The 57671-nt window shown below is 49.1% G+C and carries 48 protein-coding genes, 2 pseudogenes and 1 riboswitch; of the genes and pseudogenes, 6 read left to right on the forward strand and 44 right to left on the reverse strand.

Features of this window, described 5'->3' with window-relative positions; all coding sequences use genetic code 11:
- Positions 1 to 358: 358 nt before the first annotated feature.
- The 6 genes from ACE6ED_RS24690 to ACE6ED_RS24715 all read right to left on the reverse strand — a co-directional run bounded on the left by ACE6ED_RS24690 (position 359) and on the right by ACE6ED_RS24715 (position 7350).
- Entirely contained in the window at positions 359 to 646 is a 288-nt protein-coding gene (locus ACE6ED_RS24690) for a hypothetical protein (protein ID WP_410830090.1), read from the reverse strand.
- Positions 647 to 908: 262 nt separating this feature from the next.
- On the reverse strand, positions 909 to 1751 hold the full coding sequence (locus tag ACE6ED_RS24695) for a carbohydrate ABC transporter permease (RefSeq protein ID WP_410830091.1): 843 nt from the start codon (positions 1749 to 1751) through the stop codon (positions 909 to 911).
- 31 nt (positions 1752 to 1782) lie between these two features.
- On the reverse strand, positions 1783 to 2661 hold the full coding sequence (locus ACE6ED_RS24700; protein ID WP_410830092.1) for a carbohydrate ABC transporter permease: 879 nt from the start codon (positions 2659 to 2661) through the stop codon (positions 1783 to 1785).
- A gap of 75 nt (positions 2662 to 2736) precedes the next feature.
- Complete coding sequence (locus ACE6ED_RS24705) at positions 2737 to 4062, reverse strand: ABC transporter substrate-binding protein (RefSeq protein ID WP_410830093.1); 1326 nt, start codon at positions 4060 to 4062, stop codon at positions 2737 to 2739.
- Between the two features lie 371 nt (positions 4063 to 4433).
- Complete coding sequence (locus ACE6ED_RS24710) at positions 4434 to 5537, reverse strand: response regulator (RefSeq protein WP_410830094.1); 1104 nt, start codon at positions 5535 to 5537, stop codon at positions 4434 to 4436.
- The gene (locus ACE6ED_RS24715; RefSeq protein ID WP_410830095.1) at positions 5530 to 7350 is read right to left on the reverse strand and encodes a cache domain-containing sensor histidine kinase; all 1821 of its coding nucleotides are present in this window, start codon (positions 7348 to 7350) and stop codon (positions 5530 to 5532) included. The genes ACE6ED_RS24710 and ACE6ED_RS24715 overlap by 8 nt, the downstream gene beginning before the upstream one ends.
- A gap of 331 nt (positions 7351 to 7681) precedes the next feature.
- Here ACE6ED_RS24715 and ACE6ED_RS24720 point away from each other — a divergent pair, with 331 nt between their 5' ends.
- Together ACE6ED_RS24720 and ACE6ED_RS24725 are read left to right on the forward strand one after the other, a co-directional pair.
- Positions 7682 to 8980, forward strand: coding sequence for a LacI family DNA-binding transcriptional regulator (locus tag ACE6ED_RS24720; RefSeq protein ID WP_410830096.1), 1299 nt, complete (start codon positions 7682 to 7684; stop codon positions 8978 to 8980).
- A 217-nt stretch (positions 8981 to 9197) separates the two neighbouring features.
- On the forward strand, positions 9198 to 11444 hold the full coding sequence (locus ACE6ED_RS24725; RefSeq protein WP_410830097.1) for an alpha-galactosidase: 2247 nt from the start codon (positions 9198 to 9200) through the stop codon (positions 11442 to 11444).
- 376 nt (positions 11445 to 11820) lie between these two features.
- Here ACE6ED_RS24725 and ACE6ED_RS24730 read toward each other — a convergent pair whose 3' ends face one another.
- From ACE6ED_RS24730 to ACE6ED_RS24825, 20 genes and pseudogenes are all read right to left on the reverse strand, one after another.
- Positions 11821 to 12393 (reverse strand): hypothetical protein, encoded by a 573-nt coding sequence (locus tag ACE6ED_RS24730; protein WP_410830098.1) that lies wholly within the window; start codon positions 12391 to 12393, stop codon positions 11821 to 11823.
- A 1003-nt stretch (positions 12394 to 13396) separates the two neighbouring features.
- Positions 13397 to 13962 (reverse strand): annotated as a pseudogene (locus tag ACE6ED_RS24735) (IS256 family transposase); the annotation flags it as partial.
- Positions 13963 to 14137: 175 nt separating this feature from the next.
- Positions 14138 to 14578 carry a hypothetical protein gene (locus ACE6ED_RS24740; RefSeq protein WP_410830099.1) on the reverse strand — a complete coding sequence of 147 codons (441 nt, stop codon included), beginning with the start codon at positions 14576 to 14578 and terminating at the stop codon, positions 14138 to 14140.
- 154 nt (positions 14579 to 14732) lie between these two features.
- Positions 14733 to 15011, reverse strand: a complete 279-nt coding sequence (locus ACE6ED_RS24745; protein WP_410830100.1) for a hypothetical protein — start codon at positions 15009 to 15011, stop codon at positions 14733 to 14735.
- A gap of 22 nt (positions 15012 to 15033) precedes the next feature.
- Positions 15034 to 15600 carry a hypothetical protein gene (locus ACE6ED_RS24750; RefSeq protein WP_410830101.1) on the reverse strand — a complete coding sequence of 189 codons (567 nt, stop codon included), beginning with the start codon at positions 15598 to 15600 and terminating at the stop codon, positions 15034 to 15036.
- A 326-nt stretch (positions 15601 to 15926) separates the two neighbouring features.
- Complete coding sequence (locus ACE6ED_RS24755) at positions 15927 to 16127, reverse strand: hypothetical protein (protein ID WP_410830102.1); 201 nt, start codon at positions 16125 to 16127, stop codon at positions 15927 to 15929.
- A gap of 34 nt (positions 16128 to 16161) precedes the next feature.
- Positions 16162 to 16641 (reverse strand): hypothetical protein, encoded by a 480-nt coding sequence (locus ACE6ED_RS24760; protein ID WP_410830103.1) that lies wholly within the window; start codon positions 16639 to 16641, stop codon positions 16162 to 16164.
- Between the two features lie 75 nt (positions 16642 to 16716).
- A complete protein-coding gene (locus ACE6ED_RS24765; protein ID WP_410830104.1) occupies positions 16717 to 17088 on the reverse strand; it encodes a hypothetical protein in 372 nt (123 codons plus the stop codon).
- 1046 nt (positions 17089 to 18134) lie between these two features.
- Positions 18135 to 18908: a barstar family protein gene (locus tag ACE6ED_RS24770; protein ID WP_410830105.1), complete on the reverse strand. Its 774-nt coding sequence runs from the start codon at positions 18906 to 18908 to the stop codon at positions 18135 to 18137.
- 134 nt (positions 18909 to 19042) lie between these two features.
- A complete protein-coding gene (locus ACE6ED_RS24775; protein ID WP_410830106.1) occupies positions 19043 to 19354 on the reverse strand; it encodes a hypothetical protein in 312 nt (103 codons plus the stop codon).
- A 217-nt stretch (positions 19355 to 19571) separates the two neighbouring features.
- On the reverse strand, positions 19572 to 19955 hold the full coding sequence (locus tag ACE6ED_RS24780) for a hypothetical protein (RefSeq protein ID WP_410830107.1): 384 nt from the start codon (positions 19953 to 19955) through the stop codon (positions 19572 to 19574).
- 363 nt (positions 19956 to 20318) lie between these two features.
- Positions 20319 to 20648: a hypothetical protein gene (locus tag ACE6ED_RS24785; RefSeq protein ID WP_410830108.1), complete on the reverse strand. Its 330-nt coding sequence runs from the start codon at positions 20646 to 20648 to the stop codon at positions 20319 to 20321.
- A 17-nt stretch (positions 20649 to 20665) separates the two neighbouring features.
- Positions 20666 to 21595: a hypothetical protein gene (locus ACE6ED_RS24790; RefSeq protein WP_410830109.1), complete on the reverse strand. Its 930-nt coding sequence runs from the start codon at positions 21593 to 21595 to the stop codon at positions 20666 to 20668.
- Between the two features lie 208 nt (positions 21596 to 21803).
- The gene (locus ACE6ED_RS24795) at positions 21804 to 22316 is read right to left on the reverse strand and encodes a hypothetical protein (protein ID WP_410830110.1); all 513 of its coding nucleotides are present in this window, start codon (positions 22314 to 22316) and stop codon (positions 21804 to 21806) included.
- An 11-nt stretch (positions 22317 to 22327) separates the two neighbouring features.
- A complete protein-coding gene (locus ACE6ED_RS24800) occupies positions 22328 to 29452 on the reverse strand; it encodes a DUF6531 domain-containing protein (protein WP_410830111.1) in 7125 nt (2374 codons plus the stop codon).
- 25 nt (positions 29453 to 29477) lie between these two features.
- Positions 29478 to 31802 (reverse strand): S-layer homology domain-containing protein, encoded by a 2325-nt coding sequence (locus ACE6ED_RS24805; protein ID WP_410830112.1) that lies wholly within the window; start codon positions 31800 to 31802, stop codon positions 29478 to 29480.
- A 51-nt stretch (positions 31803 to 31853) separates the two neighbouring features.
- Positions 31854 to 31946, reverse strand: a riboswitch (cyclic di-GMP riboswitch).
- Positions 31947 to 32861: 915 nt separating this feature from the next.
- Positions 32862 to 33176: a hypothetical protein gene (locus tag ACE6ED_RS24810; protein WP_410830113.1), complete on the reverse strand. Its 315-nt coding sequence runs from the start codon at positions 33174 to 33176 to the stop codon at positions 32862 to 32864.
- Between the two features lie 168 nt (positions 33177 to 33344).
- Positions 33345 to 33458: pseudogene (locus ACE6ED_RS24815) on the reverse strand (transposase); the annotation flags it as partial.
- 38 nt (positions 33459 to 33496) lie between these two features.
- Positions 33497 to 33820: a hypothetical protein gene (locus ACE6ED_RS24820; protein ID WP_410830114.1), complete on the reverse strand. Its 324-nt coding sequence runs from the start codon at positions 33818 to 33820 to the stop codon at positions 33497 to 33499.
- Positions 33820 to 34026 (reverse strand): helix-turn-helix transcriptional regulator, encoded by a 207-nt coding sequence (locus tag ACE6ED_RS24825; protein WP_410830115.1) that lies wholly within the window; start codon positions 34024 to 34026, stop codon positions 33820 to 33822. Before ACE6ED_RS24825 ends, ACE6ED_RS24820 begins: the two co-directional genes overlap by 1 nt.
- 588 nt (positions 34027 to 34614) lie before the next feature.
- On the opposite strand from ACE6ED_RS24825, the gene ACE6ED_RS24830 reads away from it, so the two are divergent.
- Positions 34615 to 35634: a TIR domain-containing protein gene (locus tag ACE6ED_RS24830; protein WP_410830116.1), complete on the forward strand. Its 1020-nt coding sequence runs from the start codon at positions 34615 to 34617 to the stop codon at positions 35632 to 35634.
- Positions 35627 to 35911 carry a hypothetical protein gene (locus ACE6ED_RS24835; RefSeq protein WP_410830117.1) on the forward strand — a complete coding sequence of 95 codons (285 nt, stop codon included), beginning with the start codon at positions 35627 to 35629 and terminating at the stop codon, positions 35909 to 35911. The genes ACE6ED_RS24830 and ACE6ED_RS24835 overlap by 8 nt, the downstream gene beginning before the upstream one ends.
- Before the next feature lie 147 nt (positions 35912 to 36058).
- On the opposite strand, the gene ACE6ED_RS24840 is transcribed toward ACE6ED_RS24835, so the two are convergent.
- The 10 genes from ACE6ED_RS24840 to ACE6ED_RS24885 form a co-directional block, all read right to left on the reverse strand.
- Positions 36059 to 36463, reverse strand: coding sequence for a hypothetical protein (locus tag ACE6ED_RS24840; protein ID WP_410830118.1), 405 nt, complete (start codon positions 36461 to 36463; stop codon positions 36059 to 36061).
- A 34-nt stretch (positions 36464 to 36497) separates the two neighbouring features.
- Complete coding sequence (locus ACE6ED_RS24845; protein WP_410830119.1) at positions 36498 to 37124, reverse strand: hypothetical protein; 627 nt, start codon at positions 37122 to 37124, stop codon at positions 36498 to 36500.
- A gap of 189 nt (positions 37125 to 37313) precedes the next feature.
- Positions 37314 to 37925 (reverse strand): hypothetical protein, encoded by a 612-nt coding sequence (locus ACE6ED_RS24850; protein ID WP_410830120.1) that lies wholly within the window; start codon positions 37923 to 37925, stop codon positions 37314 to 37316.
- 119 nt (positions 37926 to 38044) lie between these two features.
- Positions 38045 to 38437 (reverse strand): DUF5071 domain-containing protein, encoded by a 393-nt coding sequence (locus ACE6ED_RS24855; RefSeq protein ID WP_410830121.1) that lies wholly within the window; start codon positions 38435 to 38437, stop codon positions 38045 to 38047.
- 180 nt (positions 38438 to 38617) lie between these two features.
- On the reverse strand, positions 38618 to 39955 hold the full coding sequence (gene mtaB / locus ACE6ED_RS24860; protein ID WP_410830122.1) for a tRNA (N(6)-L-threonylcarbamoyladenosine(37)-C(2))-methylthiotransferase MtaB: 1338 nt from the start codon (positions 39953 to 39955) through the stop codon (positions 38618 to 38620).
- 3 nt (positions 39956 to 39958) lie between these two features.
- Positions 39959 to 40723: a 16S rRNA (uracil(1498)-N(3))-methyltransferase gene (locus ACE6ED_RS24865; RefSeq protein ID WP_410830123.1), complete on the reverse strand. Its 765-nt coding sequence runs from the start codon at positions 40721 to 40723 to the stop codon at positions 39959 to 39961.
- Positions 40724 to 40916: 193 nt separating this feature from the next.
- Positions 40917 to 41597, reverse strand: a complete 681-nt coding sequence (locus ACE6ED_RS24870) for a site-2 protease family protein (protein WP_410830124.1) — start codon at positions 41595 to 41597, stop codon at positions 40917 to 40919.
- A gap of 3 nt (positions 41598 to 41600) precedes the next feature.
- The gene (gene prmA, locus ACE6ED_RS24875) at positions 41601 to 42641 is read right to left on the reverse strand and encodes a 50S ribosomal protein L11 methyltransferase (RefSeq protein ID WP_410830125.1); all 1041 of its coding nucleotides are present in this window, start codon (positions 42639 to 42641) and stop codon (positions 41601 to 41603) included.
- A 270-nt stretch (positions 42642 to 42911) separates the two neighbouring features.
- Positions 42912 to 43478, reverse strand: coding sequence for a DNA-3-methyladenine glycosylase I (locus tag ACE6ED_RS24880; protein WP_410830126.1), 567 nt, complete (start codon positions 43476 to 43478; stop codon positions 42912 to 42914).
- 110 nt (positions 43479 to 43588) lie between these two features.
- The gene (locus ACE6ED_RS24885; RefSeq protein ID WP_410830127.1) at positions 43589 to 44497 is read right to left on the reverse strand and encodes an AraC family transcriptional regulator; all 909 of its coding nucleotides are present in this window, start codon (positions 44495 to 44497) and stop codon (positions 43589 to 43591) included.
- A gap of 203 nt (positions 44498 to 44700) precedes the next feature.
- Between ACE6ED_RS24885 and ACE6ED_RS24890 the strand changes: the two genes are divergently transcribed.
- Positions 44701 to 44952: an Atu4866 domain-containing protein gene (locus tag ACE6ED_RS24890; protein ID WP_410830128.1), complete on the forward strand. Its 252-nt coding sequence runs from the start codon at positions 44701 to 44703 to the stop codon at positions 44950 to 44952.
- Between the two features lie 459 nt (positions 44953 to 45411).
- Here the strand turns inward: ACE6ED_RS24890 and ACE6ED_RS24895 are convergent, their stop codons facing one another.
- The 3 genes from ACE6ED_RS24895 to ACE6ED_RS24905 all read right to left on the reverse strand — a co-directional run bounded on the left by ACE6ED_RS24895 (position 45412) and on the right by ACE6ED_RS24905 (position 49690).
- Complete coding sequence (locus ACE6ED_RS24895) at positions 45412 to 47115, reverse strand: MFS transporter (protein ID WP_410830129.1); 1704 nt, start codon at positions 47113 to 47115, stop codon at positions 45412 to 45414.
- A 12-nt stretch (positions 47116 to 47127) separates the two neighbouring features.
- Positions 47128 to 48039, reverse strand: a complete 912-nt coding sequence (locus ACE6ED_RS24900; RefSeq protein ID WP_410830130.1) for a polysaccharide deacetylase family protein — start codon at positions 48037 to 48039, stop codon at positions 47128 to 47130.
- Positions 48040 to 48517: 478 nt separating this feature from the next.
- The gene (locus tag ACE6ED_RS24905) at positions 48518 to 49690 is read right to left on the reverse strand and encodes a sn-glycerol-1-phosphate dehydrogenase (RefSeq protein WP_410830131.1); all 1173 of its coding nucleotides are present in this window, start codon (positions 49688 to 49690) and stop codon (positions 48518 to 48520) included.
- Between the two features lie 185 nt (positions 49691 to 49875).
- On the opposite strand from ACE6ED_RS24905, the gene ACE6ED_RS24910 reads away from it, so the two are divergent.
- Positions 49876 to 50208, forward strand: a complete 333-nt coding sequence (locus ACE6ED_RS24910; protein ID WP_410830132.1) for an HNH endonuclease signature motif containing protein — start codon at positions 49876 to 49878, stop codon at positions 50206 to 50208.
- Positions 50209 to 50454: 246 nt separating this feature from the next.
- Here ACE6ED_RS24910 and ACE6ED_RS24915 read toward each other — a convergent pair whose 3' ends face one another.
- From ACE6ED_RS24915 to ACE6ED_RS24935, 5 genes are all read right to left on the reverse strand, one after another.
- Positions 50455 to 52515 carry an alpha-glucuronidase family glycosyl hydrolase gene (locus ACE6ED_RS24915; RefSeq protein WP_410830133.1) on the reverse strand — a complete coding sequence of 687 codons (2061 nt, stop codon included), beginning with the start codon at positions 52513 to 52515 and terminating at the stop codon, positions 50455 to 50457.
- Between the two features lie 32 nt (positions 52516 to 52547).
- A complete protein-coding gene (locus tag ACE6ED_RS24920; protein WP_410830134.1) occupies positions 52548 to 54752 on the reverse strand; it encodes a glycoside hydrolase family 52 protein in 2205 nt (734 codons plus the stop codon).
- A 375-nt stretch (positions 54753 to 55127) separates the two neighbouring features.
- On the reverse strand, positions 55128 to 55307 hold the full coding sequence (locus ACE6ED_RS24925; RefSeq protein ID WP_410830135.1) for a hypothetical protein: 180 nt from the start codon (positions 55305 to 55307) through the stop codon (positions 55128 to 55130).
- A 125-nt stretch (positions 55308 to 55432) separates the two neighbouring features.
- Entirely contained in the window at positions 55433 to 56242 is an 810-nt protein-coding gene (locus ACE6ED_RS24930; RefSeq protein WP_410830136.1) for a hypothetical protein, read from the reverse strand.
- Between the two features lie 449 nt (positions 56243 to 56691).
- Complete coding sequence (locus ACE6ED_RS24935) at positions 56692 to 57081, reverse strand: hypothetical protein (protein ID WP_410830137.1); 390 nt, start codon at positions 57079 to 57081, stop codon at positions 56692 to 56694.
- Positions 57082 to 57671 lie beyond the last annotated feature (590 nt).

The raw sequence follows: 57671 nt of genomic DNA on the forward strand, positions 1-57671 counted from the left end.
GCTTCAAAATGCCCCCCAAAGTTTGGAAAAGCGAGACTGTGTTCAGGCAGGGAATGTTGTTATAACGTGGAGTTCGCACCTTCTTGTTGGCATGGTTGGCCGCACGACCATAGTACCAAACAAGTGAGATGTTTTTTGTCCATACAAGTAAATCTATTGAATTTTTCTTACTCCCTCAAGGGTCTAAGCCATTTTTCCAGCTGCGAAAGTTGAGTGATTAACAAATCCCTGTACACGTTATCCTGCCCGAGCCAGGAATCCGTGCAAAGGGCACGTTTGAGTACGTAGAGATAAGCGCAACTGCCTTATCTAGTTTTGTTGTCCAAATGCGTCTACTCCCAAGAATGCCGGACAATCACTAGGAATGCTTAGACCGTTCAGTATTAAGTGTAGCTTGTATAATTAGCAACAGCTCAGATACGATTTGATTATCAAGCCAGTCTGCTTTCTCCCAAAATTCTATGTAGCCAAGAAGTTGTTCTTCTACAAGCAATAAATCTTCCAAAGATAACTTTGAAAATTCATATTTTCCATGGGCAATATCTGATAAAACTTCAAAACATACAATTGGTCTACCTTCTACTGAAACTCCCTGACACAACTCTTTAAGTAAATCTATTTCTTCAATTTGCTCTTTAGAAAACATGGCTGCTCCCCGTCCTTTTTTAAGCCAGTTGCTAGAATAGAACCTAAAAAAATTATCACCTGCTCACTCCTGATAGGCAAACAAATATCGTCTGAAAGCATAGCCATGGGCTGCAAACTGAATCTCATAAAAAACGGCTCACGCCTTCAAGATCCGAAAGGATCCTTCAGGCCTGAGCCGTTTTATTTATTCTGCTTCGCGAACTGCCTTCTTTTCTCTGCAAAATCCAAGGTACAGCCGTGGAACTAACCTCCGCCGCAAATTACCCCTTCACCGCAGATCCCACCGTCATCGCCCGTTCCACTTGCTCGCTCAGCAGCAGGTACAGCAGCACCATCGGCAGCGAAGCAATCGTCATGACAGCGCCCATCGCGCCCCAGTCGGTACTGTACGAACCCTGGAAGAACTGCAGGCCCAGCGGGAGGGTTTTCATATTTTCATCCGAGATCAGGATATACGCCAAGGTGAATTCGTTCCAGTTGTTCAGGAATTGAAAAATCGCAACTGTAGCGATCGCCGGAGCGGCCAGCGGCAAAATCACCTGCGCAAACAGCCGGTAAATGCTGGCGCCGTCCATGCAGGCGGCTTCTTCAATCTCTTTTGGAATCCCGGTCAGGAAGCCGTAGAACACCATGGTCGAGAACGGCAGCCCGATGGCGATATAAGGAATCACCAGCGCTCCGTACGTGTTGGTCAGATGGAGATCCCGGACCAGGATCGCCAGCGGGATCATGATGACCTGCAGCGGCATAAACATGCCGACAACCATATACGTCCTTACCGCCGAGCGGAATTTCCACTGCATACGGGCTACGGCAAAAGCAAACATCAGCGCCAGCAGCAAAATAAACAGCGTTGAGATTACCGAGACGACCAGACTGTTCATAAAGTAACGGGGAATGTTGAACTGCGTCCAGGCATTCACATAATTTTCGAACCGGAAATGCGTCGGCAAGCCGAAAGGGTTCGTGACGAAGATTTCGTCGTTATTTTTCAGCGAGTAGGAAATCATCCACACCAGCGGATATACGGACACGATAAAATACAACCACAACGGAATTTGCAAAGCCTTCTGTCCAAACTTGCTCCAAGCACTTTTATTCATGTTGTTCTCCTTTCCGCCTGCTATTCTGTCTCTACGCGGTCTGCCCGCGGTCAAAGATCCGGTTGATCACTACCGTCGCCACCAGCGAGATCAGAACAAGCAGGACCGATACAGCACATGCATAACCATAGTTACTTTCCATAAAAGCATAGCGGTAAATCATGAAGGTCAGCGTATAGTTGCTTGTGCCCGGACCGCCGTTGGTCATAATAAGCATCTGGACAAACGCCCCGATGCCGGACGTAATGGCGATAATAAAACAAAACTTGTAGGTTTCTCTCATTAAAGGAAGCGTAACGTGCAGATGCGCTCTCCATTTGCTGCAGCCGTCGATCGTCGCCGCCTCAAAATAATCCTCCGGAATCGATTTGACCCCGGCGTACAGCAGCGCAAACTGGTACCCCATGAACTGCCAGGCGTTAACAAATGCAATCGCGATAATCGACTGTGTAGGCGAGGTCAGCCAGTTTTGCTGATAAGGAATCCCCACAAGCTCGAACAGCCGGTTAATGAGACCATTGGTCGGGTCATACATGGCGATCCACAGCTGGCACACTACGGTCACCGACAGCACAACCGGGATAAAATATGCCGTTTTGAGCAGCTTCCGGCCCCGGGTGCGCGGATCGGCACAGACCAAAGCGAGCACGGTGCCCAGTCCAATCTGGAATACCACAAGCACCAGGGCGAACAGCAGCCCGTTTTTCAGCGAGGTGGCGAGCAGCGGGTCTGAAAACAGATCGCGGTAATTGCCGAACCCTATAAATTCGGCGGTGCTGAGCCCGTCCCATTCATAAAAGCTGCGGAAGACGCCCTGCAGGACAGGGTAAATCAGGATCACACTGTACAAAATCAAGGCAGGGAGCAGAAACAGCGCCAATGCCGGTTTATTTCCCAAATATTTATTCATGCGTAAGTGTTCCTCCTCTCCGGTAAGGGCGACCCCCGGTGGCGTTCGCCCCGGGGGTCTGTTTAGCCAAGCAAATTATTTGTGTTCTTTTTCAAGCGCCCGGTTCAGGTTCGCAACAAAATCCTCCGTCTTGAATCCTTCAACCAGCATGCTTTGGGTGTTGTCGTTTAATGCGTTCTGAATCTGCGTGTTGTTCAGCATCACCGCGTATTCCTTGGTGTTCGGCAGCAGTTCGGTCGCTACACGCTGCATCATGGCCGGCACGTCCGAAGCCATTGGCTTGTCCGTTTTTGGCGAGATGATCGGGCTGCCGAGCTGGGTATAGCGGTATTCAGCGGATTTCGAAGCCAGGAATGCGGCAACTTTAATGGCGGTTTCCTTGTTTTCGCTGCCAGGGGACACCGCATAGCCCTGCGGAGCGCCAGAACCGGCTACAAAATACTTGGACTGCTCGTACGTCGCTTCATCCTTGGCCGGCCAGTACATCCAGTCAACCTGGTCGCCCAGCTTCTCCTGCGAGCTGTAGATCTCCCATTGGCCGTTTACGAACATGGCCGCTTTGCCTTGATAAAAGAGGGAAGAAGCCTGGTCATAGTTGGTGTTCGTCGCATTGGCGTCAAACAATCCCGCTTCCTGCAGCTGCTTCAGCTGTTGGGCGGCCGTTACAAACGCCTCCGGCAGCTCTTTTACGTCGGCCTGATCCAGGGCGCCGAAGCCTTTTGGCTGTTCGCGCGTAACCAGTCCGTTATAAAGCGCGCTGGTAATCCATTTTTCTTTGGCAAAAATCGAGAGTGGGATGTACCCGGCTTCCTTCAGTTTTTTGGATGCTTCGGCCATTTGATCGATGGTCTTGATTGGCGTCGTAATACCCACCTTGTCGAAAATTGACTTGTTGTAGTAAATGACCTGGAACTCAATGCCGGTATCCGGGTAAGCGTATATGTGGCCGTCCGGTGCAATCAGCTTCGATTCCACGCCGGGATTCAAGTTGCCCTTGAACTGGGTGGTCGTCTCGTAATCGTCAAGCACCTCAACGTTTTTCGATTTCGCGAAGGTCTGCAGCGTCGGCCAGTCGGTAAAATAAATGTCCGGCATATTTCCGGTTGCCGCGTAAGTCTTCAGCTTCTGGTAACCGTCTTGCACCGCGGGGTCCAGGTCGATTTCGACATTCGGCATTTCTTTTTTCAGCTCCGCCACCGCATAATCGAACGGCCCTTTGGTATCGGCGTCAAAATGCTGCGCATACACCTTCAGCTTCACGGCGCCGTCGGCCGCTCCGGCCTGCTCAGTTGCCTTCGTGCCTGACGCTTCGTTGTTTCCCCCTCCGCCGCATGCGGCGAGCGCAAGCGACATCGTAAGTGTTAAAGCCAATGCCTGTAAACGTTTGCGGTTTTTGTTCATATGGTACATCCCCCTTGTCTAATTTTGCGGGTGTTTAGGTCTTTCGTCTTTCTCCTCCACATTATAGCCCGGGACCCCGTTTCATTTTAACGAACAAAACGGGCACAACCGGGAATAAACGGGACAATCCCATCCGCTCAATCCCATCCGATCGATTCGATCCTATTCGGTTCAATCCGATTCAAGCCAATCCTATTCAAGCCCATCCGAAGGAATAAAAAACCTCAAGGCGGCTTTCGGTCGCGCCTTAAGGCGGGTTAGGATGGCTGGGGCGGCTGGTATACTGTGCCAGTTGACCAGGTACGGTGCAGCGTATACAACACACCGTTCACAGAGGGCACCCGCAGCGCCGCATATACAGCGCCGCAGACTTACCGCTTCACCAGCTGCTCGTATTCGGTTGGCGTCATGCCAAAGCGCTTTTTGAAGCTTTTGCTGAAATAACCGGGGTCGCTGTACCCGACGCTTTCCGCAATTTCGGTCAGCTTCCGGTTGCCTTCCAGCAGAAGCTCCCGCGCTTTTTTCATCCGGATATGGGTAATGTGATCCACGATGGAGTAACCCGATTCCTTACGGAAAACGCGGCGCAGATAACTCGGGTCAACAAACACGCCGCCCGCCACCTGCTCCGCCGACAGCTCGTTATCCGCGTAATGGCGTTCGATATAGGCAATAGCTGCGGCAAACAGATTGGAGGCTTTGGTCGGCCGGATATCCGCCGTAAGCTGGATCAGCCTCCGGTACAGGGCAAGCATCCACTCTTCGGCCTCTTCCCACGATTGAAGACTGCGCAGCCGATCGTATGGCGCCCGGTCGTCTTCCGTCTCCCAGACCCGGTCATACGCAATGCCGCGTTCCGCCGCATACGACAGCGCCAGCGACACGAACCCCATCATCATCGCATTGGTATATTCGTCTCCCCACGGATGCGTCCGAAGCTGGCGGACCGCTTTGCGCAGCTCCTCCAGCGTGTCGCCATCCTTCATCCGCAGGCCAAGCACAATCGTATCGCGAAAATGCCCAAGATCCAGCAGGTCCTGCGCCGGCACCTGTTCTCCTCCCCTGCCTTTGCCTTCAGGCTCCGCGTCCTTAAGCGCAAGCTTCGGCAGCTTGGGCCGGATGCGTTCCAGCATCGCGGTCATTTCCTCTTTGTTGAACGGCTTCAGCAGGTAGTCCTGCACCCCCGTCCGGACCGCTTTTTGCAGATATTCGAATTCGTTATGGCCGGAGATAAACACAATCACGATCCGTTCGAATTTGGCTTTCAGCCGGCCCGCCAGCTCAATCCCGTCCATAAAAGGCATGTTGATATCGACCAGCGCAAGATGCGGATGATGTTTCTCTGCTTCCTGCAGCGCCTCCTGCCCGTTTCTTGCTTCGCAGCAGACCTCGAACCCGTGGTGCGCCCAATCCATTTTGATCCGTAAAAAATCGCGGAACAGCGGCTCGTCATCAACAATCATCACTTTATACATCCGTTATTCCTCCCCCTTTTCCCAGCATGGGCAGCACCAGCTCCACCACCGTTCCTTCTCCTGGACGGCTCTGAACCGACAATCCGTAGCCGGGCCCAAAATACAAATGCAGCCGCTGCTGCACGCTGTACGTGCCAATCGACCGGGTATCCTCTTCCGGCGAATGTCCCGACATGATCGCTTCAACCTGCGCGCTTTCCATGCCAATTCCGTTATCCTCCACCCGCACGACCACGCTGCCGTCCCGGACGAAGGCCTGAATGCTTATAAAACCTTTGGTTCCTTTCGTCTTGAGCCCGTGATAAATCGCGTTCTCCACCAGCGGCTGCAGCGACAGCTTAGGAATCGGCGTGCCCGCCAGCTCCGCCGGGATATCGAGCTCGTACCGGAACACATCGGGATAGCGGATCTGCATAATCGCCAGGTAGTCGTCGGTGATCTGGGCTTCTTTTTCCAAAATGATCAGTTCCCTGCCCTTGTTCAGCACCATCCGGTAAAAATCCGCCAAAGCCTTCGTCGTATCCCGCGCCTCCTCGTTGCGGTCCAGCTCGTTCAGAACATAAATCGTGTCGAGCGTATTGTATAAAAAATGCGGCTTAATCTGCGCGCTGATCAGCGCCAGCTCAAATTCCCGCTTGCGGTTCTGCTCCTGCGTTATCTTCTGCAGCAGCTCCTGCACCCGCTCAACCATGTAGTTGAACGCCTCCGCAATCGTACCGATTTCGTCTTCGGTCCGCACCGGCGCCACCGGGTTCAGATCACCGGATACCACCTTCCGCATCGCACGCGTAAGCTGCTCGAGCGGGCTGACCACCATCCGGGACAGCAGGTTGGCCCCCAGCCAGGAAAACACGAGACAAAGGGCGCCGATCAGGAACGTCAACCGGACATTTTCGCTGACGTCAGCGGTGAGCAGCTTCAGGGACACGACATGCACCAGCTTCCAATCCATCCGGTCAAACGGACTGACTGTAATCAGGTTGCCGTCTTCCTGGTACGAAAAACTTTGATTACGGCCCCCTTCGTCACCGGCCTTGTGTTCCAGCGCCGCCGCCATTTTTTCGTTCACCGGCTTCAGCAGGCTGTCCTTATCCGCGGCCGACGCGATCCGCATGCTATGGTCCACAAAATAATACGCTTTGGGCGACGCGGGATCGCCGGATTGCAAATCGGCCGACAGCCTGTCCTCTTGGACCAATAGGAACAGGGTTCCGTAGGTGTCGCCGGTATCGATATTGATAACCATTTTGCCGAGGGTTAACACCGGGGAAGCCGGATCGGGCGTCAAAAAATCCCGCTGTTCCATCTCAAACCAATGGTCCGTTCCATAGCTTTCGGCGTCCTTGACCCGCTCCAGCATTCCGCTGGCGAGCAGGCCGCTTTCGTCCCGGTCCGATGTGTAAGAGGTATAAATCCGGTTGTCCCGGCTTACAAAAACGGCCGCATCCGCCTCCTTAAAAATCGACAGGTCGGTGGACAGCCTGCTCTGCATCAAATTCGCAAACCGGTTTTGCTCCAGCGGAGTGAGCAGCGGCGCCGGAAACGATTCGTACAACCGGTTAATATTCGTGACCATAATGTCGGCCGCGGTTTCCGTGCTGCTTAAAATATAATCCGTCCGGGACAGGATTAGCTTGGACTCGTTTTCGACGTTGCGGGTCGTCCGGTCAATCAACGATTTGCTGAACACATGGCTCGACAGCAGGCCGAGCACCAGCAGCGACAGGATTAAAAGCGGCATGAACACCGCAATGACTTTGCTTTTGAAACGCAGTCGGCCGAACCATTTCCGCAGCAGTGTAGAGGTATTCAATCTGCAGCCCTCCGCATTCTTTTTTTATAAAATTCGTAAGTCGTACAGGCTGTACTTTAAGAACTATAATAGCCCGAAGCCACTATACTTTGGCAATGGAAATTGGCGGTTAAAAGATGAGGTTGATGATAACGGTTGAAAAGATAAGGTAACGATGTCAGATAAAGATGTCAGATAAAGATGCCAGGTAAAGATGTCAGGTGAAGATGTCAGATAAAGATGTTAGGTAAAGATGTCAGGTGAAAAGATGACAGTTGAAAGATAGAGAAGTCTATGTTAGCATGAAAGCGTTGTTTTAGTAAATTTATTAACTAAAAAAGGCGTGAGCACCTTGGCTACGATCAAAGACATTGCCCAGGAAGCGGGCGTATCGCCGGCAACCGTGTCCAGAGTGCTGAATAACGACTTGTCGCTGTCTGTTAGCGAGGACACCCGGACCCGGATTTTTGCGGTGGCTGAAGAGCTTGGCTACAAGCCGGCCCGGCTGAAGCAGCTGAAGCGGGCGACAAAGCAAGCGGGAAAAACGGTCACCCTACTGCTGTGGTGCTCGATTGAGGAAGAACGGGATGACCCGTTTTACGCTTCGATCCGCCGGGGCATCGAGCTCCGCTGCGAGGAGCTGGGGCTGGAGCTTGGTCAGACGCTTCGCGGACGCACACCCGCCATGATCCCCCGGGACAGCGACGGCCTGATCGTGGTAGGCGCAGTCGATGCAGAGGGTCTCGACCGGTTCCATGCCGACAAAAGCACTATTATTCTCGTTGATCATCAGCAGGAGCAGTCCGGTATCAACGTGGACCACAAGCAGGGGCTGACCGATAGCCTAGCGGGTCATCAACAGGGACAGCAGCCCAATAGCCTCGTGGGTAACCTGCAGGGGCTGACTGATAGACTCGTGGGACAGACCAATAGCCTTGTGGGCCGTCAGCAAGGGCTGACTGATACACTCGTGGGGCAGACCGATAGCCACGTGGGCCACCAGCAAGGGCTAACTGATAGCCACGTGAAACACCAGCAGGGGCTGACCAACAGCCTCGTGGGACACCTGCAGGGACAAACTGTATACGATTCCGTTCAGCTGCACTTCGGGCAGGCTGTGGAACAAGCGCTTGGCCATTTATTTGGGCTTGGACACCGCGAGATTGCGTTTCTTGGCGGGGAGCGCTCGTATGGGGAGCATAAAGAAAATGATGTAAACGAGCAGCGTAAAGAGCATTTTGAACGGGTTATGCGTGAGTATGGGTTGTTCCGTCCGGAGCTTGTCCGGACCAACGGCTGGAGCAGCTCGGACGGCTACCGGATGATGACGGACCTGCTGTCCGGACCCATCCGCCCGACAGCCTGCTTTGCGGCAAGCGACCCGCTCGCGATCGGTGCGCTGCGTGCCCTTCACGAACACGGCATCGCCGTACCGGAGCAGATGAGCATCGTCGGCTTCGATGACATCGAGATGGCCGCTTATGTGCAGCCGCCGCTGACCACCGTGCGCGCTTATCCCGAACAGATGGGCAAAGCCGCCGTCCAGCTGCTCGCGGAACGGTTCGAGGGCCGCGAAGCCCCGTCACACTCGATTATCGGAACGCAGCTTGTGGTCCGGAACAGCACCGCAGCGGCCCCGGAAAAAGCATGAAGTAAATGCGGGGACTTGGCGGAAGAACCTAAGCTGCTGAGCTTTTTGAGGGGAACATTAAAGTTACAGGCGGTGCACCTGGCAGTGGACCTGATGTAAGGATAAAACACACCGCCTGCATGCGCACAAGGCATAGTTTAATAACGTAATGCAAGATAACTAACCGTACAATCGTACTGGAAGCGCAAGGCCATTTTTCCGTTTAGGAGTGAATTTGATGAATATTCATGTTGACGAAACGCTTGGTCTTTTTCATCTGCAGTCCAAGGACTCCAGCTATATCATTCAGCTTGTAGAAGGGTATCCCGCCCACGTGTATTGGGGAGCGCAGCTGCGTCACGACAGCAGTCTGGCAAGCGCGCTGGAGCTGCGCACCCGCTGCTCTTTTTCGCCGAATCCTGTTCCAACCAACCACAAAGTATCGCTTGACACGCTGCCGCAGGAATATCCGCAGTACGGAACCAGCGATTTCCGGCAGCCGGCCTATCAGGTCATGCTGGATAACGGCAGCCGGATTACGGAGCTAAAATATGCTGGTTACCGTGTAACTCAGGGTAAACCAGCGCTGGACGGACTTCCTTCGGTCTACACGGAGTCCGACGATGAAGCTTCGACCCTGGAGCTTGTGCTGACCGACGATCTGGCTGGGCTGACGGTTACCCTGCTGTATACCGTGTTTGCCAATCATTCCGCGATCACCCGCTCCGCGCGGTTTGAACATAAAGGCGGCGCTCCGATTCGTCTGGAGCAGGCGATGAGCGCATCCGTCGATTTTGCCGATTCGAACTATGACGCCCTGTTCCTCTCTGGTGCCTGGGCTCGTGAACGCCATGTGCAGCGCCGCCACCTTGGACCGGGTGCTCTGCGTCTTGAAAGCCGGCGCGGCTCCAGCAGCCATATGATGAATCCGTTCCTTGCGCTTCTTCGTCCGGAGGCCACTGAAGATTATGGAGACGTATACGGCTTCAGCCTGGTGTACAGCGGCAGCTTCGCGGCGGAGGCTGAAGTTGAGCAATTTGGACAGACCCGCGTGTCGATCGGGATCAACCCGTTTGATTTTTCTTGGCTGCTGGAACCGGGACAATCTTTTCAGACGCCGGAAACGGTCCTTGTGTATTCGGGTGAAGGGCTTGGCGGCATGTCCCGCACTTACCATCGGCTGTATCGGACACGGCTGTGCCGGGGCGTTCACCGCGACAAAGAGCGTCCAATCCTCGTAAACAACTGGGAAGCGACGTATTTTGACTTCGATGCGGACAAAATCGAGGCCATCGCTAAAGAAGCGGGACCGCTGGGCATTGAGCTCTTTGTGCTTGACGACGGCTGGTTTGGCAAACGCGACAATGACGACAACTCGCTTGGCGACTGGTTCGAGCACAGCCGCAAACTGCCGGGAGGACTGGCCGAGCTGGCCGGCCGGGTTAACAGGGAAGGACTCCAGTTCGGATTATGGGTCGAGCCGGAAATGGTGTCGCCGGACAGCGAGCTTTACCGCAACCATCCCGACTGGTGCCTGCACGCCGAAGGACGGCGGCGGACGGAAGCCCGTACCCAGCTGATTTTGGACTTGTCCCGCAAGGAAGTGTGTGATTATCTCTACGAGACGCTGAGCGCTGTTTTTTCCAGTGCCCCGATCACGTACGTAAAATGGGACATGAATCGCAACATGACGGAAATCGCCTCGGCAGCCGCACCAGCCGAACGCCAAAAAGAAACCGCCCACCGCTACATGCTGGGCCTATACGATCTGATGGAGCGCCTGACTTCCCGCTTCCCTGACATTTTGTTCGAGAGCTGCTCGGGCGGCGGCGGACGTTTCGATCCGGGGATGCTCTATTACATGCCGCAAACGTGGACCAGCGACGATACAGATGCCATCGAAAGACTGGCAATCCAGTACGGAACAAGTATCGTGTATCCGGCAAGCAGCATGGGTGCGCACGTATCGGCGGTTCCGAACCACCAGGTTGACCGGATCACTTCGCTTGCAATCCGCGGGGACGTCGCTATGAGCGGTAACTTCGGCTATGAGCTTGACCTGACCCATTTTACCGATGCGGAAAAACGGCTGGCAGCCAAGCAAATCGCCCAGTACAAAGAAATCCGTTCTTTGGTGCAGCAGGGCGACCTGTACCGGCTCCAAAGCCCGTTCGAAGGCAAAGGCGATACCGCCTGGATGTTCGTCAGCGAAGACCGCAGCGAAGCATTTGTCGCTTACTTCCGGGTACTCGGCGAGCCAAACGGACCAATCCGCCGGCTGATGCTGAAAGGACTGGACCCGCAGCAGGAATATGTCATCGAGACAGGTGCTTCTGCTGAAGCTGAGGGTGACGCGCCTTTCCATCCGGCTTTTGACGGCGCTCGCTTCGGCGGCGACCGGTTGATGCGGATCGGCTTGGTCGTTTCGGACCTGCGCGGGGATTTTGCCAGCTGCACGTATCGGTTGCGGGCTGTGGGGAAGTAAGTGGAGATTAGTTAAAAAGGTGGAAGGCCAGTCGCTGTGGCGGCTGGCCTTTTATTTTTCAAAAGTGACAGTTAGTGTGAATACTTAAGTGATTACAAAACTACACCACTATTTTGTTTTGAGCAAAATCACCGTATAAACTGCAATAAATCGTAATCCTAAATTATTTCCATACCCTGTATGCCTTACGTGCACAATTAAAAAATCGCTAAATTCAGGATGTCAATTACTTTTCCAAAAAGAAAGACCACATGAAGTCTGAGACTCACATGTGGTCGACATTGTTACTTTAAATAAAATTAGATTGCCTATAACGCGCCCATACCACTTTATAGAACTATGAGATCAACACGTTCGTTACAGACAACTCTTTTCTTTAAAAGATATTCCATCGTCTTTTCGTTGCAGAAAACTTGTTTTTAATGGGCGGAGTGTAATCCCAACTAATCAATTTTATATTGTATTTCGTAAGTAATTCATCTGCAAATATAATACCTTCACTAGCACTTCCATCCGCATACTTTTCAGAATAACTTGCATCAGGAAAGCTTTGTGTATATGTTACTCCTTCATTCATATCACCCATATAATACTGAGCAGGGCCCGGATCGTAATATATTTCTTTTTTGTCATTAACCTTCAGCAACGATATATTTTGATTCCCGCTGGCTAAACGCTCTTTCCATTCCCGATATTTTCCCCTGCCTTCATCTATGCCTATGCCATCATACTCACAGATTAAGGTATCTTGAATAACCTTTCGTTTACCGTTAATTTCATATTCTAGACGGAAAGGAAACTCACCGTATGTTACTTCGGGACGTGGAGGGCTCGGCAAAAAGAAACTCCCTATAAATATCATAAGCCACGGCAATACGGTTATATACAGCACAATCGCGATAATTGCCGTCACCGTAATAACGAAAATTGAAAGTGGGTTCCTTTTCATTTATAATCAGCTTCCTTTAATGCATTCATAACTGCATGCATCGAGTGATTTCGTATATTGTCATACATACTTGTTTTCCCCTAATCCCTCGAACCTCCCCCATATTGTTAAGTTAAATAACGGTTTGACTTATTGGTTTATTGACTAACCTTCTACCCTTTAATTTATTTGATCCCTAATTTAACGTTAAGTTATTTAAAAAGTATAAGGAGAAGAAAAAAATAGATGAAAATAACCACGATAATTGAAAGTCCTATAGCTAACTTTTTTTGTAATGAAGGATTATCTTTGTTATAAATCACAGTCCCAAATCCCATTGTAACAATGCCAATAGGCATTATAAAAGAAATTGTGTCGTTAATTAACTTCTCAGGGAGATCGACTTGTAATTGACGTAACTATTTTATTGAGCTAGATCTATTGCTCACCGAGTCTTTAAATCATTCATCAAGCCTGTTGAGCCAATACTTAGGTCTCACTGTACTAGGAATAGATTTAAGTATATTTCCTTTTTAGTTTAATTGAATTATGTCGGTTTTTAATTTTTGCTGTGCATCTTCGGGTTTAATTGCAAACTTTATCGGAACAAAGTTCAACAATATCGGAATTATTAATACACATAATGTAATAGAGATTACTTTTCGCTTCACTCTCCTGCCTTTATTCAATGCCATTTACATCATCCTTATTTTGTAAACGAGTCGCTTTGTTTGCAGCTTCAGGGTATCGTGCAGAGCCTGCATTGAAAATTCTCATATCCGAACCCTTTGCTATAACTACTATAACTAGAGCAAATAACACATCAATTTAACGAAGAACGGACCAATTGAAGAATTGAATTTAAACAAGCGTTTTACTAGCGTAGGAGGTGTATAAAGAAAAGACCTTGAAAAAGCGTATCTTTCAAAGCCAAAATAACACCTTACATTATGTCGTTATAGGGTCTGTCAATAACTTTGTGTAAACTCCTAACAAGGAAATCCCCCGAGGGGGATTTGGCGGCTTAACGCAGATGGTTACCAACTCGTTCCGGGAAGAGGAAGGAGAACTGAAGCAGCATTTGGCCCCAATTTTGTACCCGGCCCGTCCATTTGCGGGTGACATCCATCGTAACCAGATAGAGCATTTTCAGCAGCGCTTCATCCGTAGGAACATGCTTTTTCCCTTGGTCACTTTACGAAGCTGCCGGTGGTAGCTTTCAATCATGTTGGCCGTGTAAATCAGCTTGCGAATCTCGGGCGTGTACTTGAAGAAAGTCGAATGCTCCTCTCAATTGTTTCGCCAGGAACGGACAATGAGCGGGTACTTGGCACCCCAGACTTCCTCAAAGCGATCCAGTTCAAGAAGCGCTCCCTGCTCGGTTGCTGCCTTGTAAATCGGTTTGAGATCAGAGGTAACTTTCTTGAGATCTTTGTAAGACACGTAACGGTTGGAGTTTCGGATCTGGTGAATGATACACTTCTGAATCTCGGTCTTTGGATAACAGGCGGAAATCGCCTCGGAGAAGCCACTCAGATTATCTACGCAGATGATGAGGATGTCCTGAACACCGCGGTTCTTCAGGTCGCTTCCCATGTGTTCTCCCAAACTTTCTATTACTTCCATTTTACTGGGTTTAGGGGTTTACACAAACTATTTTACACACTCAAATCCTGCTCCCGTACATTGGGTGCTATCAGCGAGTGCGGTCGTTTTTCGATGAATTGGAACCTCAGTCCCTTCCTTGTTGAAAAAAAACATGAGATTAAAGTTTACTTAAGTGTACACTATTAAGTTTCTCTAATCCTCCCTCAACAACAAATATTACAATCACTTCTGCTTCTGACTTAAGCCCAACTTGAAAATTCTTAAGGGTGTGTTTTGGATCTTCCATCAATTTAATATTAAAAGTTTCAGTCTTTCGAACAAACTCTTTTATGATTGTTCCCCTGCTTGGTATCCATCCTTCAAAAAACAACTGTTCAGGAAATTCTATAGCTTCATCAAAGTAAATGTTTATTGACTCCAGTTTTTCGTTCGGGTTGTCACTCGGAAATGATAACTGCATCGATCCGTACTTTACTGTGATTGGTTTCTTTGAAACAGAGATATCTTGCGGTTTTCCCAGTAAAGTCTCTATAAATCTTCTTTCCATTCCTATTGAAATTACTCCAAGTACACCCGTTTGGATAAATTTTATAAACAAGGTTATCCTTCACCTTCTAAATTTTTTTGATCTTCCAATTAGAAGTGTACCCCTCACTGTCACTGCGTATATTACAAACTCATTTCGATATTCTATTTCTGACTCACTTTGAATCTTAACTAGCTGACGCCGATGGAGGTTTGACGACACAATGCTATATTGTTTTCGATAAAATTATCAGATAAACTGCTATAAATATAAGCTGACAGACTAAAAGTGGAAATTGAATTCCCACAGAAACAATCATTAAAAGTAGCGCTGATGTATTTATTACTATTAATGCTAACGTAATTTTTCTGATGCCAAACACTTTAAATCTAAGCCAAGCAACTATATTTATTAGAATACAAGCTAATAATGCTTCCACTTTACCCCCTATTTTAATTACTTCAATTGGTATGAGCGCTAAAATTAATGCCGGAACATACTCCACAAGCGCCTACATTCCCCTGACTCTAAAAAAGAATCCATCGCTTTTTAGAAAAGTTATTTTTAATGGGCGGAGTATATTCCCAACTAATCAATTTTATATTGTATTTTGTAAGTAATTCATCTGCAAGAATGATACCATCTCTGGTACTTCCGTCCGTATACTTTTCAAAATATCTTGCATTAGGAAAACTTTGTGTATACGTTACACCTTCTTTCATATCCCCCATATAATACTTAGCGGAACCCGGGTAGTAATATATTTCTTTCGTGTCATTAACCTTAAGCAACATTATATTGTGATTCCCGCTGGCTAAACGCTCTTTCCATTCCCGATATTTCCCCCTTCCTTCATCTATACCAATGCCATCATACTCACAGATTAAGGTATCTTGAATAACCTTTCGTTTACCGTTAATTTCATATTCTAGACGGAAAGGAAACTCACCATAGGTTACTTCGGGACGTGGAGGACTCGGCAAAAAGAAGCTTCCTATAAATATCATAAGCCACGGCAATACAGTAATATATAGCACAATTGCGATAATAACCGTCACAGAAATAATGACAATTGAAAGTGGGTTCCTTTTCATTTATAACCAGCTTCCTTTAATGCATTCATAACTGCATGCATCGAGTGATTTCGTATATTGTCATACATACTTGTTTTCTACAAATCCCTCCTCCTCTATATTGTGAGGTAAACATACCGCTTTGCCGATTGGTTTATTGACCCCTCCTTCTACACCATTAGTACATTTCCTTTTACAATAAATGCAGTAAGGCTGGTTTTATAATTGGAAGAATCAAACCTTTATTCCTTTAGTTTTACAGTCGAAGGATTGAATATGATACTCTTGTTATTCGTTGCCACTACATTTGCTGCTGCCTCAGCTCCACCTTTTGAACGTCCAATCACTTAAATCGACAAAATTACTCCTACCTGAAAGAGCATCTTTTTTTCTTTCTCAGCACTATAAACTTTGTTTGCCATCATTGCAGCTTCTAGCTGAGTAGGAATATGCCCACTTGGGCCAACATGAATTAAAGAATTCTTTTCCACGCACGTATACAAATTCAAACTCAGCGGATTATCAATCTGCCCTTCATAAGTATCCATGTACTTTGTCTATTCGGCATCACGTTGCTAGATCTTAGTAACCATATTCATCGTCTAAAATATTTATTTTCTTCATTTTATAGATGTATATAGTATGTGAGTGTAATGATTTATCTAACTTAACACTTCCAAGATAAGGATTATTATAGTGCGATTTTGTTAGTAATTTACTGTATTTTCTATACCAAAGACTATCCACCTTTCTCCCTCCAGAGACTAGAATTATATTTTTTTTATAATCCATTGCTGGTAATTCTAAGTTATATTGTTCTACCAAGCTATTTCCTTCAGCATTAAAGACAAACCCCCACCACGTTCCTGGTAATTCCTCATCAACCTGTACTTCTTTCACCAAAGTTACATCTATATAATTTTTCTTTACATAATAGTGCAAGTAAAGAAATACTGAGACAATCATCACGCAGCTAAGTAATATTAATAGTCTTCGTTTGATACGTACCCCCCCTAAAATTATTACGTTATTCTCATCAAGATTCAGGCGAATTGTAATCAACAGTAATATAACCCTTTGAATTTTTAGTATATTTCACTTCTCCTACAGGAAGCCGAGGTGCGCCCTTCATCCATTTTATGAAAAATGACCATTGATTCCTCCTAATCTTGGGGTATAAGTGTTCCCTCTTTTGGTATAACCAAGTTCACCGTCCCAGGCAGTGACTTTTTGAATATTATTGTTCTCTAAGAAAGTGATTGCTGTATTATTTGTATAATTAATATTTCCACCATTGCAAGTTAATACATCCAGCTCAATAAATGTCTTATAATTTAAACTTCCGATATATAATGCCGGAGTGCCAGATTCATATGTTTTTCCTTCTGGATTTGTTGTAACATATTGCTTATTTTCTGCATCAATAATAATAGTTGCTGGATGCCCATGGAATAGCAAAGAAACACCTTCACTGTTTATTTTATTTCCTTTAGAATCATATCCGCCCATCCGATTCCAATTTTCTTTAAATACTTTAGTATTTGAAATGGGAGGCAAATGAATTGGTGTTCCATAGAGCTTCGTTAAGCGTTACGCCTCAGATTTAACCTGACCAGACCAATCTATTGGTTCATAAAACAAATAACTATTATGGCCGCTAGAGTCAATTCCATTAATTGGGTTATTCAATGTATAAGTATATAAATCACACTCAGCGGATTATATATCTGCCCTTCATACGTATCCTCATTGATAAACCGTCCGCGACTTGGGTTATAATATCAGGATCTCAAATAATCGTTCAGGACGATCTGTTTTATTAGCTGATTTCGTCGTCGTTTTCCACGCACATCTTACGTATAGACATCCCGTGCCCAATTTGGGTGGTTAGTTGGTAGAATGAGCTCCGCTAAGAAATAGCTCGAACTAGCGGAGCATTCTTTTTTTCTGGAGGTGTTTATTGTGAAAAATAAGTATTTGGCTACTTTGATTTTGTTGGTACTGAACCTACTTTGTATTTTTGCAGTCGATTTTACAACGTTTAAGCATAAAACTGGAGATGCAATTTCAGGTAACGGAAACCAGGGATCATTGCGGTATTTCTAGGCCTACTAGTCCTTATCATCTTTTTAGTGTTTTTGTTTTTTGCATCTGCAGAATATTTCAAGAAGATATCTTTTGAATTTTCAAGAGGCATTATACCCTCAAGTCTGATCATTATTGTAATTCTAATGTTGTTTGCTGAAGGAAGAAAAATTCACTTATTAGAGCATAATTTAAATGGATTTACAAATGAAAAGGGTTCAATTGTTTATCGCTTTGGCTGGGTTAATCAATATACAAATTCATTATTTTATAATGGGTATATCTTAATTTTTGGAGTTACATTAACGATACTTGCTTCTTGGGTTTATGTAAGAATACTGACACGAAAAAAACTACGAAGAAAACAATGAATCACTTTATCATATTTAAAACAGAAGATATTAACCAAACTGACGCCCATGGAGGTTCCACGTCAGTAAAAATGGATTGTCTAGTATTTAGTGCCTTACTCAAACAGAGGGTCTAACTATTTCCACTTGTTTATCTGTAAAAATTCCGTTTAGTTGTGTTAAAAAAACACTATCTGTTTCAAAAAAATCACTATCATTTCGCAAATTAAGGGTAAGTGGCGGAACTACACCAAAGCCACCACAAAGACAATCCTCTAGACTCATTAAATCAAAGCCAAAATACCCGCCTGGACCATTAATTGCCTCTCCTAAAGCGCAAAAGAAAGAAGATGAATCCTTTACGTAAGTTGCATCAAAAGTATATACTCCATGTCTTTCATCATGTTGATTAGAACTTCTCTTAATATATAAACGTGCCACCTCTAACCATCCTTCTCTTTGTTGATCTGTAAGATTAGACCATAGATTAGTGGATGCAGGAGGAGAATGTCTCCATTCCTCCCAAATCACTAAGGCTTCTTTTGACGCCTTTGTTAAAAGTGTTCCAATTAGTTCGAGATAATTTTCTTTATTTTCAGGCACGCGTTTATGAAAGTATAGTGGGTCTTTTAAGGAGAAATAATACGAACCTATAGAATCTCCATTTACATCATTGATACCTAAATGAATATTTATTACACCGGATTTCGTCTTAATACAATATTCCTTAAATGATTGCGTTATTTTAAAGTCCTGCAGTATGATTTTGTGGAAAGATTCGTTTTCCTCGATTGAAGTACATTCTCCTGAAAGCCCCAAGATGTCTACGCACGTTCCCACAACTAAATTGCTATCGTCATCTAATATTGAATACTTAGCCATTGTTCCTCCCAAGTCTATTTTCCACCTTCAGGATACCATGGTCCTGGGAATAATTTAGATTGTGGATGGTCATGAATTAACACGTATCCGAGCTTCCCATCCGGTTTGGATCTTCCTCTCACCCTACTTTTTATTAGCAACTAATATTACTTACTATCCATATTCATTAGCCTTCTCTTCTCATCTAGCCACTTCTCCTCTCTTCTCACCCATTCTTCAGGACTTAATTTTTCATCCGTCCAAAACGCAGAAGAGTCTACAGCATTACCATTTTTATCGGTTGCAATAACAGATGTCCTACTTTTACCGAACACTAAACTGGGACAAATTTGATTACCCTCTTCATTGTAAGATAAACACTGGATGCCTATGTTACCTTTGCAACATTTAGAGTTTTGATGTTCATCGTCGTCGCCGTATAAACAAGTCGCCTCAAGAACAATATGCCTCCATGCCATACTAATCCTCCTTGCAATAAATAAGCCATATTCAACTCTCTGATAACAGCCCTATAGTCGGGTTGTTAACTCCTATCCACTCAATCCTACCATTATCACGTATAATACCATATGCTCGATAAGAGCCATCAACTCTTGGAATTCAGGATTTTATGGGTGATACAGCGGCAGATAAGAAGAAAACCGCCAAGCGATGGACGCAAGACGGTTTGACGAATCAATTAGAAAACGTATTTTTGATTGGTGGGTCAGAATCCCAACTTATCAATTTAATAGAGTACTTATCAAGTAATTCATCTGCACGGACTAATCTATTACTAGTAAGTCTACCAGCCCGTTCAATAATTAAAGCATTAGGGAAACCATTCTGGTGATCCTCGTTATTTTCCAAATCACCCATATAGTAGTTTGAGCTACCTGGAGAATAGTATATCTCCTGCGTTTGATTAACCACTAGCAATGTTATTCTCTCATTCCCGCTAGCCAATCGTTTCTTCCACTTGCGGTATTTCCCACGCCCTTCATCTGCCCCAAAACCATCAAATTCACAAATTAAAGTATCTTGAATAACCTTTCGCTCTCCGTTAATTTCATACTCCAAGCGAAACGAAAATTCTCCGTACGTGATTTCAGGGCGAGGAGGGTTTGCTCCTAAATGAATACCTATGAATATGAGAACCCAAGGCAAAGCAAGATACACTACGTATACAAGTGCCCCCAACAATGGGATACCTATCAATAAAAATAATCTCGCTTTCAGTTATACCCTTCCTCCTTCAAAGCACTTATTACTGAATCCATGGAATGATTTTGGATACGCTTATCAATGATCTCATCGGCTCCTTAGTCTGCGACCGTGTACGGCCAGTATGGCAAGTCCAAACTACCACTTGTAGCTCTAAAAGAAAAACCTTGGGGACTAACTACCCAAGGTCTCATGATGTTATAATGGGTTTTCAAACTTTCATTCAACATCCATTTTTGAGAAATCCGTTATATATTTTGATAATTCCTTTTCAAGGTTCTCCAGCCCTAGTATATCCTCAATATGAATAGAATTCATCAACTCATCATCGGACACATCCCAATCATTCTCAAGATATTCGATTGGTATTTCATATTTTCGGAGCCAATACTTCATATTACTAGGATCTGCTGTATTTAGTTCCCCCCCCCTCTCAACAGCACTAACGACCACAAATGCTCGTTTCTCCACTGAAGAAGATGATATTTCCAATGCTAATGTTAAGCTTGGTAATATTACCGAGATTTTGTCCACAAGTTCTTGTATCAAAAATATAGCTGCAGCTTTTACTCAAACTTAAAAGATCCGCTTGATATTTTCACATCAGGATTAAGCTCTTTTAATTGCATGCCGTAATCCTTTTTCATCTGTGAAATATGTAGAGTTTCCAATTGTGGAAAATACTCTTTTAAATCAATTAAATCCACCTTTACTTTGCACAAAATGAAATCGATATGTCTAATCTGATGAAGTCCTCCAATATCGGTTAGATTCATTTCCTGCGTACAGCTGTTAACAATTAATGTATCTAGCCTTTTGAAAGACCTTATTGTACTTAAATCAAGCTTTTTACAGCCATCCACAACTAACCTTTTTACGTTACTATTGTCTCCTGTAAAACGTTCAAGGCTTCGACAACCCAGAATATAAACATCTAATAATCCGTTTATTTTTGCTGTGTTTCCAAATTCTTTAAATTTACAGCTTTTAAAGGACAGCCTTTCCATGTTAGCTTCTTCCCATTCCTCAAACTTAGGCTCCATGGAATGATAAATGTCTATGGTTTTGAGATGCTTACACCCTGCAATAGCAGTGAAGTCTTCCTTCCGTTCTACAAAAAGGTCAATAGCTTCTACTTTAGTATTAGAAAGCTGGGAGAGATCTCTGCTTCGGTTCCGATGGGTTCGAATCTTAATATATTCACCTTTATTAAATGATTCTATCCCATCCAAAGACTGAATATGCTGTCCATAGACAAACAAATACTTCAGATTATGAAATATGCTTATTATACTAAGATCTGATAATGAGGAATTATAGTCTATAATCAATTCTTCAATTTTATCAATGCCCTTCACTTGTTTTAGACGTGCAATCAAAGCCATAGCATCGATTTGTATTTCCGCTGTATTCCCTATTCTCAGACTATCAATTTGCGAGTCTATATTTATGAGTTGTGTAATTTTGGACTCATCAATGATTAGCTCTTCAGTCAATCTATTCATCCTTTCGAAACAGATTTAGCAGCATATAAAATTTTTTAGTGTTGAATAACTTTATACCATTGAAGTTATTGATAAATACTTCCCTCAGCTTCTATTTTCATGACCATGTGACAATTCTCTTTCTCAAGCAAGAACTACTCCACCTTATTCGCTCTTTGACTTATTGGATTAGGTAAGGAACACGATAATTACAAACATTTTACCAGAGTGTTTTTAATATTTTTTTAAAATCATAGTCATAAATACTGAGGTAACCTTTAGGTGTAAGGTATCTTCTAAAAGATGCTCTACTGATTGGATATACTATTTCCCATTTATCAACATCCAAATCAGCGTATAAAACATTGGTTTCCTTATTTCTCTCATACCGCCCTACTTCACCAATTAGTAGAAATCTGTTTTCGACTTCAAACCATTTCAAATCAAACTCTTTATCATTAAGATACTTATCCGGGCTATTTAGGGATACTTTCACAGCGATGTTCTCTTCTAAATGTGTATTAATATTTGTATCTGCAATCCATCCAGTATCCAGAACATATTTAGATTCTGTTACACAAATATAGTTTCCGGCTTTTAATTTTTGCTGTGCATCTTCGGGTTTAATTGCAAACTTTATCGGAACAAAGTTCAACAATATCGGAATTATTAATACACATAACGTAATAGAGATTACTATTCGCTTCACTCTCCTGACTTTATTCAATGCCATTTACATCATCCTTATCTTGTAAACTTCAATAAAGTCGCTTTGTTTGTAGCTTCAGGGTATCGTGCAGAGCCAGTACTAGAAAATCCATACGACATTCTGGCTAATTCAACAAATTCAGCGTAAGCAGCCCATTTACCGCCTAGTGCTCTGTTGACTTTTGCTTTCCAAGAAAAATATTCTCTTGGATACATCATATATTGATATGTTGTCTTACCTTTATATGCCCAAGTTGTCCCACCAACTTGGTTAACCCAAGCCTGAGCAAAACTTTGACTTCCGCCTGTTCCTGTATTACACGAGTAAAACCACGAAATAGGATTAAAAAACGCATTGCTATCAATATTTTGAATGTCAGCTATTGTTAAATCCAATTTCTTATTGTATGAAGAGCTATAATTATATGCTAATGGTATCATGCCTGTTAATCCATGTGAGAACACTGTGGAACTGGTTATTTTATCATTCATCCTGCTGTTACCACCAATTTTATTATTAATATAATTTATAAAATCTTCCGCACTTCTTAATTTGACTATATTTACATTTAGCGAGCTAACAGCTTCTGAGAAGTTAGCCCAATCTTTATCACTCCACCCTGCATCAGCAATAAGCCATGCAATTGTTTCGTCAGAATTAGCTTTCCTTAGCTCCCTTATTTTTTTAAGTGCAGGCTCGATGAAATTATAACTATATCCTCCATGGGAATCGACAGAGTAATCTCCACCCGATACGACTATCGCTTCGTGTCCACTTGGATCAGCATATCTTATAGGATTATTAGTCACGTAAGTATACAAATTCAAACTCAGCGGATTCGTCAAATCCCCTTCATACGTATCCTCATTAATAAACCGTCCAATGCTGGAGTCAAAATCCCGCGCCTGCGCATGGGAATAACCGCTGTAATAATCATAGCCGAGGCTGGTATAGCCGAACAGATTGTCCGGGCCGGACCAGTTCAGGTCAAACTTCTCCGGATCTTCGGCGACACCAAATTCGTCGTAGCGGTACCGCGCAGATATCGTGCCGTCTTGACCCTCCAAGCCAATTACGCTTCCCTGCGCATCACTAAGATAAAAAAGTGTCTTTAAACTTGCGCTCGCCCCTGCTCCGCTTGCTCCGGTCGCCGGCTCCCAACCGCTGTTCGCATCCCCGCTGACCCGGTAGCTCATACTGATCCGTTCTTCACCGGCTCCGTATACATAAGATTGCTTCCAGTTCTGTCCGTCGGCTCCGCTTGCGGTCAATGGCTGCGGAGTACTCAGGGTCACATCGTTGGTAAAATAAAGCTCAATCTGCCGCTTCTTATACTGCGGCTCCCAGCCATCCCTGTTGCCGGCAGGATGGTCTGGCAGATATGCATCCTGCAGCACTCCGTCCCCTATGGTTGTCCGCATGCTGACCCGGTTACCGTCACCGTCATACTCGTAAGTGGTGATGTCGCCGTACGCATTGGTGTTCCCAACCAGGCGGTTGGACGCATCCCAACGATTGCTTTCCAGCACTTGCGGGCCTGCGGCCCGTGCTGCTTGGACAAGTGCTGCTGGGTCAAGGGCCTTAGCCGCCCCATAGACATCATCCGTAACGCCTGGCTCAAGCTTCGCATTCGGCAGACCGGACAACGAGGTGGCGGAATCCTCCGCCGGGATCGTTCCAGCAGGACTTAAGGCCGGTGCTGCAATGCCCGAGCGCGGATTTAGCAAGCTGGACAAATCGTCTGCACCTGTTGTATCGGCAACATCCGCAGGAGGATCTACAATATCCCCTGTGTTCTCCTTCACACCGGTTGCATCCGTATATACGCTCTTAGACACCGTGATCTTTTGCGCATTTGTTTTGGCGCTGATCAGGCTTAATGCCGATTCACTGTCGATACCGGTGACTTCCAGCAGATTGCCGCGTTTATCGTAAGTGTAGTTTTTGTAGTCGCTGCCTTTTTCAAAACGAGTCAGTTTGTTCGCGGCATCGTAGGTGTACGACTCTGTCACGGCAGTTCCGGCTTCCATCGTTTCTTTACTCAGACGGTTGCCCACTGTGTCATAGGAATAAACCACCTTGGTTCCGTTCTGCTTCTGGACTTGGACCAGCTGATTCAGCGCATCATACGCATACTCCGAGATATCCGCCGGACGCTGCGTTCCGGTTGGATTATCTTCGTCACTTCCGCCTTCCTGGCGTTCGACACGAGTTTTGTTCCCCGCCGGATCGTACACATAGGTAAGCTGCTCCAGCAGCCCACCGCCCGGCGACATATGCTTCAGCTCCAGCAATTGCCCTGCACCGTCATATCGGTACGTACTCCGCCCGTTGTTGGGAAGCAGCTTCTCGGTCAGCCGCCCGGCCGCATCATATTGGTAGCTGGTGATCTGGTTTTGCCCGTCGGTCACCTGTTTGATCCGGTCAAGCTTGTCGTAGTCATATCTGACCACTGTATTGTCCGGATAGATAATCCGGCTGCGCTGTCCGGTTGCGGTCCATTCGTACCGTACATTACTGCCGCGCGGATCAATAACCGAAGTTAACCGGTTCAACGCGTCATAAGTATACCTGGTGCTCCCGGTGCGGTCAGTCATCAAGGATCGGCGTCCCGCGGGATCGTATTCATATTTCACCGTAAAATCATTACCATACTGGACCTGTGCCAGCTGATTACCTGCATTATAGGCATAGACTGTCGTATTTCCGTCCGGTTCGGTGACCTTCAGCAGATTACCGTTTTCATCGTAGTCCAGTAAGGTTGTCTCCTGCAGCGGGTTCACAGATTCAATAACCCGGTTCAGCGTATCGTAGCGGTAGGAGGTCACTGCGCCAAGTGCGTTAGTCTTATCCAGCAGGTTGCCGGAAGCGTCATAATTATAATGAGTAATGCTGCCTTCCGCATCTTTTACATCCGTTAACCGGCCTAGCGGGTCATAGGTAAAAGCAGTTTCGTGATGATTTGCGTCAATAATTTTCTCTACATTGCCCAGAGCATTATAGAAATAGGACGTTTCATAGCCAAGGGCATTCCGTACCAACGTGTTCCGTCCCATATCATCGTACTCGTAAGTCGTTTTTTGCCCTGCTGCGTCGGTAAATTCGGTCATCAGCCCGCGTGTATTCCGGGTGACTTTTGTTTCTTCATTCAGCGGATTGACTGTGCCTGCATCCAGGCCCCGGCTGTCGTATTGGGTCTTCCAGATCGAGTGATTGGGATCGATAACAGCAGTCCTGTTGCCGTTGTTATCATACTCGTATTCGGTTTCCGCACCCAGCGCATCCGTTACCTTTACCAGCCGTCCGAGTGCATCATAGTCATAATAAGTGCTGTTGCCCAGCGCGTCCGTGATTTTGATATTGTTGCCTGCCGCATCGTAGCGGTAGCGAGTTTTGCCTCCAAGAGGGTCGGTTACACTCAACAGTTCATTACGTTTGCTGTAGGTGTAGGAGGTTTTGTTACCCTTCGCATCCTGCTCGGTAAGCAGATTTCCATTATCGTCGTAAGTATAGGTGCGGGTTTTACCCTCCGCATCCGTGACTTCCTTCAGCTGTCCGGCATCATCATAACTGTAGGCTGTAACATTGCCAGCTTCATCTTTTTCCCCGGTCACGCGTCCAAGCGCATCGTATGTATTGCTTGTACTGTGCTTAAGCGGATTCTCCGTGCTGCTCAGCCGGTATACCTGATAATCGCTGATCGTTTTGGCACCAGCCTCATCTGTATGCTCCACAGGATTGCCGTTGGCATCGTAGGTGACGCTGCTCGTCTGGCTCAGCGCATTGGTGACGGCAACCGCCCGGTCTTTGCTGTCATAGTCGACAGCTTGCAGCATGCCCTCCGCATCTGTGATCCGGTTAGCCCGGTGCAGGGTATCCCGTTCAACAAGGGTGGTGTAACCGCTCGGGTCCTTGATTTCTTTCGCAAATCCGTCGGCATCATTGGTGTAGGCCGTTGTGTGTCCTTCCGCATCCTTCACAGACACCGGAACACCTCTGCTGTCTCTGACAATGGTGACTGTGCCGCCTAGAGCATTCGTGTTTTTTACAAGATTGCCTGCCACATCGTATTCATAGGTGGAACGGTTGCCCAAGGCATCAATCTCTTCAACGGGCCGGTTGGATGCATTGTAACGCATGATGGTGGAAAAGCCATTTTCATCCGTCATCTGCACCAGATTTCCGCGCTCGTCATAGGCCAATTTCCCTTTGCTGCCGTTGGCATCAGTTACCTCAGTTACCCTGTCGCTGCTGTCATAGCCGTATTTGACGACGGCTCCATTAGGCGCCTGCCGCTGAACAACCTGGAAATTGGAATTCCATACGTAAGCCGTCTTCTGTTGAAGCGCGTTGGTCCAAACCGTCTTGTTGTCGGTTGTGGCGATTGAGGAGGCCAATCCCGCACTGCTCCCAGCAACGGCCGGCTCGGGATCTGTACTTCTCGCATTTATCGTGTTTCTTTCGTTTCCTGTACTTCTTGCATTTCCTGCACTTCCCTCCCCGCCAGTGCCGCTCTGTGGATAGGTCAAAATGGTTTGGCCTGCCCCAATACCTGTATGAACGACCGGTGTCCGGTTAGGCGTCATATCCCCGCCAATCACGAACAGACCGCCAGTGCGCACATCCAGATTGTTGTTGACGCTGACGTTGTCACGGACGAACAAATCGCCCCCGGTAACCGTCAGATTCGCCGTCTGGTTGTTGGACACAATCCCCCCGACCACCATTTCCTGGGCAATATCCATCTCTACACGGGTGTTGATCGACAGATCGCCTGCAATCAAAATCCGCTGGGCATCTACGGTCAACCCTCCACTGTTGTAGGTCAGGCTGCCCGTTTGCAGTGTATCTCCTACGGTTACGGAGGAGTCATTGTTGAGATGTATCGTTCCGCCTGACCACAGATTGCCATAGCTCCCTTGCACCTTTTGGACTTCCAGTGCAAGCTTGGTATTGGCATTCAGTCCCTGCTTCAATATCAATGTGCCGTACACCCGGACGGTGATATCCTTGTTGGTATTCATCCCATCCACAATCAGAACCACCGGCTTGCCGGGCGATCCAAATGTAACGCTTTCCTCCACATTCAGGTGGCCGGTACGGATGATAGCGGGGGAGGCATTGCTTGCCGCAATCGCTTGTTGAACCGCAGGGATACCGCCCGGAGCAGACACCGACGAAGCAAGGAACACATCTTTTTTGCTCTCAATCGTTCCGATGCTGTCCGCAAGATAGTCCGAGATCAACGGCTTCAGCCCTTCAACCTGACGGTATGCGGGAGCATGCGCCAGATTGTGCATTGTGCCGGACAAAATTACCTCATCCGAGTCGGGAATGTCCCGCCCGTTCGCAGGGTCAATTTTGGGCTGACCGTCCTGCGGCTCTTCGCCCCGGACCACAGGAGCCACACGTCCTTCGTAGCTGGATGAACTCGACTCTCCATAAAAATCGGTATAACCGGTGACACGCTGATGTTCATCATAAGTGACACTCATCGCCGCCGTACCTTTTGCATCTGATACGCTAAGCACATGATGGCCGTCGTCGTAAGTCAGTTTGGTTTCGGCCCCATCCACATCGGTAATGGAAGTCATGTCGCCGGTTACCGGGTCGTAGTGGAACAACATTTTGCGGTCCGTATGATCGCTAACGTCAACCAGCTTTCCCGCACCGTCGTAGCTTAAGCTAAGTGATGCTCCGGGTGTACTGACCGCATCCAGCTTGTTTCCCTGATACGTCAAAGTGATTCTATTGCCATTTAGGTCCGTGATTGACTGCAGCAGTCCCTCCCCATTAAATCGGTAAACATCGCCTTGGGGCGATGTAAGTGTGTAGGCTCCTGCAGATGGAGCAGTAAGCGCCCAATCCGTCCCGCGCGGGGTCAGGTAGTCGCCTCCAGTCAACGGCACGTATTCAAAAAGCGAACCGTCCGGGCTTCTGACCTCCACCTTGCCGCCGCTTAGCGGAGTCAGCTTCCATTCATAGCTGTGGTGCCATCCCAGTCCATTAACTCCTTGGTATGGATCGCGGCTTAAATAATTCAACCCAAATTGCAGCGGCATCAAGGCCTGCAGCGTAATGGAATCCGTCGAGTAGACAAAATCCCCCCGGGCCGGATCAACCGGTTCCTGTCCGGACGGGTTCACAATCCGCAGCCGCTGCCGAATCGAGGTCTCTGTAAACTGGGCCAAATCCCCGCTGGTAATAATCCGGCTGGTCTGCGGACGGGTTAGCAGAATGGAGGTGAGCCCGCTGATCGTTCCCGTGGAAGCTGCCGACTGGTTTAAGACGGCAATGTCCTTTGCTTTTTCCTGCATGGTTTGCACGTTATCCAGCTTGTAATAATACGCCGCCAGCGCTTCCCAACTGATTGCAAAATCCGGCACAGGCTCCCGAAGCACCACAAGCGATTCCGAATACCCGGAGAGCTGGCCGTCTTGTTTCGCTTTTGCGGTGATATGGACAGGCTTGCTTGGTGTAATCGTAATCTGCTCACTCCACTGCCCTGCGCTGTTGACTGCAATGCCGGAGTAGCGCTTGTCCTCCCCGGTGGATGGATAATAAAGCTCCACCTCGATGGAAGTCCCTGGCTCCGCAGTTCCGGACACGACCGACTGCCCCGAAGCGGCCGGTTTGATCTGCAGTGCTGCAGGAGGCTGGACCTCATCACTGCCAAGGATTTCAAAGCTGGCGATTTGGCCGTAATACACCCCCACGCCGTTGTATCCAGCAGGGGAAATACAAATGTTATAACGCCCTTCATCCAGCGGCACGCCCCCAATTGTGCCATCCCACTTGTATTCGTGAACGATGTATTCACCGTTTTTTTTCGTAGGATACACGCCGGTCGTGATCAAATCCCCAAGCAGCGGGGCCGACCCATCTCTTTGCGGCGTGCACAAATTGATGTTGGTCTCGTGAGATTCCTGGCCGTCATCCGCTGCGTTGAAACTGAACGAAATCACAGCTTCTCCGCTCCCCGGTTTTAGCTCACTCGGCTCAATCCGCATATTCGTCGCCGCAGAAGCCGACGATGTAAGCTTGTTAAGTCCCGGAAAAACCGGGATATATGATACAACCAGCAGCAGCGCAAGCATAAGGTTTACGCGGGCTTTCATCCGGCCGCTGCGCCACAGCCTTTTTAGCGTTCGGGATTTCATAGATTGGTCTCCTATCCGTTATGAGTTAGAGGAATTTCAACTCCGCCAGCAGCTTATAGATCAGAACTGCAGCCTCGGCTCTCGTGGAGGAAGCCTTAGGCTTCAAGAACTGTCCGCTGCCCTGGACAAGCTTCTTTTCCACCGCCGCAGCCGCAGAATCTTTTGCCCATTTACTGATTTGGTCACTGTCCTTGAATTTGGTGAGGCCAGCTCGTGCCTTGGCCAAGTCCGCAGCGGAGGCGGATATGCCGGTAGTGCCGATGCTGTCATTGGTGTCGATAGTTTCGGTAGTGTCGGCGGTTTCGGTAGTGGCGGTGGTACCGGTAGTGGCGGTGGTGGCGGTGGTACCGGTGATCTTCAGAGTGTCCGGTCCGTGCGCAGCGTTCATAGTGACCGTAGTGCTGTCGATTGCCCGCATCAGCATAACCATCATCTGTTCACGGGTCAGCGGATCATTACCATGAAAAAGCCCATTGTCCCCGGTCACAATCCCCGCCTCCGCTGCCGCTTCAACATAGGGGTAAGACCAGTGTACAGCTGGAATATCCCGGAAGGATGGTGTACCTGGCTGGCTCGGCGTACCCTCCTGACTTGGCGTAACCGGCTGACTCGGCGCACCCTCCTGACTTGGCCGCAGACCAAGAGCGGATACCAGCAGTTTGGTGAATTCGGCGCGGGTCACGCTGCCTTTTGGCTTATACAAGTTTCCGTTCATTCCGTTCACAATTCCTCTTGACGCCAGTACCTCTACATTGTGCCGTGCCCAGTGGCCCGCCAAATCGGTGAAATGCACATTGCGCAGCATGACCGCATACAATCCGGAGGCTGTGATTGGCGCATGGACAAAGTCCCGCTCCACTTCAGTTACACCAGCTATATAAGTCCAGGTGCCTTTAGCCGGATCGTAACTGTAGATTCCAAGCTTCTCCCGCTCCGAGACCCAAGGTTCTTCCTTCGGATACCGGATCGCGAGCTTGACCGGGAGCTGGAATGCAGCGTCCGATTGTACCTGCCAGACGGAGCCAGCCTTGAGCAGCTTCAGTCCGTTTGCATCCAGCAGCTCTTTTGTTTCCAGTTCCGCCTGAGCCAGACTTACGCCGGTATTGTCCGGGAAGGTGCCTGCCGCAATCTCCAGCCGCGCCCAGCCGTTTAGGACAGACAAAACGCCGCCTGTATTCCCAATGATCCGGCTGTCTTTGGCTCCACTAACTACGGGCACTTTAACATTTGGGTTGGAGCCCGGGGTTGTGGCGGTTCCCATTCCTGGTGCCGAACCTGGTTCCGGCGTTGGGCCAGGTTCTGGTGTCAGGCTTGGAGATGGGTTCGCGACATGTGTTGGAGTTGGCGCCGGGAAGTTGCGTTCTTTTAGATCCAAGGATTGGATGTTGTCGTCCTTAGTGCTGTACAGCAGCTTGTCCCCGCTAATGCCAATCAGCTTCGCCCCCGTTTCGATAGCGGGCAGCGGCGTCACTTTTGAGGTATTGAGATTTACCTGCTGCAGCACAGCTGCACCGTTTTCCTCCTGCTGAAATACCGCGTATTTTTCACCAATGAACATGTGTGCATAAGAGGTGCCGCCATCCTTCATTTCGGTGAGATCCACAGGCTGTGCCATCAGATCTTGAATATTCAGCAGCACGTACTTACTTCCGGCAGCGCCGTTTTTCTGTTTATACAGCACCTGACTGCCATTAAAAACAAACCAGTCGACGGTGTTTGCACCACCCAGACTCACCAGTGCACGTCTCACTCCGCTGTTCACGTTCAGCAGACTAAGTCCCCCGTCACGGGCATTTTTATAAACGACATTTCCACTGGCCAGCATGGGGAACCGTCCTTCGCCCAAGTCGGCTTCAGCGCCTGTTGCCAAGTCGTGATAAATCATGCTGCCGTAATGTTTGCGTTCATACCAGACTACACCTACTCCGTCCGTCGTCGGATTCCCATAGGAACCGGGCTGCTTGTTGAGTTTCGCGGGCTTCCCCGTCTCCAGGTTGGTACTGTAGATATCCCACTGGAGCGATCCCGCCGCCTCATTTCCTTTGTCCGCCCACACCACAATCGCGCCGTTCACATAAGGCGCATCTTTTGGGGACGGGCTGGAGGTGAGTCTCGTACTAGCACCATTGCTCTGATTCAGCGTATGTACCTGCTTGACCCCAGTCGCATCCTGTTCCAGCCAGACCAGCCTTTCTCCCGATACGCTGAAGTCCGTTTTCCCCGGATTCATACCGGCTGCCACAGCTTGATGCGTGTCTAGAACGCCGCTGAACAGACCTCCAATCATTGACACGGCCGCGAATACAGCGATGGCCGTCTGCGCTAACTTTTTTTTCCTTGCGAACCTCATCCACGTCTCTCCCTCAATGCTATTTGCAGGCACACCAAAAAACCAAGTGCCTTGAGCGGCCCGGCTGCCTTAACATCTTTTTGGGATGAAGTAGGCCCGTGGCTTTGCGTCTCCGACTTTCGTACGGATTTGCCTTTGTTCCAAACTCGGTTCTTTTGTCCCTATGTGTTTGTTTTAAAGTGTCTTTTGATGTATAGGACACTTTTAATATCGGAATTTATCCCTGTATAATAAAGATGTTCTATATTTTCCTTTTTTAGGGATGTTGGAAAAACTGAATTTATTTATCGTTTGATTCCACTTTGAGTCTGACGCAACGTTCTAATTTGACTCCTCTCACTCTGCAGGCGCTCCTGCAGTTTTCCAACATAAAAAACCTCCAGAGATATCTCCCTACCTAACAAATGGGATATCTCTTGAAGGTGCTATGATAAGTTTAGTTAAAGTTATGACTCGCAGAGTGTACTCTATTTTGTAGGGGCTTGGCTATCGTCTGTCGCCTATGGTTTTAATCTGCCATGTTAACAGGTATTATTATTTTTGAATGTTTAAAGAAACGTACACGATAAGCATCTCCCACAGTTACTTTAATGTACCCCGGAGCTAGGTAATATGTCTGAACTTTATCATCATCATTAACCCAAACTTTATCGCTCGCTCTAAATTGTTGTTGCCTTTTTATGACCGTAATTTTCTTCTCTTGGTACCCATCTAACACGTCTCTAGTTAGACAGTAGACATCCACACCCGCTACACATAAAGAAAAGATAGAGAATAGGATCAACAAATATAACACTAGTTTCTCCCAGAACTTATTCCACTTATTGCGGTTCCGTATGATTGCTAAGGGTAATTCGACAGCAAGGCAGTATATAAACAAGTACACTCGGATTGCTTCAAATAGCAGTATACGTTGTTCATAGGAATTATATTTAATACATATAGTCGTTATGCAAAAAACAAAGAGCAGTGCAAATATTATCCTTACTATATTTTTACTCTTCACATCTGTGCTTGACCTCCTTAGACAACTGCGCCAGATCTATTCGCGTTTTTATCTTAACGCATCAAGCTAACTGTTTCTGCCACTGCTACCGCCTCAACAATATAGTTTCGTACTTCACTGATGGACCGGGTTCTTTTAGAGAAATATGGATTTAACCAATCATCTATTTTCACTACAACCAATTTAAAACTCCCGTTCTTTAGATCAAACTCTGGATACCAACCCAAATCTAGAACATAAATATTGTTATATCGAACTTGAAGAATGTCTTCTTTAAACGACCAAATCTGCTCAGCGTATGAAAGATTATCTACAAAATCAAAATCGTTTAAAATAACCTTACCTGCTTTGAAGTCAAACTCCCCCAAAAGTCTCCCTCCTGTTCATTGCATCAGGCTTTATTTTTTGCTCCATCACTTTTCATCCCATCATTGATTAGTTTGTCTTCCTTAAAATCTGGGGCTATCGGTAGGGAAAATCTCTTGCCCTTCGTCACCTTGCGGAGTTGCCGGTGATAGCTTCTACCATGTGCGCAGGTTCAAGACGGTAAGCCAGAAATTTGAGGTCTCATTCTCCCCGATCCACATCCCCAGCACATCTTTATTCCTGTCCAGATCGACCCCAAAAACCATATACGCCACCTTATACACATAATAATTTATTTGCACAGGATTCTTGATAATCCACCTTATAATTTTTTATCAAGATAAATCAAGAAAATTAATTCAATTGTAAATTGCAGAGTCAACACAACAAATGCAACATTCAGTATCTGAGAAAGACTGTAACTAGTTTGAAACCGATAGAATACATCTAAAAATATCATCAAACCAAGCACCACTATTAGTAAACTATGGTACCAAACTGTCGCTTTGTTCGCCTTACTCTGAATCGATTGCCAACGTTCATCATTTTTATTTTTTATAGTTTTTCTAGCTTTGTAAAATACATTTCCAATTAAGCCCGTTAATAATACGATCAATGCAACTGCCGTTATTATTTGATATGCCATTATTTATCATCCTCCTTCAGTGTAAATACTTCATTAATAGAAACATTAAATACTTTTGCAATTTTGAAGGCTAGCTCCAATGAAGGTGTATATTTATATTTCTCAATGGATATAACTGCCTGTCGTGATACTCCAAGAAGTTCAGCCAAATCAGCTTGTGTCCAATCCTTTGTAGCTCTCAAAATTTTAATGCGATTTTCAATCAATGTAATCCACCCCTTACTTAATGTAACCATTTGATTACATTTTTATTGTAACCACTTGGTTACATATTGTCAATATATGGTTTACTCAAAAAACAATGTTTATCATCCTCTTGCCATATATCGCCCGCTAAACAATACCACTCCGAGCAAAAAATGCTGAGCGCGGATTTAGCAGTTTGTTCGCAGCATCATAGGTGTACGACTCTGACACGGCAGTTCCGGCTTCAGTCGTTTCTTTACTCTGACGGTTGCCCACTGTGTTATAGGAGTAAACCACTTTGGTTCCATTTTGCCTTCTGCACTTGAACCAGCTGATTCAGCGCATCATACGCATACTCTGAGAGATCCGTCGGGCGAAAACACCGCTGAGCAAGCCTCCAATCATTGACACTGCTGCGTACAGCGATAGCCGTCTGTGCTAACCTTCTTTTCCTACCGAACCTCATCCTCGTCTCTCCCCCAGCGCATCGCCCGGACTATAAGTATCAATTGTTGCTGCAGATCATAAGTTAGCTCTTTCCCATGTCGGGAGTAGCAGGTATACTTACTAATGAAGTGTTAATTTTTTCCTTATAAGGGGATAATCCAATGTCCATTCATAGAAAACCCCGGGTGTTTATCGGCAGCTCGCGTGAAGCGATCCCATACGCTCAAGCAATTGCCGCAGGGCTTGAACTGCAAGTTGAAGTGAATGCCTGGTATGCCGGAACCTTTCAACCCAATGATTACACCATGGAAGCGCTGAGTGTGGAACTGGATGTAAACGATTTCGGAATATTCGTTTTTGCAGCTGAAGATGTGGCTACCATCCGAAACCAGACGTATTTTATTACTCGCGACAACACCTTATTTGAAATGGGGCTGTTTTGGGGACGGCTCGGGCGCAAACGAGTTTTTTGCGTTATTCCCAATGTGGTTCCGACTAGCGAAGAAGGTAGTCCTGCTTCTTTTCACCTGCCGTCCGATCTGGATGGGCTTACTCTTCTTAGGTATACTGCCGATCACTCAAGAGGACCGTTAAATGCTGTTTCCACTGCTTGTGGCCGGATTTTATCGGCTGTGGCTAGAGAAGGGCTGTACAAGCAACTAAAAGAAATTCAGGAAGAAAACAAAGCCCTTATGCAGCGGAAAGACAGCGTTCTTCAGTTTCTTTGGGAATACCTGCGGAATGTGACTATTCCTGATGCTGGCGAGCGTTATGCCGCTTATGCCGAGGCAATACGCAATTCGATCCTGCCACCGGACGGGTTTCGGACTACGGGAGCAGCAATCTGGAAACGAATTGATGAGAAACATATTGGCCAGGTAGGCGGGAATGTAGGAAGAGGCCGAAGGTATCACTTGGCGGAGAATGAAGGAAAAACGCTGGGGGATGAGCAAATTTACGTACTGAAGATTTTTGGGACTGACAATTGGACATTCTTTAAACGGAGGCAGATTGCCGAAGTACATGTCCTGTGCTATGCTCTGGGTAGGGAACATGTTCTGTCGGTTCACTTCTCGGGTAATAAGGAACTAAGTCCGGAACAGCTGAAATTGATCATAGAGGTTAACGATGATCTTCTAGTTACTATTCGGGATCTGGTAGGAGGGATTCGAAATGAATAAACGTCCTCGCAAAGCAAAAACTCATCCATTCGGATCCAATCAAGGACTACGCCATACGGATCAAATGAGGACAGCAGCTTCTGCTTCCCCTGGTAAAATGGTATCGTATATCCCGGCCACTCAAATTGGCCGTCTTACCGAAAAACATTCGGCCTTACCCAAAAAATCGTTAAACACACGAATATTTATAGGGCCTTCGGTTGAAGGCGCAGACGTGGAGTATGTTGAAATCGTTAGCGGTAAGGTCTCTACCCGTAAACCTTCATTTGTCCGGTAATATCAATGGAGCTGGTCTCAGTCATCGGATTGACTCAGAGACAGCTCCATTTTTTTTATCTTCACAGCAGACAGAAGTTGTTGCTTACGATCGAATAGTTACACTTCCGATGGATAGGTTCAATTCCCATAAAATTTTTGGTGCATTTCACTTCGCACTATTTTCCGATTGACTTTTCAGCTCCATTCCTCGCGTGAAAAACACAATCCCTATAGCTGCAAAAGTCACATAATTCCCAATTTTCCTTATAACAGCTTCATCATTTTCATAACTGATCCAGTACAGCAGTACAAATGGCGAAATGATCATCAATATCTTCATCACTGTCATAAAGACATACTGAGTTTTTATCTTCCGCGGATTTCCTTCTTGTTCAGCTAGACTCAGGCCAACTTTAGAAGAATCATAGATTGTGATAAATAAGGCGATGATACTTGAATAGGCTGTAATTTTTGCGTTAATCTCGATCCAAGGTATAAACGATACAATGGCAATCCCTATGTATATTCCGGCCGCTACATAAAATAAGTTAGTTTTAATTTTTGTGCGCAAATTCTTTTGTTCCTCTCGTAGGTAATAAATTTTATTACTCCAATCTCCTTGAAGTCTCTTTCACTAAATCAACCTCAAACTTCTCTTCTGTTATTCCTAAATCCTTTGTTGTGTTGAGAATATATCGGCCGGCATGGTCCGTAGGTTCAAGATGTACCCAATGATTATGTTCACTCACTCCAAGGCCCACTATTTTATTTGTCCTAATGACAACCGGGAGGAATTTCTCCTGTTTAGTTTTACGATCCTTTATGTACAGCCGAGAATCGCTGTTTCTCTGAAACAAATTTATTAAATCAATCCGATACTCGTACAATCCATCTGCTGTAATTTTTATTGAATCGCTTTTCATCTTTACCTTTGCCCACTCATACTCGCTGACGCTATTCATAAGGGCGGCTCCCAAAACTATGGACAAAACAGCTCCAATGCAGATCCCAACATAACCGCTGCTGTTCTTGGGAGTCCATCCCTTAACAAATAGTGTAATAAACATTACGGCCAGTAATAAAACGGGAAGGCCGCCACCTACCAAAATGAATGTCCCTATGAGGTCCATCCCCCGCTGAAAATGCGCCGTTGCATTAGAAATAAACCAAAAGAAGGATGAACTGCAAAGTAAAAAAAGGAGTAACAAAATGCCCCGTAACCAGAATCGCATAAATTGGCTCCTTATTAAAATTAAAATGATTAAACTAAACCTTGTATATTACCCGGTGATTGCAATTATACCGTTCATATAACAGATAACTGTCCAACAAACGGCAAAGCACAGGGGCTCTCCTTACGTTGTTAAACTATTCCCTCATCCCCCTCCCCGCATAACCAAGTGAAAATCACTTATTTTTTATTAATTGTCCTTTATTAACCTTTGAGCCAACAGTGATAATTTCCGTCTAAGCTTCTTATCCTGTTCCCCGTCGTATGGCTTCATCAGCAGCATAAGACCATCAGAGCTTATGGATTGTTTGTCAAAAGCTAACTCAATAGTGGAATACAACCTATTGTCGAGTAATATGGCGATTTCTTTCTCTGTTAAGCTTTGTCCCAATTGAATCTTTTTCCGGATTTGAAAGGCGTAACACTCTTTTTGAACTACATGGGTGGATATCCTTCCGCTAACTTTCAGTACCTGCATCTCTGTTAAAAGATCGGATTTCAGCGCTGACACTACTACACTTTCTAGTCCGATATACTTGGTTGCCTTATATTCTTGAAGCAAGCTTTCAAGGAAGTCTTCTGACACAGGATTCTCCGCTATCTGATCAGAAAAATAGCGCCACAGCACATGCTCGCGGACACCTTCGCCAGTAAAGAGAATTTCACTCCTGTTACGGTAGATAAACTGTAACGCATTTTTTGACAAAATACTGTGTAATGACAGCTCTTCCCTATCCTCTATTTTCGATAGCAGTTCATTTACCTTTTTTACGATTTCAGCTGGTACTGCTGAAGATAACACTACACCGTTTATCTGCTTGGCAATACGATTGGTTACTGCTAACTCCCCCTTTGCATTTTATATCTTTTTTTAATTAGGTATGAACTCTCGCTTTCACATCTCTACTAATGCTCACAGCCCTATTTTCCGTTAAGCTTAAGAAGTAATATCTTTGCTTCCTCGTCAACTTCGCTCTCTTTGTCCAGGTCACTTGGGTACAATGCTAATCTTGTTAGTTCAGACTCTAATTGTATTAATACCTTCGTTGGCATTTTGATTAAAAGAGAATGAACTACGTTGTACTTCCACTCGCTATCCTCACCTGCTAATATTTCTTTTATGTACGGAACAAGTTCACTCTTACATTTAAGTAAGATCTCCAAACAGCCTAAAGCTATTGGCCAGTTCATATCCTGGATCCATTCCAGCAATGTTGGAAGTAAAGGTCTAAGCTCATCTGTACTTAGAACATTTAATTTCTCTATGCTTTCGTAATCCGATTTATGTTTCGGCAAAAAATCCGAGAAATCCATATGAAGCCTCCAAGTCTTCTGATGATAAAACAGCCTGTATTACAACTACTAAATTCTCATCCTCTCTCTTTACACTACCATATCCCCATTCATGCATCACCTAAAATTCGAATCGCCGACCACACAAAAAACCGGCCAGATCCCTGGCCGGTCCTCTAAATCTTATGCTGCTCCATTTCCTCAGCTCACACTCTGCCCCAACACCACAGCATCGGCCGAAACCAGCTCGCCGCGGCATTCGTTTACACCCGCCTCGGTGATCTTCACCTGGCAGATGCGGCCTTGAAGGCTGTCATCGCCGGCAAAATGCACCTGCAGGTAGTTGTCGCTGAAGCCGTGCTGCTGTCCGCCGGTCATCTTCGACGACCGCTCCGGAATGACGCTCAGCGTCTGTCCGACAAACTGCTGGGCATAGGCCAGCTGCATGTCCTCGGACAAGTCGATCAGCTGCTGCACCCGGGCGTTTTTGATGTCTTCGTCCACCTGGTCTTCCATCCGCGCGGCCGGCGTGCCGGTCCGTTTGGAATACGGGAAGACGTGCATCTCCGAATAGTTGACCGCCTTCATGAACTCGTAGCCCGCCTGGAACATCTCGTCCGTTTCTCCCGGGAAACCGACGATGACGTCGGTCGTGATGGCTACGTCCGGCATAGCTTGACGGATTAGGCCCATTTTACGGAAGTACTCCTCGGTCGTATATTTACGCCGCATCCGCTTCAGCACTTCGTCGTGACCGGCCTGCAGCGGAATGTGCAGATGGCGGCACATTTTGGAGGAACGGTTCAGCACTTCAAGCAGCTTCTCGTCAATCTGGCTTGCTTCAATTGAGCTGATTCGCACGCGCTCCAGTCCATCCACCTTGTCCAGCTCCCACAACAGGTCGGATAACCGGTAGTTGTCCAGATCGTCGCCATAACCGCCGGTATGAATGCCGGTCAGGACAATCTCCTGATAACCGGATTCCACCAGCTGGTGCGCCTGGCGCACGATGCTCTGCGGATCTCGGCTGCGCGAAAGACCGCGCGACCAGGGAATGATGCAGAAGGTACAAAAGTTGTTACAGCCGTCCTGAATCTTCAGGAAACCGCGCGTCCGGTCCGAAAATCCGGGCACATCGAGGTCCTCGAATTCCCGGGTTTTCATGATGTTGCGCACCGCATTTACGGGCTGGCGGGACTGCTGGATCTGTCTGACATGCGTCAAAATCTGATCGCGGTCCTGGTTCCCGATGACAAGATCCACGCCGGGAATATCCAGAATTTCGCCGGGCGACGTCTGCGCGTAGCAGCCCGTAACCGCTACAATCGCTTCCGGATTGCGGCGGACGGCGCGGCGGATCATTTGACGGCTTTTTTTATCGCCGGTATTCGTTACCGTACAGGTATTAATCAGGTAGACGTCGGCGGTTCCTTCGAAATCCACCTGCTCATAGCCTTCGTTTTTGAACATCTGCCAAATGGCTTCCGTATCGTAAAAATTAACTTTGCAGCCCAATGTATAAAATGCAACCGATGGCATTTCTTAAGCTCCCCCCATTTCTCCAGTCTCATATAAAAGACAAGCGGCGGCGACCATCCCCGCCGTCTCACAGCGCAAAATGCGCCGGCCCAGCCCGACCGGCACCGCACCGGCTTCCTCCGCTTCCCGGCACTCGTCCGGGCTGAAGCCGCCTTCGGGTCCAACCACGACCAGCACGCTGCCCCGCCGGCCGGCGGCCAGCTCGTTCAGCTTGGGTGCGGCGGCGGTGCGGAGCTGCAGCCCTTCTTCTTTTTCATAGCAAAAATAAACGGCGTCATATTCCCCAAACGTCTTCAGCAGCGGCTTCCAGCCGAGCGGTGACGTTACCTCGGGAATCCGGTTGCGGTGGCTTTGCTCCGCGGCTTCCTTGGCGATTTTGCGCCAGCGTTCCAGCCGCTTGGTCTCCTTGCGCTCGTCATACTGCACGACCGTCCGTTCCGACAGGAACGGCACAAACCGGACGGCACCGATTTCCGTCCCCTTCTGGATGACAGTTTCCAGCTTGTCCCCTTTGGGCAGACTCTGCGCAATGGTGACGCCAAGCCAAGCTTCCGCGTTCATAGCCAGCGGCTCGATCACGGCCGCCCGCACTTCCGCCGGGCCAATCTCTTCAATCTCCACGAGCGCCTCCCGGGAGACCCCGTCGCTGACGATGAGCTTGTCTCCGGGCTTGCCCCGCATCACTTTGCTGATATGACGGGCATCGTCGCCCGTAAGGTTCACGCTGTTCTCGCCGAACTGCTCCGGCGCCACGAAATATCGCTGCATAGGCCCCTCTTTCCACTCTTCAAAAATCAAGCGCATCGGGCGCCGCCCGGGTCCATAAGCGGAAGGGGCGGCAGCTCGGCTGCGCGGCGGTTTACGACAACTATCTTATTCACAATGACGTAAGCGTCAACGGGAAAACCAAATTCCATCATACAATGTTTATTCCCATCTGAACAGACCTTAAATCCTGACTCTACTTAAAAAGCCGCATAAAAAAGTTAACCGAATCGACGTACATCATCGCAGCCCAGTTAAACAACGGCTCAATGGTATACATGCGCAGTGTCGGGATAAACAAAATCAGCAGAAAAATCAAAATCGACCACTGCTCAAACTGCTGCAGCTTCGCCCGGATTGGACGCGGCGCAATATCCTCCACAATCCGGTACCCGTCCAGCGGCGGCAGCGGAATCAGGTTAAAGAGGAACAGGAAAAAGTTCAAATAAATAAACGTACTGCACATCAGCGTGCCCGCTTCCTGCACCCGGGTGCTCGGGATCGGCTCAAGCACGCCAGTCGCCATCAGCAGCGCATAAATAAGCGCGCCGAGCAGTGCCAGCAGCAGATTGCTGATCGGTCCTACCGCGGAGACAATTACGCCCATCAGCCGGGGACGGCTGAAATTGTCCCGGTTAACCGGGACCGGACGCGCCCAGCCGAAGCCCGCGACCAGCAGCAGCAAAATGCCAAGCAGATCAAAGTGCACCGCGGGATTCAGCGTCATCCGGCCCAGCAGCCGGGCGGTCGGATCACCGAACCGGTTGGCGAAATATGCGTGACAGAACTCATGCACCGTAAAAGCGATCATCAGCGTAATCAGCAGGAACGGCAGCTGGTCAAGCGGAAAACGAAAAATACTGTCCAAAAAGTCCATCCATTACCTCTTTCCGGCCGTAAACGCCACCCAATCATCTTCTCTTGTTACTTCCAGTACCTCGAACCCGCAGCGGATCAGCTCGTCTTCGACCAGCCGCTCTTTATCCTTATAGATGCCGGAGGCGATATATTTGCCGCCAGGCCGGAGTGCGCGGTACACATCTTCGACGAACAGCACGATAATTTCGGCCAAAATATTTGCCACCACAATGTCAACCGGCAGCGTAACGCCCAAGGTACCGCGTTCTACCGGCGTATGCGACGCTTCCGTCGGCTGGGCAAACGGCCACATTGACGCGCCGGGCGCATCGGCCGAGCTTTCGCCGCCCAGCAGCGACAAGAGGTCGCTTTCCTTGACGGTGATCGCGTCCGTCAGTCCGTTCAGCCGCACATTTTCGAGCGCGCTGGAGACCGCTACCGGGTCGAGGTCAAGCGCCAGCACGCCTTTCGCGCCAAGCCGCTTCGCGCCGATCGCCAAAATGCCCGAGCCGGTGCCGACGTCGATAACCTCTTCGCCGCCCGAAATCGCCTTCTCCAGCGCCCGCAGGCAAAGCGCCGTCGTCGGATGCGTGCCCGTGCCGAAGGCCATTCCCGGGTCAAGCTCGATAACCGTCTCTTCCGGAGTGGCTGGCTGGTAATCTTCCCATACCGGCTTAATCGTCAGCCGCTCCGAGACGCGCAGCGGTTTGAAGTACTGCTTCCAGGCATCTGCCCAGTCATTTTCGTCGACCGTTTTCCACGAGATCAGCGACGGGCCTGGATCAATATCGAAGCTGCGCAGCTCTTCCACCCGCGGGCGGAGCTGCTCCACAATCGCATCCATCCCGGTGTCTTCCGGAAAATAGCCTTTAATGACCGCTTCCCCCTCCGGGATGTCGTTCAGCGGGCCGTCGAACAGCTCACCGAAGCGCGTATCGCGCTGTTTGTTGACTGTGCCGGATTCCTCGATGGAAACTCCTCCCGCACCAGCTTCAAGCAGCAGGTTTGAAATCATCTCCTGCGCTTCTTCTGTTGTATGTATAGTTAATTCATGCCATAACATCAGTGCTTATCCTCCTTAAAATGTTCCTTCAATCCTCGCCTATGTAACGGTATCGACTGAATGTAACGATCTCGAATGAATGTAACGATCTCGAATGAAAGTAACAACTTCGGCTGAACTTCCAGCTTGCTATCACGCCGTCTCCGCTTTCCTGCAATTCTATGGTCCAGTCTAATTTATATGCGTTCCCGTTATTATACCATTACCGGAGGGCGGCTTGCCAAATCGGCGGCCGACCGGGCTGTCCGCTCGATCGGCCTATCCGCCCGCTTACCCCTCGCTGCGGCAGACACACTCCAAAATATGATCGTTCACCATCCCCGACGCCTGCATAAACGCATAAATGATGGTGGGACCGACGAATTTCATGCCCTTTTTCTTCAGCGCTTTGCTCATCCGTTCCGACACTTCGGTTGTCGCCGGCACCTCCGCAAGCGAAGTCCAGTTGTTCACAATCGGCTCCCCGCCGACGAAGCTCCACAAATACTTGGCGAATCCGCCTTCTTCGCGAACAATGTTGCCATAAACACGGGCGTTTGCCACAATCGCGGCAATTTTGGCCCGGTTGCGGATAATGCCGGGATCGTTCAACAGCTCTTCCAGCTTCGCGTCCCCATAGTCCGCAATGAGATAAGGATCAAAGCCGTCGAAGACTTTGCGGTAGTGCTCTCTTTTTTTCAAAACCGTGTACCAGCTGAGCCCCGCCTGCATCCCCTCCAGCATCAGCAGCTCAAACAACGCGCGGTCGTCCCGGAGCGGCTTGCCCCACTCCTCGTCATGGTAAGCGATATACAGCGGATCGGCGTTCACCCAGCCGCAGCGTGTTACCTCATTCATCAAAAACCATCCTCTCTGCCGCTCTTTCGGTCCATTCTACATTCTATATCCCTTATCCCTCGTTACCGCTTCCTATCCGGCGCTTGTGCTTCCTTTTTCCGCTGAAAAAATCACCCGCTCAGCAGCGAATCCCGCAACCGGCGGATATCCTTGATTGGGGGCAGGCCAAACATACGGGCATACTCCCGGCTAAAATGCGACGGGCTTTCGTAGCCGACTTGAAACGCCGCCTCGGCTGCATCCATTGTTTCGGCCAGCAGCAGCCTCCGGGCTTCCTGCAGCCGGATTTGCTTTTGGTATTGGATGGGACTCATTCCCGTTACTTTTTTAAAAGAGTCATACAGGGACGACGAACTCATGCAAGCTTCCGCCGCCAGCTCCTCGACACGCAAAGGCTGGGCGAACTCCAGCGTAAGCCGCTCAAGCACCTTCGCAATCCGCTGCGCATGGCTGCCGAGAAAAGCAAACGGCTTAAGGCCTTTATTCCGCTCATTTTGCAACACCCGGTAAATAATCTCCCGGATGGCATACGGGGTAAGCACGGGAATATCCTGCGGCTCCTCCAGCAGCTTGACCAGCCGCAGCACCGCTTCGAACAGCGTAGCGCTCATTTGGCTGACGACTAGGCCGCGCCCGGGTTCCTGACGTTTTTGGGGAACCTGTTCAAAGGATTGAATGACTTCCAGAATCAGATTCATATCCAGCTGCAGCTGCAGGCTTAAATACGGCGCTTCCGGCGACGCCTCCGTAACTTGACCTGTAATCGGCAGATGGACGGATGCTGTTAAATAACTGTTTGGATCGTACCGGTATTTTTCCTGTGCCAGCATAACTACCTTGGAGCCCTGCGCAACCACACAAAGGGAAGGCTCATAGACGGAATAGACCGGTTCGGATACCCGGGACGTTTTGATGAAACGCAAACCGGGAATTGCCGTCTCATACGTGCCGTCCTGCGCTGCAAACTGCTCGATGATCCGCGCCAATTCCTGACGCTGGCCTACAACCGCTTCCTTCATTCACTTGTTCAGCCTCCTTTTTGATCACCCTTTAACTTTAGGGGGATTTGGAGAATTAGGCAATAACCCCGGATCATCCGGCTACCGTCCTTTTTTGAATCCGAGCCATAATGAAGTTGAAAAAGGCAGCCGGCCGGGTTCCAAAAAAGCCAAAGCCGCAGCCTTCCCTATTCCATCCGCCATAAACCAAAGGAGAGGATAAAATGAACACTCGCCCTGCCGTTTCCCATCCCTACATCGGCATGTGGGTCACCAAAGACGGCTATATCCGGCACGAACTGCTGCCATACGGACGTTACGATGAAGCCCGGGGAAGCTGCAAAAGTGCCTACCAAGGAAGCTACACCATTGAAGGCAACCATATCGAATATGTGGATGACACCGGTTTTACCGCCGACGGCGATTTCCGGAACGGCGTGCTTTATCACGCGGGTATGGTGCTGTACAGGGAGTAGTGCCTGGAGGTTTGAGGGATAACGCAAGCTTTTTGAGGGAACGTGGGCTTCAAGTCAAGCCCAATCAATATGCGATTGAACAGCCAGTCGAAGTGGATGTAAACGAACTGGTCGTGCGGCCGACCGCATAGTTAGCTTGAGATAGCGGGGCGGCCGACCGCACAGTTAGCTTGAGATAGGCCATTTCCAGCTGAAACAAGCCCCACGTTGGCGTGAGGCTTGTTTGCGTGGCTGATTGCATTCGCCGGATTGTCGACGTTTACGGATTCGTTCGGGCTGGCCGCTGCTGCTGCTCCCTATCTGAAACAAACCCCACTTTGGCGTGGGGCTTGTTTGTGTTTCGGGCGTGTATGATGAAATTCTACCGGCAGTGATTCGCTGACCGGCACCGAACCCTGTGCTTTTTTCTTAGCTGACCCAGCTAGGATGAAGTCACCAGCAGGGCAGTCAGGTGCCAACTTATTGACTGGCATCCCGTTTGGCCGGCCCCTGGACGGATTGAGCCGATCCTTGATCTGGTGATTTTCGGATTGGATACAGCCAAAAGCAGAGGAAAGCAAGCAGCAGCGCCGCAGCAGGAACTCCGCTTAACATCAGCCGGATTCCGCCGTCCACCGTCTCCGGTTGAACCGCCAAATTCGCCTCATATCCGCTCGTTTCCAGCACCGCCCCCATTACGACTGCCTGCAGCGAGACACCCCAGCGGACCACAAACCCGTTCATGCCGAAATACATGCCCTCCCGCCGGACCTGTGTCACCCGCTCGTCTTCGTCAATTACTTCCGACAGCAGCACATCAAGCAAAACGAGCAGGCCGGCAAGACTGAAGCCAACCAGCGCAGCGCCGCCTATCGCCAGCGGCACGCTGCCGATTATGGCAAACAGCGACAGCGCTGCTGCATAACAGGCGGTTGCCAGCAGAACGGCGCCCCGCGGTCCAAGCCGCCGGGCCCACCGGCCCCAAATGTAAACCATCGGGAGTGCCGTGACAAAAATAGAGCCAAGCAACACGGTATTGGTGCCGTCCGGTTCGTCCAGCACATATTTGGTGAAAAACGGAATGCCTGCCGTAAGGAGAGCAAACGTAAACTGGACAAACAGGCTGCCCAGCACATAGGTCACAAACGAGCGGTTGGCGAAGGTATAGCGGACAGCCCGCAAAAAGCCAAACGAAGCCGTATCCTGCCGTTCTTTTTCTACAGAGCCCCGGAGCATTACCATAAAAAACAGGAAGGCGATCACGGCGAATAGTAACCCCATCGGTCCCCAGCCAAGCCAGTTGTAGAGCAGCGGCGGCACCGCCACCCCGCAGATCATGCCAAGGATGCCGAACATCTGCCGCCAGGAGGAGACGGCGGTCCGCTCGTGAATGGTGGGAAACATCTCGGGAAACAGCGCGCTGTAGTTTAGCACGACGACCACAAACAGGATGTCGTACAGCAGCACCATCCCGAGAAAATACCAGAAAAGCGCAGGACCGGAGGCTAAAGGGAACCACACGAGTGTAAACACGGCCGCCAGTGGAGCCGCACCGAACAGCATGTACGGAATCCGCCTGCCTCTGCGGCTCTCCGTCCGGTCGGACAGATAACCGGCAAGCGGATTCAGGATGGCGTTTACGATCCCGTGGATCACCATTGCCAGACTGATTAGCGCCGGACGGACGCCAAGCACATCGACGTAATAAAACACGACATAAGTGGCAAAAGCCTGCGACAGCAGATTGACCGGCAGGTTGCCGGCGCTGTACGCCAGCATCCTGCTTCTGCCGGGAGTGCCCTTGGCTCCGCGCCTGCCGCGGCGGGCAGAACGGGGGAGGCGGCTGCCGGAAGCGGGTACTGGCGGCCCATCGGGAGCGGAGCCGTGCAGAATGCTGCTGGCAGAATCCGCGCTATCGGCTGAGGGTACGGATTCACGCTGAATGCCGCCGGGAGAATCCGCGCTATGGCTTGCGGGAACCGGTCCGCCCTTAATGCCACCGGTAGCGGAGCGGGGCGGAACGCTGGCGTCAGAACCCGGGCCGCGGCTGCCCGAAGTGGAGCCGGCCGGGGTCTCCCCGGCAGGACCCGGGCTGCGGCTGCCCGATGCGGAGCCAGGCGGAACGCCGCCGTCATCAGCCCCCATACGGCGGCTGTCCATTACGAAGCCGGAGCGATGCTTCATCGGACCGCTCCTTTACATGCGGCCCGCAGCGGCGCGCTGAGCTTCGCGGACATCGGCCCACCGGATCATCCGGATGTTTTCTTCCTCCAGCACCCGGCGGATCAGCGGATCGCGGAACAGCTCCAGCTCGTACCCCCTCCGTTCCCAGTGAGGCGTGATCGCCTTCAGCTCCTCCGTTACTTTTGACGGGTGAATGATGATCTCGGTTAGGCCACGCCGAAGGCCCCGCAGAACTTCGGTCATGGCGTCCCGCATTTCTTCGTAAGTGCCGGGAGACGAAGCGGAATAAGGCAGCCCGGTCAGATTGTCCAATATAGCTACGCCCGACTGGTCCGCCATACCGGCCAAAGAAGATGCAGCTTCCTCCATCTCCGGCGGAACGTTTTGACCTTCCGTGGACCGGGGCATGCGAAACGGAAGACCTTCCGCCGCGCAGATTTCCAGCACAAGATCAAGAAAATGCCGGCCGGTCTCCAGGCCGTACAAGCTCCCCATGTGATTGTCCAGATGTGTCGGATCCAGCCCCATGCGGCGGGCAAGCCCCAGCTGCGCCAACAGTTCCGCGCGCACCTGCTCCGGCTCCGCCACCCGCTCGACCGTCAGACAATCCCGGGGAAAGCTGCCTTCATCGGTAACCAGCGAGCGGGTATCCGTAGCCCGGTTAACCGGCCCCCACTTATACATCTCCCACTCGCTCGTCAGTGTTAAATGAACTCCAACGTCATAAGCAGGATGCGCCGCGGCCCATTCCGCCGCTTCTTTTGCCCAGGGACAAGGCATCATCAGTGTGGCGGATGAGATCACCCCTTCCTCAAGCAGCTCGATAATCCCTGCATTGGTTGCATGGCACATTCCAAAATCGTCCGCATTCACAATAAGCAGCCTGTCCTTATCCTGATACCCTAGCGCTTGAACGATATTCATCCTATCCCTCCTGTTCGGTTGCCCCCGGCCCGAGTAGATCGAAACCGTTTTCAACTTTGCTTCCATTATAAGCGGCGCGCCAATCGGGGAACAAGCAGGTTTTTCCAATTGTGGTGCACGGCCCCGTTGCACAAAAAAAAGGCCATCTCTACTCGGTAGACTACGAATAGAGACAGCCGCAGTTTATCAAGGCCGCTTCGCCAGTATCTTGATGCTCGCTGGCTGCGATCAGATACTTCGCCTGCCGCTTTTCGACACTTCACTGGTAGCGGTTAGATGCTTTGTTGGCTGCATTTGACGCTCCGCCAGCTGCAGTTAGATGCTTTGTCAGCTGCATTTGACACTCCGCCAGCTGCCGTTAGATGCTCCGCTGGCTCGCTGACCACGGTCTAGATCCCCCGCTAGCTGCGTTCCGATAACCTGCCAGAAGCGATCCGCACTCACCGCTCCACCTGGCGATCATCGCCCCATCTGGCGCTTACCGACGGGGCAGCAGCCCTTCGTTCCGGGCCCGCAGCAGCGTATGCCGGTTCGGCCGGATGCGGTGCGCTTCCTCCAGGCTCCGCTGCAGCAGCTCCGGCTCGATCCCGAGCTCCGCAATAGTAGAAGGCCCGCCGACCGTCCGCAGCAGACCGCGCAGCTGATCGGGACCGGGCAGCCGGTGCACCGCCGCAGCAGCTTCTTCCTGCACGCCCGGATCGCCCGCAATTTCTCCGGCTGCGGCCAGCTTGTGGTACAGCGCTGAAATTTCCGCGCAGGCGACGCCGACTTTGGCGCCGTGCAGCAGCTGGCGGCGGCAGGTGTGGATAAATTCCATTTCCCAGTAATGGGACACATGATGCTCCGCCCCTGAAGCCGGATGCGACTGGCCGAACAGCAAAATGGCAAGTCCCGACAAAAGCAGGGCTTCGGTCAGCACCAGCAACCCTTGTTCGGTTCCCTGCCCGATCTCACTGGCCTGCTCCACACACATATCAAGCGCTTGGCCCGTCAAATCGGCGATGCGGTCCGAATACGTTTCACCGGCTGTAAGCCGTCCATAGTTCCAGTCGAACAAAGACGTATATTTTCCCAGCATATCGCCAAACCCGGCAGCCGCCATCTCTTTGGGTGCGGTCCGCATGATTTCAGGATCGGCAAAAATCCCAACAGGCCCTTTCGCAGGGATGGTGATTTTGTTGCCGCGGATCAGGAGCGGCGAGCCGTTTGACGTAAAGCCGTCAACGGAAGCGGCCGTCGGAACGGACACAAACGGCAGACCGGCTGTGTAAGCCGCATAACGGGCAATATCGTGCAGGGTACCTGAACCAGCCGCAATCACCGCATCCGACCGGTTGCTCTGTGCGGCAAGCAGCACCTGTACAATCGACGTTTCGTCGGCGATGACATCGCCCAGCGGGTTAGGCAGGACAAGCGCTGTGCTTGGGGTAAGATGGTGTTCCCGCAGCGCCAACTCCAGCCGTTCCCCGGCCGCCCGGAACGTATTCCCGTCAGCGACAATCAGCGGCCGGTTCCAGCCCCGTTCGCCGATGTAGGAGGCGGCGCGTTCAACCGCTCCTTTTTCCACGCAAATCACTTCAGGCAGCGCCTCTAATGCGGCTTCATTCCGTTCTCCCGCCAATGTCCGGACTTGCTCCAAAATTGTGCTCATACGGCTCATCCTCTCCTTATTTTAGCGTTTTGCCCGCCCTATCCGGGCTGGGTTCTCCATATCCCCAAGTTGCTCGCCTTGCGTCAACTTAATCAGTAGCTGACCTTCCGTCAGTTAGAGTATGGGACAGCTGGTTATATTAAGGATAAATTCAATGATAAAGCCTGCTTGGAAGGAGAACCGGCATGCCAAAATCAGCAACAGAATCCGGTGCTTCACCGCAAGACGCGGACACCTGCGAGCTCTGCGGGCGCCACCCCGTCGTCACGACCATACACCATCTCGTTCCCCGGGAAGAAGGGGGCCGCCATCTGCCTACCGCCCGGCTGTGCCCGGCTTGCCACCGGCAGATTCATGCGCTGTTTACGAACCGCGACCTGGTTCGGCTGGAATTGACCACCATCGAGCGGTTAAAGGCAGCTCCCGAGATCGCCTCCTATTTAAAATGGATCGTAAAACAGCCGCCCGGCGTCAACCCCACCGTCCGAAAATCCGCCCGGGTTCGCGGCAAACGGTAGGCGGCGGTTCATCCGCAGCTTGCTGTTGTCGCAGCCGATTGATTAGCGTCACGTATATCCCCGCGAGCTGTTTTTCAGCCGGAATTTCTCCCCCATTATACACTTGTACGTACAAATAATCCATATTTATTGATTCGATAATATTTGTACATACAAATTTATCAGCACTATAAAAAGAACTCCCGCACCAAAGTGCCAAGAGTTCATAAATTTCAGGAAGTATTTAGCCGGTTTTCCTCCCCAGCTCTAGTAAATCGTACGTCCCTGGGCATCGGTGATGCCGCTTTTCCGGTAAAAATATGTGTTGATGATGTCGCGCCACTCCCGGGAATGACGGGCCTGCTCCTCCAGGCGTTCTTTCACTTGGGCGAACAGCTCCGGATGCATGCCGCTCTCCAGCCCGCTCCAGATCCTCACCTGCTCATCAGCACGCTCGACACCCTCAAAATGCGTATCGTAAATGTGCTGAATTACCGTTTTGCCTGAATGCAGCCGATGTGTGTAAGGCACATGATGGAAAAACAGCAGCAGCTCGTCCGGGCAATCCGCCAGCGATTCGTACATTGCCGCATTGGATCCCATGTATTGTCCCGTGTAGCCGGTGCCTGTCGCCTGTGTGCGGTCCACGCCAATGCCATGGCAGTCCGCAAAATGATACGTGCCCCAGCGGGAATACTCGTAGCCATCGACGTTCGGGCCGTAATGATGGTCCGGGTTCACCATAAATCCTACGCCAAGCGGTGCGGTGTACGACTCATAAATGCTCCAGGAGTTCATCAGCAGGGATATGATGGTCTCCGCCTGCTCTTCGCCAAACGTCAGCTCCGCCCATTCCGCGGCGATCGCCTCGGCTTCCAGCTCCGGATTCCAGGCGAGCCGGCCAAACCCGTACAGGTTGGACTGCGCCAGCAGATGGCCTGTCCAGTTCGCGTCGGCTCCGATATTGGATACCGCCGCAAAGCCGCCAAGCGAGCGTTTGTACAGCGAGCCGTCAACCACATTTTTGACCTTGGCCCCTTCCGGCGCGGCTTCGGTGTCGAATTCCAGCACTTCTTTCCACTGTGGCGGAAGATAACACAAATGGCGCTGCTGGCCGGTGTATTCCTGCGTGATCTGGAATTCGATGACGAGATTTGTTTTCTCCATGGCGCCAAACAGCGGGGATACCGGTTCCCGGACTTGGAAGTCGATCGGGCCGTTTTTTACCTGTAAAATGACATTATCTTTAAAACGCCCGTCCAGCGGCTTAAAGTGGTCGTAAGCGGCTCTTGCCCGGTCCGTGGAACGGTCGCGCCAGTCCTGCGTGCAGTTATAGACAAAGCAGCGCCAGATCACAATTCCGCCAAAAGACTCGATCGCTTCCGCCAGCATATTGGAGCCGTCCGCATGATCCCGGCCGTAAGTGAACGGTCCCGGACGTCCCTCCGAGTCGGCCTTCACCAGGAACCCGCCAAGATCCGGGATGGCAGCATACAGCTCCTCGGCCTTGCGTTTCCACCAGGCCTGCACTTCAGGGTCCAGCGGGTCCGACGTCGTCAAGTCGCCCAGCTCGATCGGGCTGGCATAGTTGATGCTGAGGAACAGCTTCACGCCATATTCGCGGAACACATCCGCCACACGCGCCACGTCCGGCAGGCATTCAGCAGTGATAAATCGGGTTTCCACCCGGTGAACGTTCACATTGTTGATCGAAATTGCGTTGATGCCGACGGAAGCAAGCAGTCTGGCGTAATCCCGAACACGACTGAGATCCTGAACAATTTTATCGTCTTGATAAAAAATGGACGGTCCCGCATATCCCCGCTCAATACTGCCGTCCGCATTATCCCATTGGTTGATCATGCGCAGGCCGTTGGCCGGATTTTCGATGATCACCGTATCGTTATTCAGGCTGTTCGTGCCGAGCAGCCGGAGCAGATGAAACACACCGTACAGCAGGCCGGCCGGCGCCTGGGCCCCGACAACGATCGGGCCCCCTTCGCCGCCCAAAATGCAATAGCCTTCCGGTCCTACCTGCGCGCTACGCCCGGCTCCCACAAGGCGGGCCGTCTCCGCGTTTCCGCCAAACGTGCCGAGCACGACGCCGGCGGCTTCAACAGACGCAACCTGCTCCGGAGCCGTGCCGGTCAGCGCCTGCACACCCCGGACCCATTCGTCCGCCGCGGTTACGGCGAGGCCTTCCGTCTCGGTCAGCATGAAGGTGCGGACGCGCTCCAGCACTGCTGCCGCATGTTTTGGCCGCGGACGGGTACCGCCCAGCCATGCGCCGTATCCTGATCCGTCCTGATTCCCGGTTGGTTTGTTCATTGCATAATCTCCTGCCCTTCTGATGTTAGGTTTCACGCTTTTGTCTGCTTCCGCTTGCCTTCCTGCAGCCACAGGATGGCGGTAACGCCGCGGGGATAATATTTGCTGCCGGTGATCCGGCCGTTTACAATCTGATCGCTCCATGCCCAGTAGGAGAGCTTTTCGTTCAGGAGCCAGTTCACATGAGCTGCATCCGCGGCAGCTCCCCGCTCGTCCCAGTCCAGCCCCATCAGCTCCCGGGCGATGAACTGGCACAAATAGATTTTACTCAGCCAGGAATTCCCGCTGGTCGAGGACAGCTTCCACGCACCGTCTTCGAACAAGCAGACCCCGGGGGTCAGCACCGTGTCCAGATGAGTACGCAGCGCGCGAAGATAATCCGCGAACCGGCCTTCCGGCATCAGCGCCTCGCCGCAGCCCATAAAATGAGGGAACACCAGGCCTTCGATCGCCGGAATGATCCGGGAATCGTTGTTTTCCCCGATCACCGCGGGAATGTAGCCCTCCTCCTTCAGCTGCGCTGTAATCGACGCCGCACACTTCACCGCCTGCGTGCTAGCTTCCTCTGACTCCGCTTGCAGCCCACTTTTTCCGAAAAAGGATTCCAGTCCCACATAAACCGCCCAGCACTTGCCGGCCATATAGATGTTGCCGCGCGACTGGCCGAGCGACACGTCCAGGCTGTCATAGGTCGTAATCTCCGCGCCGCCCTCCGTCCGCGTGCTGTCCAGGCTCATCAGCCCGTTGCGCTGCTCGGGATCGGGATGATCCCGGTTCAGCATGCTGCGGAAACAGCTTTGGATCAGCGGCAGCTGGGCGGCGGCGAATACTTCATCTTTTGTCTGTTCAATATAAACAAGCGCACAGCATAACCAGTTTACCAGCTGCTCATGACTCATAAAAGAAAAGCAGTCGTCCAGCCCGGCCATCTCATACGCCGAATAACCCGGCCGCGAAAAAACATTGGCCACGCCGACATCATGCGTAAATGTAACTCCCCCCGGATAAGTCTGTTCCTCTCCCGGAAAACGAACCTCATCGGTGTAGCTGTAGCGGTCCGCAAACAACTCCAGTTCGTTCCGCACCGTCCACGGGTTCATTTGCAGCTCATAAAACAGCTGATCTACGGTCAAATCCAGCGTATTCATCATCCGGTATTCGCCTTCGTTCACAATCCACAGCGGTTTGCCGTCCGCCTCCAGCAGCTGGGTGCTGCCGTAATAGCTGTGAATGGCATGCTTCACCATAAACGCCTGATCTTCCGACAAGGATGCCAGTCCCAGGCGTTCATCCGCTTGGGAGCAGTCCCCGGCAAGGACCTCAAACCGTTCCAGAGCATACGTGCCTACCGATTCGATATCTGCAAAAAAACGAGTGTAGTAGTAACGCGTGTCGATGCCGGCAGTCGCCGGACCGCCGCGGTAAAAGCATACCGCAAAGCGGTAGGTCCGCTTCGCCCCGGCCGGCACGTCCATGAGCAGAGCGCCGGTTCCGCCTAAACCAAAGGTGTAGTTATGCGCGCTGCGCTGCTCCAAAATACGCTGGAGCGTAAAGCCAAGCGCCGAAATCACCCCTTCATCCTGCGTTGCGATCGCCGTGTTCAGGCCCTGGCCCACCCCGTGAAGACGTCCTTCCGTCGTGTCTTCCAGCCGCCGCATGGCGGTGTAAGGGTCGCTGCCCGCATAACCAAAAAATCCGCGGCGCGGCTGCGTGCCCTCCGTGTTGTCGAGCGTAATCTCCGCCAGCACTGCCGGAACGATCGCGTCCTTCAGCGCCGTTTCGTCCGCCTGGGCCGGGTCCGGCACCGGACGCACCGGCGAATAAATGCGGAACGTCAGATCGCCCGCCTGCCAGGTATCGGTCCCGCTGCCGTATTCGCGCGTGATCGAGTCCTGGTCGAATGACACGATCCGGGCGGGTGTTCCCCGCTTTTTATCACTCAGTCCGGATGCAGCCGTCGCCCCCGAGGGCGAAGCGCCTGCGCTCTCCGGTTTATCCTTTTCTTCCTGCTTCTCCACATCGTACCGGGCACTCTCGTCCACCGCCGCCTCGTAAAACGGAAGCGCTTCATACACCGAGCCGTCCCGGGACTGGAAGCCGATATACATATTCTGATCGGCCGGCTTGCCCAGCTCTAAGCCAAGTCCGCCGCTTTTGCCGCGAAAGCCAAGTGTAAAACTGGAAAACGCACCAATTGGCGCATGCTGCGCGTTAAAAAAAATCCGGTTGTCAGGCATTCAAACATCCCCTCTCGCCGTCAGGACGTTACAATCCGCCCTATAATCCCCCTCATACTAGCACAGCCCAAACGAGGTTGACCATTGACAAATCGACTCACTTTTTACCCAAATCGGGACCCGCAATTATTCCTTGCTAAATGATGGGGCCTATACTGCGATACAGGTAAGCAGTGGCGGTAAAAAGGTGCCCCACTCCTCTGAAATTAAGAAGCGAGAAATAAGAAGGCAGCGATGGAACCCGACCGAAGGGTCGGACCAGTATCAGTAAGCGGACTTGCGAGACAAAGTATGCGTTTAGATAACACTAAAAAAACCAATTACGATCAGCGCCGATCGAATTGGTTTATTGACATAAACATTGTTGCATCTGGTTCATTCATGGGTAAAATCCTGTTTGTTCATTTTCTCGATTTTCCCCGTACTATATTCTCTAACAATTTGTCCCTCTGCTGTTTTGTATACTATATATGTCCCATTTGCTTTAGCATCCAATTTTGCACGGTCACCCGTCAGCCGAATCAACTTGGCAAGATCCTGCGTAAGATCCAACATTATAGCAACCTCATTTCTACTTGTATTTCGACTATACCACAATACAGGGGAGTTTATATCTGCCTACAGTTTTATGCATAATAGTGTATGGTCTTATCGTTAGAGTTAACCAAAATAATAACAAATCACATAAGCCTCTTTTTAACTGTACCAGCTTCAACATCTACTAACAGATCTCCCGAATTAACCATATCCAAGTGCCACCACCATTCCTTAAGTGGTGCATTTCTGTTATCAATTCCCGCCAATACTGCTAGCTTCTCAGGATCAACAGATAAAATAGATAATATCTTTTTATCAACTAGCTTTAAATTTTCTACTTTTTTGGGTGAAATAAGATGAAGACTCGGAGTTATATCGCTTCGAATCATAAATAGATTTTTAAGTAAGTCAGTATACTGTATCTCTTTTCCATCCCACCCCTCATCATCTTCGTAGGATTCAAGAATCCAAGAAAACTCTTGAATTAAATCGTCCACCATTTTCTCATGTAATCTATCATACACCGTTCTAAAATCATAAAATGTAGTACTATTCTCAAATCTAAGGTTTTCAATTTGTTCGTTAATGAATATTCCGCTTTGACCGTGGTACAGCAAAATATTTTTATTCTTATTTAAATTTTGATAGATAAATTTACAAAACGAAGCAGCGAGGAAAATTGCATTCATTTCTTTACTTGGTTGAACAAAGATAGCCGATTTCACTTTCCAATTTTTTAATTCTTCCGAGGAGAATTGAATTATATCCTTGAAAATTTCCTTCGATTCCAAATCATCTTCTAGCAAACTATGCCTAACCCACAAACAGGCATCCGACTTTTCGATATTCCATTCAGTTATTTGTTTGTTTGCACCATAACTTTTTAACATAGAATCAAATATTTTTTCGTCAATCTCTTCCTCCATAAATAAAACCAAATTTGCAATAGACATTAGTATCCTCCCCCTAAACGGGATCTATCGCCAACTTCCTAGACAGTTCGACAGTCGCTCCGAGATTCCCTTGAACTTCTAAGACCTCCACTCCACAGATTTCACCAAAGGATACTCCTTCCTTATAGCTCAAATCATTCCCACCTGCTGATTCCTAATTTCCCGGCAGCCACTTCATCCCATAGTCCATTGTTGGCAGTAGGCGCATTTTGCAGTTATTTCCTGACCTCAACGTTCGATATATAAAAACATCTCTATGTAAAAAAGTATTACTAAAAAATCAGAAGAAATTAAGGATTCTTCAAGCCGTCAATAAAAGACTCAAAGCTCGAGTATTGTGGCAATACACATAGGTTATAGATGTTGTAAATATTAGGATGAATCGTTAGCCTTTGCTAGCTAAAAATTCAACTTTTTCAGATAACAGCACCAGCAAACTTCCCTTATTCTTAATTGCTAACTTCTATATTTCTCATGAAACGTGTTATTGGGAAACAATCTTCTAGATCTTCACCCTCTAATGACCAATACACAATTGTATTTACATGGATTTGCTTATCTTCTTCAAGAAGATTTTTGATTCTGTTCCAAAGCATAAAACTAAAATCATTTTCACTAAGATAATCATTAAATGAGGCAACAATTATTACCATAAGAGCAAAACTTTCTTCGATATTCAGTAAATTATTTTCATAAAAATCAAGAAATTCGTCGATACGAGATGGGTCTGCAACAATATACTCCCAGTCCTGACAAAACTCATCGGGTTCAGGTAAACCTAATTTTTCAATAAGAGATTCTCTTGCCGATTTACTAACGCACTTAGGATTGTAATTCATAATTCCTCCACTATTTTAGTTTAATCGTTGGATACCTACTACTATAGGGGTAAAAGGTTGTCAAACTTCCTTTTTTACAATCACTATAGCTCAATCTGTCACAATTGATGTACCAGCAGGAAAAAAGCAGCGCTCTTTCACATCAGATGGAATATCCACATAGTGAGCCCCTGGGCCTCTTTTCGCTATATCCGCTGCAACTTGATCATCTAACCACTTTCCAATCTGTTGTCCCTCTGTTCTAGCTCTGTTAATCAATTGCTTATCGGTTACCTTCTTTCCATGTTCCAAGAAAGAGTACCCATAGGTAGGCTTGTTATCTGGATTATTTTCTCATTCCAAATTCGGATTAAGTCACCCTTCACTAACTTCCCAGTCCCATAAGTTGTAATCTTAAACTGAGGAATAAAGAAGGTGGCAACTGGTTGTTCTTACCCTGACTGACCAGAATCATCTTCTCGTCTGCCAATTCCTTGATATGGCGTTCTACTGACTTTGAACTGCATCCGACATTTCGGGCAGTCATTTCAATGGTCGGATAGCATTTTACGTTTGTCGCTCATATAAGCGATTATGTCAATTAGAATCAG

The organism is Paenibacillus nanchangensis (assembly GCF_046543445.1).
Lineage (GTDB): Bacteria > Bacillota > Bacilli > Paenibacillales > Paenibacillaceae > Paenibacillus_AQ > Paenibacillus_AQ nanchangensis.

Coding starts and splice junctions, on each gene's coding strand:
- ACE6ED_RS24910 (WP_410830132.1), top strand. CDS start 49,876: ATGCCAAAATCAGCAACAGAATCCGGTGCTTCACCGCAAGACGCGGAC.
- ACE6ED_RS24900 (WP_410830130.1), bottom strand. CDS start 48,039: ATGAATATCGTTCAAGCGCTAGGGTATCAGGATAAGGACAGGCTGCTT.
- ACE6ED_RS24700 (WP_410830092.1), bottom strand. CDS start 2,661: ATGAATAAATATTTGGGAAATAAACCGGCATTGGCGCTGTTTCTGCTC.
- ACE6ED_RS24800 (WP_410830111.1), bottom strand. CDS start 29,452: ATGAAATCCCGAACGCTAAAAAGGCTGTGGCGCAGCGGCCGGATGAAA.
- ACE6ED_RS24865 (WP_410830123.1), bottom strand. CDS start 40,723: ATGCAGCGATATTTCGTGGCGCCGGAGCAGTTCGGCGAGAACAGCGTG.
- ACE6ED_RS24920 (WP_410830134.1), bottom strand. CDS start 54,752: ATGCCTGACAACCGGATTTTTTTTAACGCGCAGCATGCGCCAATTGGT.
- prmA (WP_410830125.1), bottom strand. CDS start 42,641: ATGTTATGGCATGAATTAACTATACATACAACAGAAGAAGCGCAGGAG.
- ACE6ED_RS24930 (WP_410830136.1), bottom strand. CDS start 56,242: ATGTCTATTGCAAATTTGGTTTTATTTATGGAGGAAGAGATTGACGAA.
- ACE6ED_RS24845 (WP_410830119.1), bottom strand. CDS start 37,124: ATGCGATTCTGGTTACGGGGCATTTTGTTACTCCTTTTTTTACTTTGC.
- ACE6ED_RS24695 (WP_410830091.1), bottom strand. CDS start 1,751: ATGAATAAAAGTGCTTGGAGCAAGTTTGGACAGAAGGCTTTGCAAATT.
- ACE6ED_RS24925 (WP_410830135.1), bottom strand. CDS start 55,307: ATGTTGGATCTTACGCAGGATCTTGCCAAGTTGATTCGGCTGACGGGT.
- ACE6ED_RS24905 (WP_410830131.1), bottom strand. CDS start 49,690: ATGAGCACAATTTTGGAGCAAGTCCGGACATTGGCGGGAGAACGGAAT.
- ACE6ED_RS24890 (WP_410830128.1), top strand. CDS start 44,701: ATGAACACTCGCCCTGCCGTTTCCCATCCCTACATCGGCATGTGGGTC.
- ACE6ED_RS24885 (WP_410830127.1), bottom strand. CDS start 44,497: ATGAAGGAAGCGGTTGTAGGCCAGCGTCAGGAATTGGCGCGGATCATC.
- ACE6ED_RS24765 (WP_410830104.1), bottom strand. CDS start 17,088: ATGGGCGGATATGATTCTAAAGGAAATAAAATAAACAGTGAAGGTGTT.
- ACE6ED_RS24805 (WP_410830112.1), bottom strand. CDS start 31,802: ATGAGGTTCGCAAGGAAAAAAAAGTTAGCGCAGACGGCCATCGCTGTA.
- ACE6ED_RS24690 (WP_410830090.1), bottom strand. CDS start 646: ATGTTTTCTAAAGAGCAAATTGAAGAAATAGATTTACTTAAAGAGTTG.
- ACE6ED_RS24895 (WP_410830129.1), bottom strand. CDS start 47,115: ATGAAGCATCGCTCCGGCTTCGTAATGGACAGCCGCCGTATGGGGGCT.
- ACE6ED_RS24795 (WP_410830110.1), bottom strand. CDS start 22,316: ATGGCATTGAATAAAGTCAGGAGAGTGAAGCGAATAGTAATCTCTATT.
- ACE6ED_RS24730 (WP_410830098.1), bottom strand. CDS start 12,393: ATGAAAAGGAACCCACTTTCAATTTTCGTTATTACGGTGACGGCAATT.
- ACE6ED_RS24750 (WP_410830101.1), bottom strand. CDS start 15,600: ATGAAAAGGAACCCACTTTCAATTGTCATTATTTCTGTGACGGTTATT.
- ACE6ED_RS24935 (WP_410830137.1), bottom strand. CDS start 57,081: ATGAATTACAATCCTAAGTGCGTTAGTAAATCGGCAAGAGAATCTCTT.
- ACE6ED_RS24830 (WP_410830116.1), top strand. CDS start 34,615: ATGTCCATTCATAGAAAACCCCGGGTGTTTATCGGCAGCTCGCGTGAA.
- ACE6ED_RS24915 (WP_410830133.1), bottom strand. CDS start 52,515: ATGAACAAACCAACCGGGAATCAGGACGGATCAGGATACGGCGCATGG.
- ACE6ED_RS24775 (WP_410830106.1), bottom strand. CDS start 19,354: ATGGCATGGAGGCATATTGTTCTTGAGGCGACTTGTTTATACGGCGAC.
- ACE6ED_RS24755 (WP_410830102.1), bottom strand. CDS start 16,127: ATGGATACTTATGAAGGGCAGATTGATAATCCGCTGAGTTTGAATTTG.
- mtaB (WP_410830122.1), bottom strand. CDS start 39,955: ATGCCATCGGTTGCATTTTATACATTGGGCTGCAAAGTTAATTTTTAC.
- ACE6ED_RS24710 (WP_410830094.1), bottom strand. CDS start 5,537: ATGTATAAAGTGATGATTGTTGATGACGAGCCGCTGTTCCGCGATTTT.
- ACE6ED_RS24855 (WP_410830121.1), bottom strand. CDS start 38,437: ATGGATTTCTCGGATTTTTTGCCGAAACATAAATCGGATTACGAAAGC.
- ACE6ED_RS24820 (WP_410830114.1), bottom strand. CDS start 33,820: ATGGCATATCAAATAATAACGGCAGTTGCATTGATCGTATTATTAACG.
- ACE6ED_RS24870 (WP_410830124.1), bottom strand. CDS start 41,597: ATGGACTTTTTGGACAGTATTTTTCGTTTTCCGCTTGACCAGCTGCCG.
- ACE6ED_RS24725 (WP_410830097.1), top strand. CDS start 9,198: ATGAATATTCATGTTGACGAAACGCTTGGTCTTTTTCATCTGCAGTCC.
- ACE6ED_RS24835 (WP_410830117.1), top strand. CDS start 35,627: ATGAATAAACGTCCTCGCAAAGCAAAAACTCATCCATTCGGATCCAAT.
- ACE6ED_RS24705 (WP_410830093.1), bottom strand. CDS start 4,062: ATGAACAAAAACCGCAAACGTTTACAGGCATTGGCTTTAACACTTACG.
- ACE6ED_RS24880 (WP_410830126.1), bottom strand. CDS start 43,478: ATGAATGAGGTAACACGCTGCGGCTGGGTGAACGCCGATCCGCTGTAT.